This window comes from Streptomyces sp. NBC_01474 (assembly GCF_035918215.1).
GTDB lineage: Bacteria > Actinomycetota > Actinomycetes > Streptomycetales > Streptomycetaceae > Streptomyces > Streptomyces aureus.
The window spans coordinates 2,340,874-2,396,764 of record NZ_CP109449.1 but is presented as its reverse complement, the minus strand read 5'-3'; the positions used below and the strand labels follow the sequence as shown (position 1 = coordinate 2,396,764).

At 67.1% G+C, this 55,891-nt stretch carries 52 protein-coding genes and 8 pseudogenes (1 of these 60 cut by a window edge); 39 read left to right on the top strand and 21 right to left on the bottom strand.

Annotated elements, in window-relative coordinates:
• Nucleotides 1–721: 721 nt before the first annotated feature.
• From OG758_RS11365 to OG758_RS11355, 3 genes and pseudogenes are all read right to left on the bottom strand, one after another.
• On the bottom strand, nucleotides 722–964 hold the full coding sequence (locus OG758_RS11365; protein ID WP_326709876.1) for a hypothetical protein: 243 nt from the start codon (nucleotides 962–964) through the stop codon (nucleotides 722–724).
• Complete coding sequence (locus OG758_RS11360) at nucleotides 945–1,376, bottom strand: hypothetical protein (RefSeq protein WP_326716297.1); 432 nt, start codon at nucleotides 1,374–1,376, stop codon at nucleotides 945–947. The genes OG758_RS11365 and OG758_RS11360 overlap by 20 nt, the downstream gene beginning before the upstream one ends.
• Nucleotides 1,377–1,462: 86 nt before the next feature.
• Nucleotides 1,463–1,630: pseudogene (locus OG758_RS11355) on the bottom strand (IS630 family transposase); the annotation flags it as partial.
• A gap of 517 nt (nucleotides 1,631–2,147) precedes the next feature.
• Here OG758_RS11355 and OG758_RS11350 point away from each other — a divergent pair.
• From OG758_RS11350 to OG758_RS11300, 11 genes and pseudogenes are all read left to right on the top strand, one after another.
• Entirely contained in the window at nucleotides 2,148–2,468 is a 321-nt protein-coding gene (locus tag OG758_RS11350; RefSeq protein WP_326709875.1) for a gas vesicle protein GvpO, read from the top strand.
• A gap of 32 nt (nucleotides 2,469–2,500) precedes the next feature.
• Nucleotides 2,501–2,965: a gas vesicle protein GvpJ gene (gene gvpJ / locus OG758_RS11345; RefSeq protein WP_116501122.1), complete on the top strand. Its 465-nt coding sequence runs from the start codon at nucleotides 2,501–2,503 to the stop codon at nucleotides 2,963–2,965.
• Nucleotides 2,966–2,968: 3 nt separating this feature from the next.
• Nucleotides 2,969–3,718, top strand: coding sequence for a GvpL/GvpF family gas vesicle protein (locus OG758_RS11340; RefSeq protein WP_326709874.1), 750 nt, complete (start codon nucleotides 2,969–2,971; stop codon nucleotides 3,716–3,718).
• A 1-nt stretch (nucleotide 3,719) separates the two neighbouring features.
• Nucleotides 3,720–3,974, top strand: coding sequence for a gas vesicle protein GvpG (locus OG758_RS11335; protein ID WP_326709873.1), 255 nt, complete (start codon nucleotides 3,720–3,722; stop codon nucleotides 3,972–3,974).
• Nucleotides 3,975–3,981: 7 nt separating this feature from the next.
• The gene (locus OG758_RS11330) at nucleotides 3,982–4,728 is read left to right on the top strand and encodes a histone protein (RefSeq protein ID WP_326709872.1); all 747 of its coding nucleotides are present in this window, start codon (nucleotides 3,982–3,984) and stop codon (nucleotides 4,726–4,728) included.
• 6 nt (nucleotides 4,729–4,734) lie between these two features.
• Nucleotides 4,735–5,805: an SRPBCC family protein gene (locus OG758_RS11325; protein WP_326709871.1), complete on the top strand. Its 1,071-nt coding sequence runs from the start codon at nucleotides 4,735–4,737 to the stop codon at nucleotides 5,803–5,805.
• Complete coding sequence (locus OG758_RS11320) at nucleotides 5,798–6,142, top strand: gas vesicle protein (RefSeq protein WP_326709870.1); 345 nt, start codon at nucleotides 5,798–5,800, stop codon at nucleotides 6,140–6,142. Before OG758_RS11325 ends, OG758_RS11320 begins: the two co-directional genes overlap by 8 nt.
• Before the next feature lie 50 nt (nucleotides 6,143–6,192).
• Nucleotides 6,193–6,996, top strand: a complete 804-nt coding sequence (locus OG758_RS11315) for a GvpL/GvpF family gas vesicle protein (protein WP_326709869.1) — start codon at nucleotides 6,193–6,195, stop codon at nucleotides 6,994–6,996.
• A 3-nt stretch (nucleotides 6,997–6,999) separates the two neighbouring features.
• The gene (locus OG758_RS11310; protein ID WP_326709868.1) at nucleotides 7,000–7,230 is read left to right on the top strand and encodes a gas vesicle protein; all 231 of its coding nucleotides are present in this window, start codon (nucleotides 7,000–7,002) and stop codon (nucleotides 7,228–7,230) included.
• Entirely contained in the window at nucleotides 7,227–7,505 is a 279-nt protein-coding gene (locus tag OG758_RS11305) for a gas vesicle protein K (RefSeq protein ID WP_326709867.1), read from the top strand. The genes OG758_RS11310 and OG758_RS11305 overlap by 4 nt, the downstream gene beginning before the upstream one ends.
• 507 nt (nucleotides 7,506–8,012) lie before the next feature.
• Nucleotides 8,013–8,093, top strand: a pseudogene (locus OG758_RS11300) (hypothetical protein); the annotation flags it as partial.
• Between the two features lie 380 nt (nucleotides 8,094–8,473).
• On the opposite strand, the gene OG758_RS11295 reads toward OG758_RS11300, so the two are convergent.
• The 4 genes from OG758_RS11295 to OG758_RS11280 all read right to left on the bottom strand — a co-directional run bounded on the left by OG758_RS11295 (nucleotide 8,474) and on the right by OG758_RS11280 (nucleotide 13,721).
• Nucleotides 8,474–9,676 carry a glycoside hydrolase family 1 protein gene (locus OG758_RS11295; RefSeq protein ID WP_326709866.1) on the bottom strand — a complete coding sequence of 401 codons (1,203 nt, stop codon included), beginning with the start codon at nucleotides 9,674–9,676 and terminating at the stop codon, nucleotides 8,474–8,476.
• A 79-nt stretch (nucleotides 9,677–9,755) separates the two neighbouring features.
• Nucleotides 9,756–11,114: an MFS transporter gene (locus OG758_RS11290; protein WP_326709865.1), complete on the bottom strand. Its 1,359-nt coding sequence runs from the start codon at nucleotides 11,112–11,114 to the stop codon at nucleotides 9,756–9,758.
• Nucleotides 11,115–11,388: 274 nt separating this feature from the next.
• Nucleotides 11,389–13,155, bottom strand: coding sequence for a sulfatase (locus OG758_RS11285; protein WP_326709864.1), 1,767 nt, complete (start codon nucleotides 13,153–13,155; stop codon nucleotides 11,389–11,391).
• On the bottom strand, nucleotides 13,152–13,721 hold the full coding sequence (locus OG758_RS11280; protein ID WP_326709863.1) for a helix-turn-helix transcriptional regulator: 570 nt from the start codon (nucleotides 13,719–13,721) through the stop codon (nucleotides 13,152–13,154). The genes OG758_RS11285 and OG758_RS11280 overlap by 4 nt, the downstream gene beginning before the upstream one ends.
• 55 nt (nucleotides 13,722–13,776) lie before the next feature.
• On the opposite strand from OG758_RS11280, the gene OG758_RS11275 reads away from it, so the two are divergent.
• Nucleotides 13,777–14,706, top strand: a complete 930-nt coding sequence (locus OG758_RS11275) for a formylglycine-generating enzyme family protein (RefSeq protein ID WP_326709862.1) — start codon at nucleotides 13,777–13,779, stop codon at nucleotides 14,704–14,706.
• Nucleotides 14,707–14,715: 9 nt separating this feature from the next.
• On the opposite strand, the gene OG758_RS11270 is transcribed toward OG758_RS11275, so the two are convergent.
• A complete protein-coding gene (locus tag OG758_RS11270; protein ID WP_326709861.1) occupies nucleotides 14,716–15,294 on the bottom strand; it encodes a TetR/AcrR family transcriptional regulator in 579 nt (192 codons plus the stop codon).
• A 456-nt stretch (nucleotides 15,295–15,750) separates the two neighbouring features.
• Between OG758_RS11270 and OG758_RS11265 the strand changes: the two genes are divergently transcribed.
• Together OG758_RS11265 and OG758_RS11260 are read left to right on the top strand one after the other, a co-directional pair.
• Nucleotides 15,751–18,066, top strand: coding sequence for a glycoside hydrolase family 3 C-terminal domain-containing protein (locus tag OG758_RS11265; RefSeq protein WP_326709860.1), 2,316 nt, complete (start codon nucleotides 15,751–15,753; stop codon nucleotides 18,064–18,066).
• 839 nt (nucleotides 18,067–18,905) lie between these two features.
• Nucleotides 18,906–19,361, top strand: a pseudogene (locus tag OG758_RS11260) (RNA-guided endonuclease InsQ/TnpB family protein); the annotation flags it as partial.
• Between the two features lie 166 nt (nucleotides 19,362–19,527).
• Here OG758_RS11260 and OG758_RS11255 read toward each other — a convergent pair.
• The gene (locus OG758_RS11255) at nucleotides 19,528–19,932 is read right to left on the bottom strand and encodes a hypothetical protein (protein WP_326709859.1); all 405 of its coding nucleotides are present in this window, start codon (nucleotides 19,930–19,932) and stop codon (nucleotides 19,528–19,530) included.
• 906 nt (nucleotides 19,933–20,838) lie between these two features.
• Between OG758_RS11255 and OG758_RS11250 the strand changes: the two genes are divergently transcribed.
• Nucleotides 20,839–21,351, top strand: a complete 513-nt coding sequence (locus tag OG758_RS11250; protein ID WP_326709858.1) for a transglycosylase SLT domain-containing protein — start codon at nucleotides 20,839–20,841, stop codon at nucleotides 21,349–21,351.
• Between the two features lie 120 nt (nucleotides 21,352–21,471).
• Here the strand turns inward: OG758_RS11250 and OG758_RS11245 are convergent.
• Nucleotides 21,472–22,345 (bottom strand): IS5 family transposase gene (locus OG758_RS11245; protein WP_326709857.1). Its coding sequence is split into 2 segments (ribosomal slippage): nucleotides 21,472–21,958 and nucleotides 21,957–22,345, totalling 876 coding nucleotides; the frame shifts between segments, so codons are not numbered across the junction.
• Nucleotides 22,346–22,502: 157 nt separating this feature from the next.
• Here OG758_RS11245 and OG758_RS11240 point away from each other — a divergent pair.
• Nucleotides 22,503–22,919 (top strand): annotated as a pseudogene (locus OG758_RS11240) (hypothetical protein).
• Nucleotides 22,920–22,930: 11 nt separating this feature from the next.
• Here OG758_RS11240 and OG758_RS11235 read toward each other — a convergent pair.
• Both OG758_RS11235 and OG758_RS11230 read right to left on the bottom strand, forming a co-directional pair.
• On the bottom strand, nucleotides 22,931–23,479 hold the full coding sequence (locus tag OG758_RS11235; protein WP_326709856.1) for a hypothetical protein: 549 nt from the start codon (nucleotides 23,477–23,479) through the stop codon (nucleotides 22,931–22,933).
• A 460-nt stretch (nucleotides 23,480–23,939) separates the two neighbouring features.
• Nucleotides 23,940–24,473 (bottom strand): helix-turn-helix domain-containing protein, encoded by a 534-nt coding sequence (locus tag OG758_RS11230; protein WP_326709855.1) that lies wholly within the window; start codon nucleotides 24,471–24,473, stop codon nucleotides 23,940–23,942.
• A 188-nt stretch (nucleotides 24,474–24,661) separates the two neighbouring features.
• Here OG758_RS11230 and OG758_RS11225 point away from each other — a divergent pair, with 188 nt between their 5' ends.
• From OG758_RS11225 to OG758_RS11205, 5 genes are all read left to right on the top strand, one after another.
• Entirely contained in the window at nucleotides 24,662–26,131 is a 1,470-nt protein-coding gene (locus OG758_RS11225; protein ID WP_326709854.1) for a Na+/H+ antiporter NhaC family protein, read from the top strand.
• Between the two features lie 61 nt (nucleotides 26,132–26,192).
• Nucleotides 26,193–27,131: a dihydrodipicolinate synthase family protein gene (locus OG758_RS11220; protein WP_326709853.1), complete on the top strand. Its 939-nt coding sequence runs from the start codon at nucleotides 26,193–26,195 to the stop codon at nucleotides 27,129–27,131.
• Nucleotides 27,124–28,323, top strand: a complete 1,200-nt coding sequence (locus OG758_RS11215) for an NAD(P)/FAD-dependent oxidoreductase (protein ID WP_326709852.1) — start codon at nucleotides 27,124–27,126, stop codon at nucleotides 28,321–28,323. Before OG758_RS11220 ends, OG758_RS11215 begins: the two co-directional genes overlap by 8 nt.
• On the top strand, nucleotides 28,323–28,613 hold the full coding sequence (locus OG758_RS11210; protein WP_326709851.1) for a (2Fe-2S)-binding protein: 291 nt from the start codon (nucleotides 28,323–28,325) through the stop codon (nucleotides 28,611–28,613). Before OG758_RS11215 ends, OG758_RS11210 begins: the two co-directional genes overlap by 1 nt.
• Nucleotides 28,613–30,076 (top strand): NAD(P)/FAD-dependent oxidoreductase, encoded by a 1,464-nt coding sequence (locus OG758_RS11205; protein WP_326709850.1) that lies wholly within the window; start codon nucleotides 28,613–28,615, stop codon nucleotides 30,074–30,076. The genes OG758_RS11210 and OG758_RS11205 overlap by 1 nt, the downstream gene beginning before the upstream one ends.
• 187 nt (nucleotides 30,077–30,263) lie before the next feature.
• On the opposite strand, the gene OG758_RS11200 is transcribed toward OG758_RS11205, so the two are convergent.
• Nucleotides 30,264–31,436 (bottom strand): site-2 protease family protein, encoded by a 1,173-nt coding sequence (locus tag OG758_RS11200; protein WP_326709849.1) that lies wholly within the window; start codon nucleotides 31,434–31,436, stop codon nucleotides 30,264–30,266.
• 201 nt (nucleotides 31,437–31,637) lie between these two features.
• Here OG758_RS11200 and OG758_RS48975 point away from each other — a divergent pair.
• Nucleotides 31,638–32,653 (top strand): annotated as a pseudogene (locus tag OG758_RS48975) (zinc ribbon domain-containing protein).
• Nucleotides 32,654–32,884: 231 nt separating this feature from the next.
• Here OG758_RS48975 and OG758_RS11185 read toward each other — a convergent pair.
• Complete coding sequence (locus tag OG758_RS11185) at nucleotides 32,885–33,379, bottom strand: YfbM family protein (RefSeq protein WP_326709848.1); 495 nt, start codon at nucleotides 33,377–33,379, stop codon at nucleotides 32,885–32,887.
• 71 nt (nucleotides 33,380–33,450) lie between these two features.
• A pseudogene (locus OG758_RS11180) lies at nucleotides 33,451–33,759 on the bottom strand (integrase core domain-containing protein); the annotation flags it as partial.
• Nucleotides 33,760–34,086: 327 nt separating this feature from the next.
• Here OG758_RS11180 and OG758_RS11175 point away from each other — a divergent pair.
• Nucleotides 34,087–34,494, top strand: coding sequence for an STAS domain-containing protein (locus OG758_RS11175; protein ID WP_326709847.1), 408 nt, complete (start codon nucleotides 34,087–34,089; stop codon nucleotides 34,492–34,494).
• A gap of 24 nt (nucleotides 34,495–34,518) precedes the next feature.
• Nucleotides 34,519–34,788: pseudogene (locus tag OG758_RS11170) on the top strand (transposase); the annotation flags it as partial.
• Between the two features lie 94 nt (nucleotides 34,789–34,882).
• Here OG758_RS11170 and OG758_RS11165 read toward each other — a convergent pair.
• Nucleotides 34,883–36,063 (bottom strand): IS3 family transposase gene (locus tag OG758_RS11165; protein WP_326709846.1). Its coding sequence is split into 2 segments (ribosomal slippage): nucleotides 34,883–35,796 and nucleotides 35,796–36,063, totalling 1,182 coding nucleotides; the frame shifts between segments, so codons are not numbered across the junction.
• 945 nt (nucleotides 36,064–37,008) lie between these two features.
• Between OG758_RS11165 and OG758_RS11160 the strand changes: the two genes are divergently transcribed.
• From OG758_RS11160 to OG758_RS11140, 5 genes are all read left to right on the top strand, one after another.
• The gene (locus tag OG758_RS11160) at nucleotides 37,009–37,341 is read left to right on the top strand and encodes a hypothetical protein (protein WP_326709845.1); all 333 of its coding nucleotides are present in this window, start codon (nucleotides 37,009–37,011) and stop codon (nucleotides 37,339–37,341) included.
• Nucleotides 37,342–37,352: 11 nt separating this feature from the next.
• Nucleotides 37,353–37,856: a flavin reductase family protein gene (locus OG758_RS11155; RefSeq protein WP_326709844.1), complete on the top strand. Its 504-nt coding sequence runs from the start codon at nucleotides 37,353–37,355 to the stop codon at nucleotides 37,854–37,856.
• A 219-nt stretch (nucleotides 37,857–38,075) separates the two neighbouring features.
• Entirely contained in the window at nucleotides 38,076–38,285 is a 210-nt protein-coding gene (locus OG758_RS11150) for a hypothetical protein (RefSeq protein WP_326709843.1), read from the top strand.
• A gap of 53 nt (nucleotides 38,286–38,338) precedes the next feature.
• Nucleotides 38,339–38,776, top strand: a complete 438-nt coding sequence (locus OG758_RS11145) for a nuclear transport factor 2 family protein (protein ID WP_326709842.1) — start codon at nucleotides 38,339–38,341, stop codon at nucleotides 38,774–38,776.
• Nucleotides 38,777–38,840: 64 nt separating this feature from the next.
• Nucleotides 38,841–40,004 carry an LLM class flavin-dependent oxidoreductase gene (locus OG758_RS11140; protein ID WP_326709841.1) on the top strand — a complete coding sequence of 388 codons (1,164 nt, stop codon included), beginning with the start codon at nucleotides 38,841–38,843 and terminating at the stop codon, nucleotides 40,002–40,004.
• Nucleotides 40,005–40,449: 445 nt separating this feature from the next.
• On the opposite strand, the gene OG758_RS11135 is transcribed toward OG758_RS11140, so the two are convergent.
• Nucleotides 40,450–40,605, bottom strand: coding sequence for a hypothetical protein (locus OG758_RS11135; RefSeq protein ID WP_326709840.1), 156 nt, complete (start codon nucleotides 40,603–40,605; stop codon nucleotides 40,450–40,452).
• A 326-nt stretch (nucleotides 40,606–40,931) separates the two neighbouring features.
• Here OG758_RS11135 and OG758_RS48970 point away from each other — a divergent pair.
• Nucleotides 40,932–41,093: pseudogene (locus OG758_RS48970) on the top strand (rhamnose ABC transporter substrate-binding protein); the annotation flags it as partial.
• A 696-nt stretch (nucleotides 41,094–41,789) separates the two neighbouring features.
• On the opposite strand, the gene OG758_RS11125 reads toward OG758_RS48970, so the two are convergent.
• The gene (locus OG758_RS11125; RefSeq protein WP_326709839.1) at nucleotides 41,790–42,245 is read right to left on the bottom strand and encodes a MarR family winged helix-turn-helix transcriptional regulator; all 456 of its coding nucleotides are present in this window, start codon (nucleotides 42,243–42,245) and stop codon (nucleotides 41,790–41,792) included.
• Between the two features lie 141 nt (nucleotides 42,246–42,386).
• On the opposite strand from OG758_RS11125, the gene OG758_RS11120 reads away from it, so the two are divergent.
• The 4 genes from OG758_RS11120 (at nucleotide 42,387) to OG758_RS11105 (ending at nucleotide 46,500) form a co-directional block, all read left to right on the top strand.
• Nucleotides 42,387–43,301, top strand: coding sequence for an SDR family NAD(P)-dependent oxidoreductase (locus OG758_RS11120; protein ID WP_406428258.1), 915 nt, complete (start codon nucleotides 42,387–42,389; stop codon nucleotides 43,299–43,301).
• A 19-nt stretch (nucleotides 43,302–43,320) separates the two neighbouring features.
• Nucleotides 43,321–44,193, top strand: coding sequence for an amidohydrolase family protein (locus OG758_RS11115; protein ID WP_326715870.1), 873 nt, complete (start codon nucleotides 43,321–43,323; stop codon nucleotides 44,191–44,193).
• A gap of 343 nt (nucleotides 44,194–44,536) precedes the next feature.
• Entirely contained in the window at nucleotides 44,537–46,021 is a 1,485-nt protein-coding gene (locus OG758_RS11110; RefSeq protein WP_326709838.1) for an acyl-CoA synthetase, read from the top strand.
• Nucleotides 46,022–46,035: 14 nt separating this feature from the next.
• Nucleotides 46,036–46,500, top strand: coding sequence for a MaoC family dehydratase (locus tag OG758_RS11105; protein WP_326709837.1), 465 nt, complete (start codon nucleotides 46,036–46,038; stop codon nucleotides 46,498–46,500).
• Nucleotides 46,501–46,591: 91 nt separating this feature from the next.
• Here OG758_RS11105 and OG758_RS11100 read toward each other — a convergent pair whose 3' ends face one another.
• Nucleotides 46,592–46,951, bottom strand: coding sequence for a hypothetical protein (locus OG758_RS11100; RefSeq protein ID WP_326709836.1), 360 nt, complete (start codon nucleotides 46,949–46,951; stop codon nucleotides 46,592–46,594).
• A gap of 182 nt (nucleotides 46,952–47,133) precedes the next feature.
• Entirely contained in the window at nucleotides 47,134–47,577 is a 444-nt protein-coding gene (locus tag OG758_RS11095; protein WP_326709835.1) for an SsgA family sporulation/cell division regulator, read from the bottom strand.
• A 974-nt stretch (nucleotides 47,578–48,551) separates the two neighbouring features.
• On the opposite strand from OG758_RS11095, the gene OG758_RS11090 reads away from it, so the two are divergent.
• On the top strand, nucleotides 48,552–49,376 hold the full coding sequence (locus OG758_RS11090; protein ID WP_326709834.1) for a reverse transcriptase domain-containing protein: 825 nt from the start codon (nucleotides 48,552–48,554) through the stop codon (nucleotides 49,374–49,376).
• Here OG758_RS11090 and OG758_RS11085 read toward each other — a convergent pair.
• Nucleotides 49,327–50,589, bottom strand: a complete 1,263-nt coding sequence (locus OG758_RS11085; protein ID WP_326709833.1) for an IS4 family transposase — start codon at nucleotides 50,587–50,589, stop codon at nucleotides 49,327–49,329. The genes OG758_RS11090 and OG758_RS11085 overlap by 50 nt on opposite strands.
• Before the next feature lie 2 nt (nucleotides 50,590–50,591).
• On the opposite strand from OG758_RS11085, the gene OG758_RS11080 reads away from it, so the two are divergent.
• The 4 genes from OG758_RS11080 to OG758_RS11065 form a co-directional block, all read left to right on the top strand.
• Nucleotides 50,592–51,401, top strand: coding sequence for a reverse transcriptase domain-containing protein (locus OG758_RS11080; protein WP_326709832.1), 810 nt, complete (start codon nucleotides 50,592–50,594; stop codon nucleotides 51,399–51,401).
• Between the two features lie 184 nt (nucleotides 51,402–51,585).
• Nucleotides 51,586–52,083 carry a tyrosine-type recombinase/integrase gene (locus tag OG758_RS11075; RefSeq protein WP_326709831.1) on the top strand — a complete coding sequence of 166 codons (498 nt, stop codon included), beginning with the start codon at nucleotides 51,586–51,588 and terminating at the stop codon, nucleotides 52,081–52,083.
• A gap of 99 nt (nucleotides 52,084–52,182) precedes the next feature.
• On the top strand, nucleotides 52,183–52,425 hold the full coding sequence (locus OG758_RS11070) for a hypothetical protein (protein WP_326709830.1): 243 nt from the start codon (nucleotides 52,183–52,185) through the stop codon (nucleotides 52,423–52,425).
• A gap of 879 nt (nucleotides 52,426–53,304) precedes the next feature.
• Nucleotides 53,305–55,891: the 5' portion of a Kelch repeat-containing protein gene (locus tag OG758_RS11065; RefSeq protein ID WP_326709829.1), read on the top strand. The gene runs 1,403 nt beyond the window's last position; 2,587 of the gene's 3,990 nt are visible here — the first part of the coding sequence; the start codon lies at nucleotides 53,305–53,307; its stop codon lies off the right edge, out of view.

Genomic DNA, 55,891 nt, shown 5'->3' with positions numbered 1-55,891 from the left:
CCCTCGCCGCGGCCTCGGGCATACGCGGATGTGTCCTTGCGCTGGGCGTCGACGCCCGCGCTGGCCAGGCCCGCGACGACCGCGGCCTCCATGACCTCCGTCGACCGGTGTCGGCCTGTCTGGAGCGCCCCCTACGAGAGCGTGACTGCCACGAGTGGCGCGTAAGGGTGGCTGAGAACTCGCAGTCGACGTGAATGTGTGCCGGGGAGCTGGGTGGTGCTGGCGGCCATCGCATTGCCGGAGAGGTGGTTGAAGTCTTCGGTGTGCGCGTACGGTCGGGACCAGGCCGCCGTTGCGGTTCTTGGTCAGTTGGTACACCTGCTTGCCGTCCCGGTCAGCAGCTGTGGCAGGGCCTCGGGCTGGAACGCCGAGGCTTCGATAGGGGTTGTCTGTCACGGGGAGACCGATGCTGACCAGCAGGGTCAGGGTCTTCTGGTCCTCGGGGATCTGCCATCCCGCGACGGCTTCGGGGGCTACCCGCGTGACGTACTCGGGTCCCGCCCATTCTCTGTGGCAACTACGCGAGGACCGCATCCTCGACGAAACCCGCCTCTCGGCGGACTCTCTCCGCCTGATGCGGCAGTTCGGTATCAGTACCGGCGCCGCGATGCGCCTACATCGCTACCGCTCATCCAGAAGAGTGTGTCCGGCCACTTCGTCGAGCGCCCCTTTCGAGGGCTCGGCCCACACGCTGAGCCGCCGTACCGTCCGCCGTTGCGACTCAATCGCCGTTTCGGTTGATCTCGATCCGCCGAAGCGACGGCATCAGTAACGGCACCGGCATCGCCACCGCTGCCACCCCGCCGCCGGTGACGGCGACCGCGGCCGTCCCGAACACCGCGGCGAGGAAGGGCGTGGACAGTTGGCCAATGGGGATGGGCACGAAGGACCAGAACTCGTCGTGGGCGCCGACCCGGGAGAGCAGCCGCTCCGGGACGTGGGTGTTATTCGCGGTCTCCCACACGACGGTGAAGAACTCGGAGGGCACTCCCGCCGCGAATGCTGCGCCAGCCAACCAGAATGTGTCTCACGCCAGCGCCCAGCAGGATCAACGGAACGGCGCCCAGCGTCATCGAGGACAGCGCCGGCACCATCGGCCGCCGCACCGTCAGCTTCACCATCACCACACTGGCAAGCAAGGCCCCGACACCGCGGGCGCTCAGCACCAGGCCCCATCCCTCAGCGCCGATCGTGTCGTTCCCGATCACCGGACCCAGGATCTGCCAGACACCCATGTTGACGGCGTTGAAGACGGCGAAGGCCAACGTCACTGTCCAGATCCACGGCTGCAAGCTGAAGTAGCTCCAGCCCTCTCGCAGTTCGCCGAGCATCGTCGCGTTGCCCTCGGTGCGCGGTGGCAGGTCGGGCAGCGACATCCGGGCGAAGAATGCGGCCGCCAGGACCATTCGGACTGGACCGTCCGCCTGCGAACCAAGGTCACCCGGGGAGCCGGCAGGGTGGCCGCCGCCAGCCGCTCGGGGTGACCAGCAGGAGCCCAGCCGGCTCCGGCGGTAGGCCGGATCCCGAGCGGGCCGAACTCGTCGAACGCGAACACGCGGTCTGGGAAGCGGTCCAGGACGTGCTCGATGCGGTCCAGCTTGGCGTCGAGCTCGGGGTCCGGTGACTCCTCCCGCCCAGCCTCCGCCCCCCGGCCGCCTGCACGTGCAGTCTGACGGCTGGCCCGGTGACTCCGTCGAAGACCCGGCACTGGACACAGCGACGAAGACCCTGCGGGAACGGGAACCGCCCAGCACGCAGCGCCTCATCGCCCGCGTCATGACCAACATCGTCCGTGATCAGGTGTGGCCGGGATCGACACTGCCCTTGGGTGACCCCACGCGCGCCCTGTGGATAGCCGAGCGCGCCGCGTCCGCCGTGCTGCGGCGCGCAGCGGACCAGCCGCGTGAGCGTCCTGCAGTCTCAGGTGGGAACCACGACCGGATCCTCTGGAAGCATGAGAAGCCCAGCAGGTATTACGTCAACAGCCCCCGGGGACGCTGACGTCCAGGCCCGTCCCCTGCTGATCCAGGCATTTGGTGTGAGCTCGGCAAGCTATTGGCCGCAGGCGCGAGCAACGCGGTCCGACGCGTGCGCTCGTCTGCTCCGCTCGACGTGCGCTAAGCCCGATATTGGTCAGACTTCTATTCATGGCAGAAGAACGTCGGCCGCGCGCCGGGAAGTCCTCGACGACAGCCGCTCGCCGCTCACCGCCCATGCGGGGGGCAGGCCAAGCCGCGCGGGCTGCCTGCCGGAGCCTGGAAGGGCTGATCGGCCATCCCACGGAGGGAGTATCGGCCGTGAAGCGCGTCGCTGACGGTTGGTGTGTCGTCGTGGACGTCCTTGAGCTGCCCCGGATTCCGGATACGACGAGCCTTCTCGCCTCGTACGAGGTGCAGCTCGACCAGGACGGTGAACTCATGGAGTACTGCAGGGTCCGCCGCTATCGGCGCGGATCCGCCGATGAGTGACCCTGGTTTGTCGACAATCGGAAGGACGCCCCATGCCTGCGACCACCTACTCCGATGAGGTAGTGGCGTGCCCACCGCGCGCCGGCACGTTGTACGACGTGCTCGAACTCATCCTCGATCGGGGCATGGTGATCGACGTGTTCGTCCGGGTCTCCCTGGTCGGCATCGAGATCCTCAAGATTGACGCGCGCATCGTTGTCGCGAGTGTGGACACCTACCTGCGGTTCGCCGAGGCCTGCAACCGGCTGGACCTGGAACGGGACTCGGGCAGCACCACCGTCCCTGAGCTACTAAGCGGCAGTGCTGCCAAGTCCATCGGCAAACGGAAGGTCCGCAAGGCCGCGGAGACCGTGGGTGACACCGTGCGCAAGGCAGTCGGGGGCCGCGACGACGACTCCGACGAGCAGGACGACGACGAGGAAGAGCAGCAGGAACGGCCACGGAAGCGGCGTGCTCCTGCCCGTGGCAGTTCGCGTCGACGACCGGCGGAGGCCTGAGTCGTGACAACCCACGGGGTATACGTATACGCGATCATTCGGGCGGGAAAACCGCTGCCGACGGACTCAAGCGGTGTGGGCAGCCCTGCCGCCCGTCTGCGAGTGATCCGGCAGGGCCGGGTGGCCGCTGTCGTCAGCGAGGCGCCCGCGAACCTCCGCGCTAGACGACGCGACCTTTTGGCTCATCAGGAGCTTTTGCTGCGCCTTACGGGCCAAGGCCCCGTTCTTCCCATGCGATTTGGGATGGTGGCACCGGACGAGGAGACGGTACGCGCTCAGTTGGCAGCCTGCGAGGCGGACCACGTGGCTGTACTTGAGCATCTCGCGGACGGGGTCGAGGTCAACGTCAAGGCATTCCCGGCACAGAATGCGCTGAGAAGCCTCCTTGCGGAGGACAAGAACGTCCGCCGACTGCGAGATGAGGCGCGCCAGAGGCCCGGGTACGAAGCCAACGTCCGTTTGGGCGAAGCCGTCGCGAGTGCTCTGGAAAGCAGGGCCGCCGCAGCCGGTCGGCAAGTGCTGCGCGAGCTCACGTCCAAGGCGCGTGCCGTGGCCTCGGGACCGGAGGTCCACGGATGCGTGCTCAACGTGTCGTTCCTAGTGGACCGTGGCGACAGCGACGGCTTCCGAAACACAGCAGAGCAATTCGCCGAGGCGCACCGTGAACGCGTTGAGTTGCGTCTCGCCGGCCCGCTGCCCTGCTACAGCTTTGTCTCCGCTGAAGGCGCTTCTATCCGAACCGTCGGGGTCTGACATGGGTCTGATCACCGGAATTCTCACACTCCCCATTGCACCGGTCCGCGGCGTGATCTGGGTGGCAGAAAAACTCAACGACGCAGCTGAACGAGAGCTGCACGACCCGGGAGTGCTCCGCGCCCAGCTGGCTCTGCTGAACCGCGAACTTGAAGACGGGGACATCAGCCTTGCGGAGTTCGAACGAGAAGAGGAACGACTGCTCGATCGGCTGTATGCCACACGGGTTGGTCCCGCTCCGAACGATCGAAGGTGACAGGCTCATGAACGAAAAGGAAAAGGTGGCGCTTGCCGCTGCTGTAGTGGGCGGCTACGTGCTGGGTCGAACGAAGAAGGGCCGCCTGGCTCTGTCCATTGCGACCTATCTGGCAGGCCGGAGGTTCGGCCTTGAGCCTCGCCAGCTTGCAGCCGAGGGGATGCGCAGGCTGGGTGAGATTCCCCAGTTTGCTGATCTGCAGGAGCAGCTGCGAGGGGAAGTCCTCCAAGCGGGGCGTCAGGCAGTGGCTGCCGCTGCCGACCGCGGGATGAGCACGCTTGCCGGCGCCATCAGCGATCGCACGGCCCGGCTCGGCGAGATCGCGGACGAGGAGGACGAGGGGGAGTACGCGCCGGAAGAGGAAGACGCGGAGTACGAGGAAGAGGAAGAGCCGGAGGCCGAGTACGAAGAAGACCAGGCCGAGGAAGAAGAAGAGGAAGAAGAAGAGGAAGAGCCGGAGGCCGAGTACGAGGAAGAAGAGGAGGAGGAAGAGCCTGAAGAGGAGGCGCGGCCGCAGCGGCGCCGCAGCTCGCCGCGATCGGCACGGTCCCGGAGGGCATCCGCGCCAGCCACACCTAAGAAGGCCGCCCCCGCCCGCGCAATGAAGAGTCGGGCAGCCAAAGCCGCGCCGCAGAAGGCTTCGCCGTCCAAGAAGAAGGCGGCGAAGAAGTCCGCACCCGCCAAGAAGACCGCGGCGAGGAAAACGACGTCATCGAAGCGAGCAGCATCCAAGCGCGCCGATCGTCGGAGGTAGCCAGTCATGACCAAGACGGAGAAAGACCAAACCACTGAGGAAGCTTCGGGTATGGACCAGCTCCGCGAAGAGCTGTCCAAGTTCCTCTCCGCGCAAGTGGAAAATCTCGCCGAGAAGGCGGGAGAGAAACTGACCGACGTGACCGAGAAGCTCACCGACGCGTCCGAGTCTGGTTCGCTTCCGGCGATAGGATCCCGCATCCTGCAGGGCGACTCCCCGGTGAAGGCATTCGTCTCAGAAAAAGCAAAAGGCGTCAAGGACAACGTCGTGGGGAAGGTGAAGGACGCCTTTGGCGGGGGGAAGGGGAAACGCAAGTCCAGCGGCGGCAAGGTCATGAACATCATCGAGGTTCTCGATGTAGGGGTGCCCCTGCGCGACGCTTACGACTATTGGACGCAGTACGACCAATTCAGCAGCTTCGCGAAGGGCGTTCGCGACGTTTCAAAGAGTGACGAGGTCGAGAGCGACTGGAAGGTTAAAGTCGGTCCGTCCTCGCGTAGCTTCAAAGCGACTGTTCAGGAGCAGATTCCCGACGACCGTATTGTCTGGACCTCCGAAGGAGCCAAGGGCACCACTCGCGGCGCGGTCAGCTTCCATGAACTGGCACCCACCCTGACCCGAATCGTCCTCGTCGTGGAGTACTACCCATCAGGGTTTTTCGAGAAGACCGGCAACCTATGGCGGGCCCAAGGGCGCCGTATGCGACTGGACTTCAAGAACTTCCAGCGGTACGTCAGCCTCACCAATGAAGAACCCGAAGGCTGGCGCGGTGAAATCCGTGACGGTGAAGTCGTTGTGTCGCACGAGGACGCCATGGAGGAAGAGGACGCTGAGCAGGAGGAGCCGGAGGGTGAGGAGCCCGAGGGCGACGACGAAGACGATTCCGAGGAAGGCGCCGACGCCGCATACGAGGACGAAGCCGAAGGTGCCTACGAGGACGAGGACGAGGACGAGGAGGAGGACGAGGGAGCGGAGGACGAAGAAGCCGAATACGAGGACGAAGAAGGGATGGAGGACGAGGAGGAGGACGAGTCCGCTTCCAAGAGGCGACGAGGACAGAGGCGGCGTCGTGACTGACGTCGACTTGCGGCAGACGTCCTATCCCGCCTCCGGCCCACAGACCACCAATCTCGCCGACATCCTCGAACGTGTTCTCGACAAAGGGATCGTGATCGCCGGGGATATCAAGATCGAGCTCCTCGACATCGAGCTGCTCACCATCCGGATCCGCCTGTTCGTGGCCTCCGTAGATACCGCGAAGAAGGCCGGAATCGACTGGTGGGAAACCGATCCGGCACTCAGCTCGCGCGCTTCCCGTAGCGCCCTGCAGGACGAGAATCGCGCATTGCGAGAACGTCTGGAGGCGCTCGAATCCCAAACGAAGGACGAATCGCCCAAGCAGCGACCCAAGTGACCCCGCAGCGAAATTCCCCATCCAGCAAGGACCAAGGAGAACCGAGGCACATGACGGAGCGCGGCCCTGAGCATACGGACGCCCACGCCACCTACGTGTTCGCGGTCTGCCGGAACCCGGACCCGTCGGCCTTCGGGGGGCTGCCAGGTGTCGCCGACCAGGCGCCCGTGAGCATACTGCCGCTGGAGACACTGACTGCGATCGTCCAGAAGGTCCGAGCTCGCGACTTCACCGACGAGGCCTGGCAGGCACGCCTGTCCGACCAACGGGAGCTGGAACGTTACGCACGCGCCCACCATGACGTCGTTACTGCGGCTGCCGCCTGCTGCCCTACAGTGCCCCTGCCGCTGGCCACGCTGTACCACGATGAGCAGAGGGCGAGGGACGCCCTCATCAACGAGGCGGACCGCTTTCATGCAGCACTAAGGCGCATCGCGCACCATGCCGAATGGGGCGTAAAGGTGTACGCGCCACCCTGCCCACCGGACGATTCGAGCCGTAGCGCCGCGCCGGCCGACCGGTCCCGTCCGGCACCCGGAGCCGGCCTTGCTTACCTGGACCGCAAGCGAGGTGTGCAGGAGCGTCGCGACCAGAGCCAGGACGAGGCGCTGCAGGCTGCCGAAACAGTAGATTCCGAAGTCCGTCTCCTCGCCAAGGCATCCCGTAGGTTGCGACCGCATGCCCCCCAGCTCTCCGGGGAACGGCGAATCCAGGCCCTCAACGCAACATATCTGGTAGCCGAACATCGCGCCGACGAACTCGCCCTGCTGACACAGTCGCTGCGAGAACGGGCCGGGGTGGAGATCGAGCTGTCGGGGCCGTGGGTCCCCTACTCATTTATTGGTGAGGTGTAGACCGTGACCTACGACGACGTGGTGCCTTGGGACAGCCCCGGGCCACTAAACGGCCCCATCGGGGTGCCTCTTGTCGATCTGCTGGACCGACTCCTGGCCACCGGGGTGGTCATCAGCGGCGACCTGGTCATCGCCATCGCCGACGTTCCCCTGGTGCGCCTGTCGCTTCATGCTCTGCTGTCGTCCGTCAACGAACGCGTTCCGGCACCCTGGGCGGACGGCGGCCCGTTGTGACCGGATCTCGACTTGATCTTGACTCCGACAAGGTGGGACATGACCTCGTCGCCTTCGTGCTCACGGTGGTCGAACTCCTCCGGCAGTTGATGGAGCGGCAGGCAATTCGCCGTGTCGATCAAGGCGATCTCAGCGATGCGCAGGCTGACGAGATCGGAACCACTCTGATGCTGCTCGACCAGCGGATGGCAGAACTCTGCGAGCAGCACGGAGTCCGGCCGGAGGATCTCAACCTCGACCTCGGCCCACTCGGAACCCTCCTGCCGCGGAGCTGATGCTGCAGGCCTGCAGCCCATGCCACGAGCGACTCAAGTCCGGCCATCACGTGAACCTGCACCATCGATCCCGTGGCGTAGCCCTGTGGGGCTCGTAAAGTCATCGCCGCAGGTGAAGGCCGGTGTTCAGGGTCGTTGGCGGTGGCTGGAATGCTGCCGGGATGATCGTGTCGCTGCTCTACCCGGGCCACCCGCGCGCTACTGTCCCTGCCTGCGGTGCTGCTTCGCCGAGACACTGCCAAGGATGCCGAACTTCTGGTGCTCCGGCACGAGAACGCGGTGCTGCGGCGGCAGCTCAGGGGTCCGGTCCGCTACGAGCCGACCGACCGGTTCTGACTCGCCGCGCTCTCGTCACTAATACCGCGCCGACGCTGGGCCAGCGTCTTCCCGGTCACGCCGGGGACGCTGCTGGCCTGGCACCGACGGCTGATCGCGAGGAAGTGGGACTACTCCGCCCGCCGCGGCCGCACCGGACGCCCGCCGACCGCGGCCGCGCTCAAGAAGCTGGTGCTGCGCCTGGCCGGGGAGAACCCGCGCTGGGGCCATCGCAGGATCCAGGGCGAACTGGCTCGGTTGGGACACCCGATCGCCCACTCGACGGTTTGGCAGATCCTGCACGCGGCCGGCCTCGACCCGGCCCCGCGCCGCACCGGCCCGAGCTGGCGCGAATTCCTGACCGCGCAGGCCGAGGGGATCATCGCGGCGGACTTCTTCCACCTGGACACGGTGACCGGCAGGCGGCTGTACACGCTGGCGTTCCTCGAGCACGGCACCCGCAGGCTGCACATCACCTGCGTCACCACCCACCCGACCGCGCAGTGGGCCACCCAGCAGGCCCGCAACCTCACCGACCAGCTCGGCACCCGGGCGGGGTCCCTACGCTTCGTGCTCCGCGACAGCGACACCAAGTACACCGACCTGCCCCCGGACGGGCAGCTACATCGCCGCTGCAGCGGCTCGTGCCGGTGTCACTCTTCCCTCAAGGTCAGGATGCGACGGCGTCCCATGGCGCCCAGCCAGGCCGCCGAGGGCTTGGGTGTGCGGATGAAGGTTTCGCGGTCGACTGCGATCACCCCGAAAGTGGGTGCGTAGCGACCCCACTCGTAGTTGTCCAGGGCGCTCCAGTGGAAGTAGCCGCGGACATCGATGCCGTCGTCCATGGCGCTGATGAGGGATTCCAGAGCCTCTGAGGTGTACTGGACGCGGCGGGTGTCGTCGGCGGTGGCGATGCCATTCTCTGTGACGATCAGCGGGACGCCGGGGGCCAGCGCGGCACTGTCACGCACGGCTTGGCCCAGAGCCTGAGGGTAGAACTCCCAGCCTGAGAGAGTCCTTTCGGCATCCTCGGGGACGGGCAGGGCACCATCCGGGCCGATGCGGGTGCGGGTGTAGGCCTGCACGCCGAGCCAGTCGTCGCCGCGGGCCGCCTCCAGGAAGACGTCCTCCCACTGGCGCCGGACGGGCGCGGCGGCCTCCTCCGCCCCGGGGAGGGGCTGGTATGCCTGATTGGCCACAGACCATCCTGTACGCACGTGCGGGGCGCAGGACTTGACTGTTTCGACGGCGCGCGCGTGGGCCCGTATCAACGCCTCGGACGTGGCACCGTCCGGCAGGGGCATCCCGGTCGTGGGCAGTGGCTCGCCGGAGAGGTGGGCACGTTGGACGGCGGCCATCACAGCGACCATGTTCGGCTCATTGATGGTGCACGCGTGTTCCACGCCGGTGGCGTAGACGGGCGCTGCTGCCGTGAGATAGCGGGCGAAGAGGCCGTCCGAGCCGCCGGCTGCCCAGCCGCCGCGTTCCGTGAACCACCGAGGTGCGGTGAAGTGGTGCAGCGTCACCAGGGGCCGCAGTCCTCGTTCGTGCGCGCCTTCGACCATGCGACGGTAGTGGGCGATCGCGGCCTGGGAGAATTCCCCGGGCGCGGGTTCGATGCGCGCCCACTCGACGCTGAACCGGTAGTCGGTGAAGCCCAGTTCGGACAGCAGGTCCATGTCCTCGCGCCAGCGGTGGTAGCTGTCGCAGGCGTCGCCGCTGGGCTCCTTGATGAACGGCGTCTGCATGTGCTCGAACTGCCACCAGTCGCTGTTGGTGTTTCCGCCCTCGATCTGGTGCGCGGAGGTGGAGGCGCCCCAGAGGAAGCCGTCGGGCAGGTGGCGTGCGTGTGCCATGGGTCGATTCACATTTCGTCGAGAGAGCGGGAGGGGGAGGTGGCGCGAGTGCGGGCGTGGTGGGACCTCGGGGAGTGGGTCAGCGAGGGTCGGCGAGGACGTCCCTGCGACGGGTGTCCAGCTCCTCCTGGACGCGTGCCGTGTCCACCGCGTACGGCCGGTAGAGCAGCGTGAGGAACAGGCCGTTCACCAGCATCAGTACGACGAGGACCCACAGGAACACCACGCGCAGGCCGACCGTGTCGGCGAGGAAGCCCGCGCCGAGGCTGTAGCCGGCCCAGGCGATCGCCTCGGCGATGGAGGCGTACAACGCGAAGGCCGCGCCCCGGAGTTCGGGTGGCGTGATGGCCATGACCATCGGCCGGTTGATGCTGGGGTTCATCCCCTGCGCCGTGCCGATCAGGGCGAAGAGGGCGCCGAACACGAGGATGCTGTCGTATCGGAACTGAGTGCCGAAGTAGGCGAAGACGGCGAAGACGAACTGGGCTGCCTGGAGGACCGCGACCGGTCCGGAGCGAGGGTTGCGGCGGGACACCCGGTCGACGGCGAAGCCGCCCAGGAGAGTGCCGAGGAAGTAGCCGACGCCGAACGGAAGAATGACGAGCGAGGCCCGCTGTGTACTGAAGCCGTACACGTCCACCAGGAACACCACGCCGAACGTGCCCACCAGCAGGTGTCCGGAGAGCAGACGCGAGACGAGCAGGATGACCAGGCTGCGGATCTTGAGGAGTGAGAACACCTTGTCCCAGGAGAGCTTCGAGACGGCCTCCCTGGTCGTCCGGTCGAGGTCGGCAAGCTGCTGCTCGGAGGCGCCCCGGCCCGGGTCGCGGAACCAGATCAGCAGGGCGATCCCGAGCAGGATGTTGAAACCGCCGATGCCCCACAGCCCCCAGCGCCAGCCCTCGTCCACCCCGGCGAGCTGTCCCTTGAGCGGCCCGATCACCGCGCCGGCCAGGGAGATCGCCCCGTACACGAACCCGATCGCGCGGCCTCGGGACGAGCTGCCGAAGAGGTCGCCGATGAGCTCGGTGATGATCGGGTTCGCGGCGGCGTAGCCGGCCGCCAATACGGTGTAGAGGACCAGGAGTTGGGTGAAGTTCTGCGAGAAGCCGGCTGCCACGCCCCACAGGCCCCACAGCCCGGTGGCCACGACGAGCACGCTCTTGCGTGACCAGCGTTGGGCCGCCCACACCCAGAACGGGCCGGTGAACACCCCCACGATCTTGCTGGCCGCCGTGAGGGTGCCCAGGGCGCCGAGCGAGACGCCGAGGGACTGCCTTATGAGCGGGAACAGGCTGCTGACCAGGCTGGCCTCGGTGCTGTCGACCAGCATGGTGCCGCCGAGCAGGGAGAGCTGGCGCCAGCGTCCCTTGACCTGTACGGGTGTTCCTGGAGAGCCCACGACGGATTGCGCGGGGCCCCTGCTGAGCTCGGGCATCGTGCTTTCTCGATTCTCTGCGGTCAAGCAGCGAGCAGACGGAAGCAGCCCGCCGACCGAAGAGGTCCGCGACCTTGGCGGGCGGGTGGGGCAGCGATGGGCGACGACAGGCTGCGGACATCCGTGAGAGGAGTCGGGCGAGGGCGGGCCGGGGAATGGGGGCCGGGGCGGGAGGGCCGATGGGGCAGGTGTTCCGCCGGCGGCCTGGCGTGCCAGAGCCGCATGGTTGGTGCATCAGGTGGGTCCGCTCGCCGCGTCTGACCGCGACTCGCGGTCAGAGTTTCGCGAGTTCCTCGGCGACCCGGCGCAGTGCGTCGGTGGGGATCATCGCGCCTGCCATCGCGGCGAGATCGATCAGCGGGGTCGCTCCGACCGTCTGGAGCAGTTCGGAGTCGGCGACACCGGGCAGGTGGGTGCGCAGGATTTCGATGCCGAAGGGGTCGCAGACCAGGGCCTGGACCGGCGTGCGCAGTGAGAAGCGGCCCTGCGGGTAGTCCTCGGGACGTGGCAGCGGCTCAGCCGCCAGTGCCGCCTGGGCGCGCTGCGACCTGACCAGCAGGTGGTCGTCGGTCACCGGTCCCTCTGCGGGCAGCCCGAGGCGTTCGTACTGGCTGGGCGGTGCGTCGTTGGCTCGCATCAGGTCGACCATCAGGGAGGCCATGCGCAGTTCCGCGGCGTCGTCTACGAGTGGGGTGTGTTGCTCGGGGTCGTTCTCCAGGTCGAAGAGGAGCGTGCCGTGGTGGTACGGATTGAGGAGGGATCGGCCCGGTACGCGTACGGTGCGGACGTTCTTGGTGAAGGAGAACGGGTCGGCCAGTTCCAGGTCGGCGAGCTCGGCGGGGGAGAAGCGGCCGCGCATGCGCGTGGGCATCAAGGTGTGTTCGTACAGAGGAGAGTTGGAGGGTGCCGCGGGGGCGCGCATGTACACGTAGCGGCCGTCGGTGACGTTGACGTGCCCGCCGTGGATACCGAAGAGCCCGGCCTCCCGAGCGGGTATGTCCTCAGCCATGGGGAGGGGGGAGCCCTGCATGTCGTCGGGGCGGTCGACGCCGAAGAACTCCAGGAAGGTCGGCGCCAGGTCGACGGTCTGTACGAGTGCCTCGCGGCGCGCACCGGCGGCTGCCGTGCGCGGGTCCCAGGCGAAGAGCGGCAGGTGGACGAGTTCGTTGAACCAGGGCTGGACGCTCTTGCCCCACCAACCCTTCTCCCCGAGCAGCAGTCCGTGGTCCGTGTTGACGACGAGCAGGGTGTCCTCCCACAGACCCAGTTCGTCCATGGTGTCCAGGACGCGCCCCAGCGAGTGGTCGCACATGGACAGCAACGCCGCGTATTCCAGCCGTCCGTGGTCGATCTGTTCGTCCGTCTCCACGACGCGTTTGTAGTCGGGCCAGTCGAAGTGCGGGCCTTCGTAGTCGTGCGGGTAGAGATCCTTGTATCTCTGGGGGCTGAAGAAGGGCTCGTGCGGGTCGAAGGTCTCGATCTGGACGAACCACCGGTCGGCGTCCCGGTTGGTGCGGATGAACTCGAGGCCCGCGTCGAAGGTGAGGGTCTGGGAGTGCCGGTCCTCGGTGGCCATGTGCGGCCGGTTGACCCAGTACTGCCGGTAGCCCTCGCCGAACCGCACCTTCTTGAGGTCCTCGGGTATGGGTGGCTCGGCGACCTGCCCCTTCCAGGGGTCGCCCTCCTGGCCGCGGAAGAACTCCCAGGTGTGGTAGCGGCCGTGGTAGGTGGCGCCGCCGTCCTCCCAGTAGTGCGGGTGGTCGCTGACCAAGTGGGTGTAGACGCCGTTCTGCTTGAGCAGTTCGGGCATGGAGTCATCGAACGGCTCCAGTGGGCCCCAACTGCGGTGCAGGAAGTTGTGGCGCCCGGTGTGCAGTTCCCGGCGGGCGGGCATGCAGGGCATGGAGCCGGCGTACGCGTTGTCGAACGTCACGGCCCGTGCGGCGAGCCGGGCGAAGTTCGGGGCGTGCGTCCAGTCACCACCGTACGGCGGCAGCATGTGCCGGTTGAGGCTGTCGAACATCACCATGATGGCTTTCATCCGGTGGTCTTCCCTCCTGTGAGCCGGTGCAAAGACTTCTCCAGCCAGTCGACCCAGTAGTCCATCGCTCCCGCGCCCAGCCGGTGCAGGGACTCGTGGACCTCCCGGTCGACCTCCTGGTCCAGGCCGGGCGCCGGGTCCTCGTAGAGCAGGGTTCGGTCCCGGTTGCGGTTCTTGGCGATCTGGGCCCGGCGATAGGCGAGCTCGGTCCTGAGCAGTTCGACGGCGGCCTCCCGGTCGAGTGGTGCCGTCACGCTGAAGCGGGCGGTGAAGTCGATGTCCTGGAGTCGGGTCGAGGGCTCGTACGGTGAACGAATCCACTCCCGCAGGGCGTGGTGGCCGCGCTCCGTGAGCCGGTACACCTTGGCGTCCGGGCGGCCCTCGCGTACGTCTGTCTCGTGCCGGACCCACCCATGAGTCTCCAGCTGGGCGAGTTTTCGGTAGATCTGGCTGTGGTGTGCCTTGGCCCACAGAAACTGACCCTCCGTCTCCAGCCACTTGCGCAGCTCATAGCCGTCGTAGGGGCGGCGAGCCAGCAGACCCAGCAGCACGTACTCGAACTTCATGTGCCCGACTTCCTATGTGCGTTCTCACCTATGTGTAAATTCATATACTCAAGGGATGGAGACGTCAATGGATTGCTGCACATCGACATCCCGGCTCGCCCCTGCCGGCCCGCCACCCGAGCCGGCCGCACACCAACCTGCACACCCTGAGGTGCGGCTGTCCGGAGGCGCGTTCCGGATGGGGGACGCCTTCGGTGAGGGGTATCCGGCGGACGGGGAACGACCTGTCCACGCAGTACGTGTCGCCCCGTTCGCCATCGACGTCACCACGGTCACAGTGGCGATGTTCCGCGTCTTCGTGGAGGAGAGCGGGTATGTCACCGGGGCCGAACGGGAAGGGAGCTCGGCTGTCTTCCACCTGGCGGTGGCCGCGAGCCGGGGGGACGTCGCGGTGGCCGATCCTGCCGTCCCGTGGTGGCTCGACGTCCGGGGCGCCGACTGGCGGCATCCGCACGGCCCCCTGTCCGATGCGGAGGACGACCACCCCGTGGTGCACGTCACCTGGGACGACGCCGCGGCCTACTGCACGTGGGTGGGACGGCGCCTGCCGACGGAGGCCGAGTGGGAGTACGCGGCCCGCGGGGGCGTCGAAGGCAGGCGGTTCCCCTGGGGTGACGAACTGCTGCCGGACGGCGAGTGGCGTTGCAACATCTGGCAAGGCCGCTTCCCGTACGTGAACACCGGCGCCGACGGCTGGCTCGCCACCGCGCCCGTACGCACCTACCCGCCCAACGGATTCGGCCTGCACGAGGTCGCCGGGAACGTCTGGGAGTGGTGCGCCGACTGGTTCGACCCGCACTACTACGCGCAGGCACCCGAGGCCGACCCCCGCGGGCCGCGGAGCGGGAACCGCAGGGTGATGCGGGGCGGCTCCTACCTATGCCACCACTCCTACTGCCACCGCTATCGCGTGGCCGCCCGGTCGGCCAACACGCCGGCTTCCAGCAGCGGGAACTGTGGATTCAGAACGGCCTCGGCCAGATGAAGCGGACACTCAGCCGGTGAGCGTCCGCCAGATGCGGCGGACGTGGCCGGCCATGTCGACCGCAGGGTCGCTCAGCCACTGGAGCATGATGCCGTCGGACGAGGCGATGAGTGCGGAGGCGGTGAAGTCCGGATCGACAGCGGCGCCGACGCGGCCTTCGTCCGCCTCGGCGGCCAGGTGCTCGGCGATGGCCGTTCGCAGCAGGTGGAAGCGTTCCTCGAAGTAGGCGTGCGCCGGGTGAGCCGCGTCCGTGGCGGCGGCCGCCAGAGTGACGTACAGCCGGGCGCGGGCCGCGTTGGCCGCGGTCGCCGTCAGCGCCTGGGCCAGGAATTCGCCCGGGTTCTGAACGGTGTCAGGTGAGTAGAAGCGGATCTTCGCCGCTCGGTCGCTGGCGCGCAGGACCTCCGTGAGCAGGTGGTCCTTGGAGTCGAAGTAGTGCATCAGACCCGTGAGGCTGATGCCGCTCTCCGCGGCAACCGCCCGTAGTGTCGTGTTCCGCTCGCCCTCCCTACCGAAGATCTCCAGCGTGACCCGGAGGATCTCCTCGCGCTTGGCCGCGCCCTTGGCGTACGAGTTCTTCGCTGTCACCGGGCCAGCCTATGGGTCGTGCTTGATCGGAGAGGGCCGCCCCTTGCCAGCAAAAACAGTACGACGTACTGTTTCTCGGCATCGGACCACTCGCGGTCAACGGAACCCGAGTGGTCGGCCCCCGGAAGGCCACGTCCGGGCAAGACCCGTCGAGCGACCCGGCACCCTGCCGGGACGGTCCCCCAGCACTTGACCGCCGGTTCGGGCATCCGGGGGGAGAGAGAACTCCGTTGGTGAGCGTCGTGGGCGCCGCCTTCTCTTCCCCGTAGCCGCCTGCTCGGATGTCCCTCTTCCGCGACCAGAGCGCCATCAGCATCGCAACCGCCCTGCCGCAAGCACGTACACCGGCCCTCCCGGTGGCCGGGACGACGGACTGGGCGGCCACCGGGCACGCCTGCACATCACGTCCCCGGCTCTTCCAGCGGGGTCCCTCACCGCACCACCAAGGAGCTCAAAGTGACCGACGCGCCGAAGCCGATCTCCGCCACTCCTGGAGCCGCCCAGGAAGCGACGGCCCGGCTGACCCTTGACGAGAAGGCCGCCCTGACAACCGGCGCGAGCTGGTGGGCCACCGGAGCCTTCCCGCATGCCGGAATCCCGGAGATGCGCCTCTCGGACGGGCCGCACGGACTGCGCCTGCAGGATGACGAGCGGGCCGACCACCTCGGCATCAACGGCAGCGCCCCCGCAACCTGCTTCCCGCCCGCGGTCACGCTGGCGAGCAGCTGGGACGCCGACCTGGCCGAGCGCGTGGGTCGCGCACTCGGCCGCGAGTGCCTCGCACACGGCGTGCACGTCCTGCTCGGCCCGGGAATCAACATCAAGCGCAGCCCCCTGTGTGGCCGCAACTTCGAGTACTTCTCCGAAGACCCGTTCCTCAGCGGCGTACTGGGCACCGCCTGGGTCAAGGGCCTTCAGGCCCAAGGCGTCGGCGCCTCCCTCAAGCACTTCGCCGCCAACAACCAGGAGAACGGCCGCATGTCGGTCAGCTCCGACATCGACCCCCGCGCCCTGCGCGAGATCTACCTGCCCGCCTTCCACCGTGTGGTCACCGAGGCCCGACCCTGGACGGTGATGTGCGCCTACAACCGCCTCAACGGCGTCCACTCCTCGGAGAATCACTGGCTCCTCACCGACCTGCTGCGCGACGAATGGGGATACGAAGGCGTCGTCGTCTCGGACTGGGGCGCCGTCCTCGACCGGGCCCGCTCCCTCGCTGCCGGCCTCGACCTGGAAATGCCCTCCTCCTCCGGCCTGGGCCCCGCCCGGCTGGTCGATGCGGTCAACTCCGGTGAACTCGACGAGAAGACCCTGGACGTGAGCGCCGCCCGCGTCGCCGAACTGGCTCTGAAGACGATGGCCCACGCCGATCCCGATGCCGACTACGACCGGGACGCCCACCACGCCCTGGCCCGCGAGGCAGCCACCCGCGGAGCCGTACTGCTGAAGAACGACAACGAATTGCTGCCGCTGGACCCGAGGGCGGACACCCGTATCGCGGTGCTCGGTGAGTTCGCCCGCACACCCCGCTACCAGGGTGCGGGCAGCTCGAAGGTCACCCCCACCCAGCTGGATGACGCACTCACCGCGCTGGCCCTCGCCGCACCCTCCGCCCGAATCGACTTCGCTCCCGGGTTCCCCGTCGACGACCCGGAGGGCGACCTGGCAGCACTGCGGGAGGAAGCCGTGCGCACCGCGCGGGCAGCGGACGTGGTCCTCCTCTTCCTCGGACTCCCGCCGAGCTTCGAATCCGAGGGCTACGACCGTGATCACCTCGAACTCCCAGCTGAACAGACCGAGTTGCTGGCCGCGGTGACAGAGGCCAACCCGAACACGGTCGTGATCCTCGCCAACGGCGGTGTCGTCCGCCTCGCCGACTGGATCGACCGCGTGCCCGCCGTCCTGGAGGGCTGGCTCCTCGGCCAGGCCGGCGGCACCGCCACCGCCGACCTCCTCTTCGGAACGGCCAACCCATCAGGACGCCTGGCCGAAACCATCCCGCTGCGCCTCGCCGACACCCCCGCCTTCGCCGACTGGCCGGGAGAGAGGGGTCACGCGCGATATGGCGAGGGAATCTTCGTCGGATACCGCCACTACGACACACGCGACCTGGAGGTTTCCTACCCCTTCGGCCACGGGCTTTCGTACACCACCTTCGAGTACACCAACCTGCGAGTGACCCAAGGCGACGCCGGTCTCGACGTCACCGTGTCGATCACCAACACGGGCCCGCGCGCGGGACACGAGGTCGTGCAGGCCTACACCCGTGCTCCCGGCTCACAAATGCGTCGACCTGTAAGGGAGTTGCGGGCGTTCGCCGCCGTACCCCTCGCTCCGGCCGAGACCCGCGACGTCACCCTCCACATCGCCCGCGCGGACCTCGCCCACTTCGACATCGGCGCCGACGCCTGGCTCGTCGAAGGGCTCGACTACGGCATCGAAGTCGGCGCCTCCAGCCGGGACATCCGTGTCACCACGTCCGTCACGATCGATGGGGACAGGCCCGCCGACGCCCTGAGCGCCGACTCGACCATCGGCGAGTGGCGCGCGCACCCCGTCGGCGGGCCCGCCGTCGAGCGTCTTCTGGACCGCGTGCGGAAGGCCATGGGCGACGCGTACCCGCAGGAGGGCAGTCCCCGGTACCGGATGATCACCGGCATGAGGCTCAGCCAGCTCGCCAAACTGCCGATCGTGCCGTTGGGCTTTGACGACATCGAAGCTCTCCTCGCGGTCGTTCGGCACGAGCCCGTGAGGTCCTTGCGCGACGCCTGACGAGTACGGAGCGGGGGCCGCGAGCCGATCTCCCGCGGTAAGCAATCGCCGCGACAGCCGCGGTGCGAAGGGCGGTGCCGTCGGGGGACCACCCCACCGGTGCTCGTCGACGAGGGGGTCCCGGCCGGAGTCACGTGCGTTCCATCGTGTCCGAGGCCGGGGACCGCCGACAGAGAGGGGCCCGTGATCGACGCTCCGGCCGGTACCTCTCTGACCACGTGCCAGCGGTCACCGCGCCGCGCTTTCGTCAGCCCAGTCTCCTCCTCGAGCGGGGCCCTTGGCGTGCTCCGACGGGACCGGCACCGTCTCGACCGTGACGCTCATTTGACGCTCCGGGGCCCGAGATGGCGTCAAGTCGGCCGAGAACCGACCCTGACCTGCACCTTCTGCAGCACCGCTCCCTGCGACATCCTTTCGATGACGCAGCGCGTGGTCTCGCCCGGCAAGCCCTGCGACCTCCTCGGTGCGGACCCGCCGCCCGGTAGTGCCGGCCGCCGCGAGTGGGTCGCCCTCGGGCAGCAGTGTGGACAGGGATGCCGCGGGGCCGGGGAGCCTGACCCACTCGTCGCCGCGGGCATAGGCGGCAGCCTGCTCCAACTCCCGCAACGGCACGGAGAGAACCTGAGCAAGCCACGGAAGCCATACCTCGGGGACTCGGCTGCCGCGCTCCCACCGCGACACTTCATCGGGTTCCTCCGTGGATACCCCTGCCTTCAGGCAGGGGAGGAAACGGACTCCTGCGGAGCAGGGCAAGGTGCGGTCATTCGCCCCCCAGGGCGAAAGACCGTGCTCTGACCCGCAGGTTTGGACTTGTGCGGCGGTCACACTAGTTTGTGAGCGTGGCCACGACGTGTGTGAAGCGGGCGTTCAAGTACCGCTTCTATCCGACCGATGCGCAGGCGGCCGAGCTATCGCGCACGTTCGGGTGCGTGCGCAAGGTCTACAACCTTGCGCTTGCCGCCCGCACGGATGCGTGGGCGCGGCAGGAGCGGGTCAACTACAACGCCACCTCGGCCATGTTGACCGCATGGAAGAAGACCGCGGAACTGGCGTTCCTCAACGACGTGTCGTCGGTGCCGCTCCAGCAGTGTCTGCGGCACTTACAGACGGCGTTCAGTAACTTCTTCGCCAAGCGGGCCAAGTACCCGCGCTTCAAGTCGAAGAAGAAGTCCCGCAAGTCCGCCGAGTACACCAGCAGCGGTTTCCGCTTCCGTGACGGTGGCCTGACTCTGGCGAAGATGAACGAACCGCTGGACATGGCTTTGCCCGGCTCCTCGACGCCGGGACGAAGCCCCTTGCGTTCGTGCCGGGGATTGGCGATCTTCTCCCCGGTGGACAGGGTCAGCAGGTGATCCAGACCGACGTCGATTCCCCGACTATCCAGCCGTCCATGTCGGTTCCTTCGCGTGCTCTCCAGCGGCCTGGCTGATCGTCTCGGCGACCCCCGCGTATGGAGACGGCTCAGGTGCGGTTCAGAGCCATGAACACATACTCAAGCTGTCCGGGCGGGGCGGCAATGAGCACGTCACCCTCTGATGAGGTGCACTCAATGACCATGCACCGGACCGGGTAACTGACCTTCTGGCCATCCCCCGTGGACGATTCCCGCACCCCTGCCGCCTGCAGATCGGCAGCTAGCGCTCGCGTCTCTCCCCGTCCGGGCTCCCAGGCCCACGATCCCGAGTCGATCACGAAATGTCCGTTTGTCCATCGGGTCATCCGTGAACTCTTCACGTAGCACCCGATCTTGATCCGCCGCCCGTCGACGAGGCTCCTTGCGAGCCGTCGCTGGCCCCAGTGGAAGAGTCGAGCGGCCAGGATTACGCCAAGCGAAACCCCCGCTATGAGCAACTTCAGCGTATCCATGCGCGCATTCAAGCAGACAACCTTGGTTTTCAGGTCGTCCGCACAGCGATTACCGCAGCCGTGACCTGCAGATACAGACGTGATGATCTTGTGGCGGCTGGTGTGATCACGGCATCGGAGCCGCCTGGACGTCGCCGTTCATCGGCCTGACTCCACGCCGCCTCATGGGCCAGTTCCACGTGATCGCTCTGGATATACCTCCGGAGGTCGACCTCGCGAGGGTCCAACGGCTCCTGGAACATGGCGAGTCCAGGGGGTGGTGGGAGTTCGAGGGGGATGCGTATCCCGCGCGTGGAGGGCAACTCGGGAGTCGGACTGACATCCGCAGCTGACATCAACGACGGCGGACAGCGGTGGAAGCGGACGTACCGGGACCCAATCACCTGCCAGGCCCGAGGTCGCTCTCCGCAGGCCGAGATCACCCCCGCGATAGAACTCCTTAAAGCGGGTGTCGCAGGATCGAATCCTGCCGGGGCGCCAGGCCAAAGGCCCACCATCCATCGATTTCTTAAGAGCGTCGCCTTCCGGGGGCATCGTCCTGGCCTCCGAGTCGGGCTGAACGCGTGACGTGGGTAACGCGGAGGGGGGTCGGGCCTGTGAAGCACCCCATAGGAGCCAGATCACATACTAGCGGCGGTAGTAGCCGGTGGAGCCGCCCGGCGGTGCATAGAAGGCACCACATCAGGTCATTTCGGACATTTCTCCGTAGTGGGGTAGTACGTCACATCCTTGCGCCCCCTCTCGGCCATCGCTAACTATGGCTGTCGTCCCGGAGAGCGGGTCGGAGCACGAGCGAAGCGGCTCGCTCCGGACCCCGGGTCAGGACGCGGATCCCGACTCCGCTCCAGGCGCCACCACACCGGCCGGCGCCGCCCGATGTCCCCGAACATGAAGAGGTACTCCCGTATGACCTTCTCCGCCCCGATCGCCGCTGCCGCCCGCCCCACCACCCGCTTCAAGCGCGCCACCGTCACGGTCCTGGCCGCTGCCGGTCTCGCGGGCGCGGCGCTGACGTTCGCCCCGTCTCCCGCGCAGGCCGCCGAGCCCGCCGCGGCGCCGAAGGCCGCTTCCTCGGTGTCGGCCCAGAAGGGCACCGGCGGAGGCAATGTCGACGCGTGGATCAACGAGGCCCTGTCGATCATGAAGGCGAAGGGCATCCCCGGTTCCTATGAGGGTCTGCACCGCAACATCATGCGTGAGTCCTCCGGCAACCCGAACGCCGTGAACGGCTACGACGTGAACGCGGTCAAGGGCACCCCGTCCAAGGGCCTGCTGCAGGTCATCCAGCCGACCTTCGATGCCTACCACGTCGCCGGCACCTCCAAGAGCCTGACGGACCCGGTCGCCAACATCACCGCGGCCGCCAACTACGCCGCCGACCGCTACGGCTCCATCGACAACGTCAACTCCGCGTACTGAGCCGTCGCAACCGCACGCCGTAACTGACCCACGGCACATCTCCACCACGGCACATCTCCACCCTCGATATGGAGGGCAGGGGAAGATCGGGTCTCCTAGGGCGTGTTTCAGATGTGCTGGTCACAGCCACTCGTTGATGGCCGCGATGGTCAGGGTCGCTTCGTAGCGAACGGCGAGTTTGTCGTATCTCGTCGCGACCGCGCGGTGGCGTTTCAACCGACCGATCCCGCACTCGACCGCGTGCCGCTCGCGGTAGTCGGCCTTGTCAAACTTCGGCGGCCGACCGCCGTGGATCCCGCGTTTGAGGCGGTTGGCGATCTGGTCACGTTTCTCCGGGATCGTGCAGCCGATCCCGCGTCGTCGCAGGTAGGCCCGGTTCGCCCGCGAGCCATACGCCTTATCGGCGCGGACCTTGTCCGGGCGGTTACGAGGCCGCCCGGGCCCGAGCCGGGGGACCCGGATCTGCTTCAACACCGCCTGGAACTGCGGGGAATCGCCCCGCTGCCCGGCCGTGATGATCAGCGACAGAGGTTTCTGCCCCTGCTCGACTGCGAGGTGGACCTTGGTGGTCAGGCCGCCGCGCGACCGGCCGAGCCCGTGGTCTTCGGGCTCGATTCCGACGCCGCCCGGGGGCTCCTTTTGCAGACCCCTTTTTCCGCGCGCCCGCAGCGTGCTGGTGGGCACGGGCGATCGTGGAGTCGACCGACACATCCCAGGCGATCAGCCCGTCGGCGTCCGCCCGGGCCTGGAGCTGCTCCAGGATGTGCTTCCAGGTTCCGTCGCGCTGCCAGCGCCGGAACAGCCCGTATACGGTCTGCCAAGACCCGTACCGTTCCGGAACATCGCGCCACGGCGTACCGGCCCGGGTCCGCCACCGTATGCCGTCGATCAACTGCCGTTTGGGATGCACCGGCGGCCGCCCCGGCTTCACGCCCACCGGCAACAACGGCTCCAGCCGAGCCCACTGTGCATCCGTCATGTCTCCACGTGCCACAGAACAAGATCATCTCACCTCAAGATCCACATCTGAAACACGCCCTAGGCCGTCTCGTTTGGATCACCGAATCCTTGGTGTGTGCTCATGGGTTGGGCACCTTCGGCGGCTTCTGTAGCCTGGCGTGGATCGTGTGCCAGGGGGAGCTGAGCTGACCGTGGAAAACTTCCTGTCCGTTGCCATGGGTGCCGGGATCGGTCTTATAGGGGTGGTGTTCGGTTCTTGGTTCGCCGCGCGCGGACAGGACCGTATGTGACTTCGCGAGCAGAAACTCAAAGCTGGGGCCGGCTTCAACACTGCCGTGGTTCTGCTGATCGACTACCTCCGGGAAACACAGCTGAGTGACGACGGTGCTGGGGGCAACGAGCTGGCGGACCGGATGCAAGAAGCCCGGTCAGCCCTCTACCTGCTGTGCGCCGACGACACCGTCGAACTCGCCGACGCTCTTGCTCGTCGGGTCTGGAAGTCCCGGCCCAGCGAGGGCAGGGACGATCGCAGGGCCGAGCACCAGCAGACGTTGGACCTCCTTCACCGCTTCACGCATCAGCTCCGGCGAGAGATCGCCGCGACATAGTCTCAGTCGAATCAGCGGTCGTGTGGGTGCCGGAAGGTAGGGCCGTGCAAGTCATGCGGCGTGCCGGTACTTGTGGAGGACGCCGCCGAGGCGGTCGTGTCGGCGTATGCGGAGGCTGGCGATTCGCTCGGGTTCGAGCGGTTGGGGGAGGGGTTGGAGCGGAGTGGAGCTCGTAGGCGCGTAGGGCGTGGCGTAGGTGCTGCTCGTTCCAGGATGAGGGTGCGGTCGAGGAGTTCGCGGCGGAGGGTGCGCACCCAGCGTTCCGTGATCGAGTTCATGCGGGGCATGCGTACGCCGGGGAGGACGGTGCGGATGCCGGCGTCGGCGAGGATCTCGTCGATGAGGGTGGGGTACTTCGTATCGCGGTCGCGGATGAGGAACTTCCCGCGGATGCCTACGTCCTGGACATTCATCACGAGGTTCTTGATCGTCTGGGTGACCCAGTCGGCTGTGGGGTGCGCCGTGGTGCCGAGGATCTGGATCCGGCGTGTGGTGTGTTCGATGGCGGCGAGGATGTACTGCCGCTGGCCGGTCAGGGTGATGGTCTCGATGAAGTCCATGGCGAGGAGTGCGCCGGCCTGGGAGCGGAGGAAGGCGGATCAGGTGACGGTGGTCCGCTGCGGTCAGCACCGCACGGGGCAGCGGGGCCAGGAGCGTGGCGAGGACGACCCGGTCTGCGGGGCTGAACTTCACTTTCGACGAGCAGAGTTGGCGCTCGAGAACAGCGAGCTGGTGGCGTAGGGCGAGGATTTCGGCGACCTTGTCGTGGTCACTCGTGCGCAGCAGGCGCAGGGCGGCGAAGAGGTGAGCAGCGGTCAGGTGGGTGCGACGGAGCAGCACGAGTGACCATGCTGCCGCGCGGTGTGATCGACGCCATGGCTGCGGTGACCTGTGCGGACGTAATTGTCGGCACATACACCGTCCTCGGCGGACTCATCAACGAGTACGAAAGGGCAGCGTAGATCTGCAGGTCAGCGCGACGCCCCTGTTCTGGAACCCCACAGGTTCTGAATCGGTCAATTAGGGCGTGGGGGGCGTCACAGACGCCAGGTAGGTCGTGGGCTTGCTCGTATCGTTGGTGTAGCGGTGCGGCAGCGCGGCATCGAAGGTCAGGGCCTCCCCGGCGTGCACCTCGTGACGCTGGTCGGCGAGGTGGACGGTGAGCGTGCCGCTGATGACGTAGGCGCACTCGACCGCGGTGTGGCCCCATGGCTCGTCGCCGGAGGCCTGGCCCGGTTCGAGGGTGCCGAGGAGCACTTCGAGCTGGCCGTTGCTCGGAGTCAGGCGTTCGTACTGCACCAGGCCTTTGGGCATGAGCAGGCGGGATCGCTCGTGAGGGCGGCTGTGATGGGCCGTGAGCGGGACGTTCCCGTGGAAGAGCGAGGCGGTCGATGGGCCGAACACCGTGCTCAGGGCGCGGAGGGTTTTCAGGCTTGGTTCCCGGACTCCCCGCTCGACCTGGCTGAGCAGGGTCGCGGACAGGCCGGTCTGGGCCGCGAGGTCGCGCAGGCTGAGTCCTGCTTCCGTCCGCAGGGTGTGTAGCTGGTCTCCCATCACGGGGTTCAGCCTAGCCCAGGCTTGCGCACTCTTGTGTACGAGTGTCATGGCGCATATGTGATGCGTCCATGCGTTTTTGCTGGTGGCTCGACAGTTGACACGCGAGCCATCGTGCACTTTTGTGTATCAACGTAAATAAGTGCACGCCTGGGTCTCCCCAGCGTCGTGGAGAGAGGGCCCCTGTCATGACCACCGACAAGGATTTGCACTTCCGAGGAGGAAGGGCGCTGGCGTTCGTGCCAGTCGTCGTGTTCCTCGGGTTCTGCGTAGTCTTCTTCGTCGTCTTCAAGGCGTTCGACATGACGGCGCTCGCCACAGGCGGTGTCGTCGCCCTGCTCGTCGGCGCGCTGGTCGCCAAGTCGTACGGCTCCTACTGGTCCGCCGTGACACGAGGGATCGGGTCACCCACCGCGGTGACCATCGTGATGATCCTCTTCTGCGTGGGGATGATGTCCGCGCTGATCAAGGCGACCAACGTCTCGGGCGGCTTCGTGTGGCTCGCCGACCTCCTCGGCGTCCACGGGGGCACCTTCACCCTCTTCACGTTCGTCGCGGTGTGCATCATCTCGATGTCGACAGCCTCGTCCATCGGCACCATGTTCACGGCGTTCCCGATCTTCTACCCGGCCGGCGTGCTCCTCGGGGCCCAGCCCGCCCTCCTCGCCGCCGCGATCATCTCTGGTGCGATCTTCGGCGACAACGTGGCCCCGATCTCCGACACCACCGTCATCTCGTCGTCGACGCAGACGTTCCGCCGCAAGGCCGGCACCGCCGACATCGCAGGCGTCGTGCGCAACCGTGCCCGCTTCGCCTTCACCACGGCGGGCTTCGCAGCCATAGGGTTCTTCCTGCTCGGAGCCTCGGGCCACGCCACCAGCTCCGCACACTCCCAGCAGCTGCTGGAGCACGCCTCCAACCCTCGCGCCCTGGTGATGCTCATCCCCGTCGCGCTCATGCTCACCGTGGCGCTGCTCACCCGTGACATCTTCAAGGCGGTCACGGTCGGACTGGGCACGGGCATCATCACCGGCCTCGCCTCGGGCCTGCTCACTGTCTCCGGCATCATCGGCGTCACCGACGGAGCCCCCACCGGATTCCTCGTACAGGGCGTCTCCAACATGCTCAGCGTGATCGCCCTCGTGGTGGCCGTCTTCGGCATCATGGGCGTACTCACCGCCGCCGGCGTCCTCGACTGGCTGGTGAGCGCGCTGACCAACGGTCGCCTGTCCCGTACCCCCCGCGGCGCGGAGTTCGCGATCGGCATCGGGATCTCGGCCACCACCCTGCTGTTCGGCGGCGTGAACTCGGCCGCGATGCTCACCTTCGGCCCCGTCGCCGACGAGATCGGCGCCCGCGTCGACCTGCACCCCTACCGCAGGGCGGTCGTCATGGACTGCTTCGCGATGGGCATCGCCGCCATCGTCCCTGTCCTCAGCGCCTACCTGTTCATCGGCGCGCAACTCACGACCGGCATCAAGGGCGCCCCGGCCCTGACCACCACCGAGATCTTCGTCGCCATGCTCTACCCGCTCATCCTCACCGTCGTCATGGTCGTGGCAGCGGCGACCGGATGGGGTCGCCGCTTCGAGGGCGCGGACGGCGTCGAACTGAAGCAGCCCGAGCCCAGGACCGAGCCCGCACCGGCCCTGGTCTGAGCGGCACCCCCCAGCACACACCCTGCACAGGCAGCAGCAAGCAGTAGTCGGAGCAGCCCTCATGGATCGCAACACTGTCAACTGGCGTGGCTACATCCCCGCCATCACCACACCGTTCACCCGTGAGGGCGTGCTCGACACCGACGCGCTGCACGTACAGGTGGACTGGCTCGTCAAGGAAGGTATCCAGGGCGCGATCCTGGCCGGTACCAGCGGCGAGTGGTTCTCCATGTCGACAGCGGAGCGCGCACAGCTGTTCGCGGCAGGCGCCGAGCACCGTACCGACACCTTCCCGGTCATCGGCGCCTGCAACGCATTCACCCCGCACGAGGCGATCACCCACGCCCGCGCGGCCGAGGCAGCGGGCCTCGACGGCATTCTCCTCACCCCGCCGCCCTACATCGTGCCCAACCGCAAAGAGATCATCGCGTTCTACCGGGCGGTGAGCGATGCCACCGACATCCCGATGACCGTGTACAACTGGCCACGTGGCTGCGTCGTGGACATGGACGTGGACCTGCTGACCGAGCTCGCACAGATCGAGAACGTCGTCGCGATCAAGAACTCGACAGGAGACTTCGCGAGCTTCCTCGCCGGGATGTACGCGCTGGAAGGCCAGGTCCGCTACTTCGGCCTGCCCACCAACGCACTCGGCGCCGACCTCGCGATCCTCGGCCACGGCGACGGCCTGATGGGAACGGGCGGCATCCTCGGACGCGACCAGGCCGACTTCTGGAACGCCATCGACACCGGGGACCGTGAACGCGCCATTCGCCTGGGAGCGAAGGACCGCGTCTACATGAACGCCTGGTTCCGTCCCGACTACGGCGTGCAGTTCGGCAACCAGCAGGCGATCATCAAGACCGCGCTGCGGCTGCGCGGCGTCCCCGCGGGATTCGTACGGGCGCCGCTGCTCGAACTCACCCCCGAGGAGATTGCCCGGGTCGAGGCGACCCTGCACCAGCTCGGCATCGTGACGGTCCCCCTCGCCCATGTCTGACCACTACGACGTCGCTGTTGTCGGGGGCGGCCTGCTCGGCTGCCTCACGGCATGGATGGCCGCCCGCGACGGCGCGCGGGTGCTCCTGGTCGACAAGGACCAGGTGAACCAGCACGCCTCGGGCCAGAACGCCGGAAGTCTGCACTTCCAGCTCGAATACCGCATGGTCGAGTCAGGTGAGGAAGCCGCGCGCGTCGCGGCGGAAGCGATGCCGCTCCACCTCGACGCCGCCGCGATGTGGGCACGCATGGAGGACGAGATCGGCGAACCGTTCGGCGTGCGCCAGACCGGCGGGCTCATGGTCGCCGAGAACGCCGACCAGGTCGGGATGCTCGAGTTCAAGGCGGAGCTGGAACGCTCCTGGGGCCTCGACGTGCGCACACTCGACCGCTCCGAGCTCGATGTCGTCGCGCCCTACCTCTCACCGGCCATCGTCGCGGCCAACCTCAGCCCGCTGGAGGGCAAGGCCGACGCCCGCATCGCCGCTCCGGCCGTCGCCCGCGCGGCCGTCGCCGCCGGAGCCACCGTGCGCACACGCTCCCAACTGGCCGGCGCGCACCGCGTACCGGCCGGATGGGACCTTTCCCTCCGGGAGACGTCCGCTACGGGGGAGGAGGGGACCCACACCGTCCGGGCCGCCGCGGTCGTGCTCGCCGCCGGAGTGTGGACGACCGAACTCGGCCGGGTCTTCGACGCCGACCTGCCCACCGTCCCGCTGGCCCTCACCATGACGGTCACCTCGAAGGTGCCCCGGTTCATCCCTCATCTCGTCCAGCACGCCGGCGCGCGCCTGTCGCTCAAGCAGTCACTCGACAGCACGGTCCTCATCGGCGGCGGGTGGCCCGCGCGGCTGATGCGGGACGCGGACGGCTCCCCGGCGTTCGACCGCAAGCACCAGCTCATTCCGCAGTCGATCGCAGGCAACGCCCGCGCGGCCGTGAAGACCATCCCCGCGCTGGACCGGGTACCCGCCGTGCGCAGTTGGGTCGGCACCACCACGGTGGCCCCCGACCAGCTCCCGCTCGTCGGAGCGGTCAAGGGCGCCCCGGGAGTATTCGTTGCCACCGGCGGATCCGCGTTCACGCTCGGACCGAGCTTCGCACGAGTGCTGACCGCCCTCATTTCCGGGCACTCGTCTGATGTCGACCTCGCGCCGTACGACCCGGCCCGCTTCGCAGAAAGGAACGCCTGATGTCCCGGAGCGATGCCTGGCGCCGCACCGCGCAAGCACGCGGAGCTGCCGTGACCTTCACCGTGGACGGCGAGCCCGTTCACGCCTGCGCGGGCGAGACCGTGGCCACAGCCATGCTGGCCACAGGAACCACCTTCGAACGCGACCGCACCGGAGCTCCTCGAGCGCCACTGTGCAACATGGGAACGTGCTTCGAGTGCGTCGCCACGGTCGACGGCCGCCCTCTGACGCGCACCTGTCTCACCCCGGCCCGCGAAGGCCTGACCATCGAGACCGCCGGGAGGCTGTGATGTTCGATCTCGCGATCGTCGGCGCAGGCCCGGCGGGCATGTCCGCGGCACTCACTGCAGCCGATCACGGCCTGACCGTCGTCGTCGTCGACGAGCAGCAGCGAGCAGGCGGCCAGATTTTCCGCCAGCCACCCGAGGATTTCTCGGGAAGCGCCCTGCACCCCACCGCCGGCTACGGCTGGGCCACCGACCTCATCCGCCGCTTCGAGACGGACAGCCGGCTGACGACGGAGTTCGGCTGGTCGGCGATCGGCGTGCTGAGCGACGACACCGAGCCCGACTGCCTGCGCGTAGCGATCAACCACCCGGAGCACGGGACTCGCGTGCTGGGCACGCGACGGCTGCTGATCGCCACCGGCGCCTACGACCTTCCCGTGGCCTTCCCTGGCTGGACGCTGCCCGGCGTCATGACCGCCGGCGGAGTCCAGACCCTCGTGAAGGCACAGAAGATCGCACCCGTCGGCGACGTCGTACTGGCCGGGGCACACCCCCTGCTCCTGCTCGTGGCCGACCTCCTCGTCCGCGACGGCGTACCCGTACGCGAGGTCGCCTTCGCCCAGAGCATCCCGACACCAGCGGAGATGCTGCACGCTCTCGGAGCCGTACCCGGCCACCTGCGGATGCTCGCGGAAACAGGCGCGATCCTGGCTCGACTGACCCGCAAGGGCATCCGGGTCTCACCCCGGACCATCGTGACGGCCGCCCACGGCACCGATCGCGTCTCCCGAGTCGAGCTCGCCCGGGTGAACCGGCAATGGAAGGTCACCGGCACCCCCCGCCAGGTTCCCGCCTCCCACCTGGTTCTCGGGTACGGCTTCTCCGCATCGACGGAACTCGCCCGCCAGATCGGATGCGACCTCGTGTACGACTCGCCGCGAGGCGGCTGGGTGGTCGCACACGACGAACGGCTTCAGACATCCGTCCCCCACGTGTTCGTCGCCGGTGAGCCCACAGGCGTCGCCGGCGCCGACCAGTCCCGCGCCGAAGGCGCACTCGCGGCTCTCGGCGTTGCCGTCAGCCTCGGATGCGCCGTGCCCCGGGCGTCATTCACCGAAGCGGAACGGCACATCCGCAAGGCGACCCAGTTCTCCACCGTGGTGCAGCGAATGTTCGAGCCGGCCCGGGAAGCACTCGGCGACCTCGCCACACGGGAGACCACCATCTGCCGATGTGAACTGGTCACCCGCGACACCCTCGACGACTTCCTCGAATCGTCCCCGTTCGTCAGCAGCGTCAACGCGGTCAAGCTCTCCTGCCGTACCGGCATGGGCCCCTGCCAGGGGCGCTACTGCGAGAACAGCGTCGGCGCGATCCTCGCGACCGCACGCAAGCAACCGATCGGACTCGGCGGACGCTTCTCCGCTCACCTGCCGATCAAGCCCGTGCCAGTCGGGGACCTCCAAGCCCTCGACGCACCCCCCGAGCAGTCCAACCCGAACGATCCAGGCATTCCGCCCCACTGAGCCTCAGCGGGGCCACCGATCGGGTGACGGTGGCGGGGCAGGCACGGGCGCAGGGTGTGCGTGCGGCGCCATCGGGTCCCGTCGCGTGGACCCAGCAGATCACGCCGGTGGGCGCATCGGTCCACAACAGGTACGCGATGACACGACCGCATCGCGCCGCGACCTGCTTCTCCGGGGTGCGTGACGGCTACGGATCGATACGAGGGCGGTTGCCGCCACCGCCGCCGGGAGGTGCCGCTCCGCCCTGCCCCGCCGGATTCCGCTGGTAGAGGCGTTGAATGTCGTGCGCGGTGACGATACCGCCGAGGCTGCCGCCGTCCATGACCAGGATGGGCAGTCCGCCGCCGGAGCCGAGGCGCTCCAGGACGGCAGTCAGCAGCTCGTCCGGTGTGGCGAGCGTGCACTTGGACAGCGGGGTCGCCAGGTCCCGTACCCGCAGCGCCTGCTGCCGCCCTGACGGCACGGCAGTCAGCCTGCGCAACTGCACGACCCCGCTGGGGCGGCCCTCGAAGTCCACCAGCGCCAACACCGAATGTCGCGTCCGAGCGGCCACGTCGGCAAGGAAGCGGTCCACGGTCAGCCACTCGGGACCGGTGACCACCGGGCTGGTCATCGCCTGAGTCACCCGCAGGCCGCGCACGGCCATGGACAGCTGGGCCCACCGCCGTTCGGCCCCGGCGGTGACCGCCACGAACACGCCGATGACCATCAGCCACAGTCCACCCGACACCCCCCGCACGAACGTCAACCAGCCCAGCACGGCCAGCACCATGCCGATGACCTGTCCGCTGCGCCCGGCCGCCAGCTGGGCCCGCTCGCGGTCCCGCGTACGCCACCACAACACGGCCTGGAGCACCCGGCCCCCGTCCAGCGGCGTGGCCGGCAACAGGTTGAAGACGCCCAGCAGCACGTTCATGCCACCCAGCCAGCCCAGCATGGCAACCGGCATCCGCCAGCCCAGCGCCGCATGTACGCCCACCGCGCCTGCGATGGTGGCCCCGCCGAGCAGCAGGCTGGCCAGCGGACCGCTGACGGCGACCACGAACGCCGCCCGCGCCGTCGTCGGCCGGTCCATCCGGGTCATTCCACCGAGCGCCCACAGCGTCACGTCCCGCACCGGTATCCCGGCTCGGCGGGCCGTCAGCGCATGCGCCGCCTCATGCACGACCAGACTCGCCAGCAACAGCAGAGCACCGACCACTCCGGCGACCGCGTACACCACCGGCGCCCAGCCCGGCGCGTACGCAGGCAGGGTCCGGCCGGCCAGACCGTACGCCAAGAGCAGCATGATCAATGGCACGCTCCAGTGCGCCCGCACCGGCACTCCCCGCACACTCCCGATCCGGATCAAACCCTTCATCGCCCTCACCCGCGACAGGAGACAGGTAGCGCAGCCCCGACCACCGTCCGGGCTCCCTTCTATGGTCCGTCGGGCACCCCACAACCGGAAACCTGTGAGCGATCACGTCATTTCATGATCGCTCACAGAACTGACGACCCCAGGCCCGCGCGGACCAGGAACCGCGCCAGGGATCTTCCGCCTGCGCGCCGCGCCCGCGACCTGGTCGCGCGCCACCACGTGGCCCGTTCTCGGCCGGAGCGCTCGGGCTGTCCACGTACCGTGCACTCCATCCGGATCCTGGTTCTGCGCCTGGCGCGGGATCCCACGTGGGGCTGCAGGAGGGTGCACGGCGAACTGCTTGTGCTGGGGATCAAGGTGGCCGCTTCCACGGTGTGGGAGATCCTGCGGGATGCCGGGATCGACCCGGCGCCCGAACCGAGTTCCAGCACGTGGGCCGACTTCTTGTGTTCCCAGGCCGAGGCGTTGTTGGTGTGTGGTTTCTTCGAGACGGTCACCCTGACCGGAGCGCGGCTGTACGTGTTCGCAGTGATCGAGCATGCCAAGCGCCGGATTCGGGTCCTGGGCGCGACCGCGCGCCCCTGTCGGGAGCCTGGGTGGTGCAGGCAGCGAAGAATCTCGTCATGGATCTGGAGGGCGCGGGCTGCCGAGCGAGGTTCTTGATCCGGGACAGGGACGGCAAGTTCCCTGAGTTGTTCGACGCCATGTTGAAGGACGCGGGCATCGAGGTCGTGCTCAGCGGAGTTCAGATGCCGCGAATGAATTCGATTATGGAGTGGTGGGTGCAGACCACGGTCGTGGTGGAGCAGTTGCAGATCACGAACATGGTCAAGTCCGCCAAGGGAACCATCGAGAACCCGGGGAAGAACGTCGCGCAGAAGTCCGGCCTGAACCGTTCCATCAGCCAAGAGGCGTGGGGCCGCACCGTGACATTGCTGACGTACAAAACCGCCCGAAACGGCGGAACCCTGGTCAAGGTCCCCGCCCCGAACACCTCCCTGCGCTGCTCCGCGTGCGGATTCATCACGCCCGGCAGCCGCGAAGACCAGGCCACGTTCGTATGCAAGAACCCGGCCTGCGGATGGTCGGCGAATGCCGACTGGAACGCGGCCCGGAACGTCTTGCACCTGTACCGGATCGGCCTCGTGACGATCCCGGCTGCCGGGAGGGCAGTCGTCAGGCGCACCCGTGGCGTCAAGCCCGCTGCCGCAAGGTAAGCAGGAATCTCCTTCCTGAGCCTGCGAAGGGAGGAGAGCACTTCAAAACTCCCATAGGTCCCATCAGGGCATCGCGAACGCCCGACCGCTACACCTGTTGCCCCAGGTGATCGCCGATCCAGGGCAGACCACCCGCCTCGACATACGCAGGCGTGAACGCCTGGGTGGCATCCTCCACGCGTACGAACATGCCGCGTGATCTGGGCGGACGAGGTTCCGGCAAGGGCACCGTCAGTCCAGCCAGACGAGCATCGCGTCGTCCGCTCTGGCAGCAGCCTCGAAGAACTGTGTGAGGTCGTCGTACCAGGGACGCCCCCACTCCAGCGAGCCGGGCTCACCCCATCGGAGCGGGTACACCTCGGCGCTGGTCAGTTCAGCGGGGTCCACCCCACTGAACAGCTGGGCATAGGTGGTAGTCCGCAGGACTTCCGCCGCCAGCCGGACCCGTTCAGGCCGCAGGTACCTCGGAGGCCCGTACCCCCAGTCCTCATCCTCGGCGAACGGCTCCTCCCCGTGAATCACGTTCACCGGGAACTCGGCACGCGCCATCAGGAAGCGGAGCATGTCCCAGGCCTTGTACGTGCTGAAGTGGCGCGCTTCGGCCGGCGCAGGCTCCGACTCCTCCTTGGCATCCTGGACCTCTTCGACCAAGCCCAAAGCCCAGTCAGGATCTTGGATCACCCGATCAAGCTCAGCAGCCGTGACGCGCAGGTACTCACCGATCATGCTCAGGGCCGGAGACTAAGCGAGACCACTGACAACGGCCGTCGGACGGGCCCGTCTCGGTTCACGCGGAGGTGGGTGGTGACGCCGGCGAGGTGGACGCGGCGGGCGCCGTGTTCGATGAAGATCAGGGTGTACAGGCGCTTGAGCGCCACGGTGTCGAGGTGCAGGAAGTCGGCAGCAATAATGCCGTGGGCCTGGGCGGTCAGGAACTGTCGCCAGGTCGTGCCGGAGCGCTGCGGGGCGGGGTCGATTCCGGCTGCGTGGAGGATCTCCCAGACTGTGGACGGGGCGATCGGGTAGCCGAGGCGGGCGAGTTCGTCCTGTATCTGGAGGTGGCCCCAGTTGCTGTTCTCCCGGGCCAGGCGCAGGATGAGATGTTCGAGCGGCACAGGGTCGGGACCAACCGCTTCGCAGCGGGGGCGGAGCTGGTTACCCGCGAGGCCGGGGCGGCCGGCCGGTCTGGAAGGGCACCGTTATGGCCGAACAGATCGTCTTGGGCGCGGCTAAGGATGTGGACCACAGTCGGGAGCTGCTCTCGCCGAGTGGCTGACCAGGAGCTGGTGACCAGTGCGTGAGACGCCAGTGGTGGCGGTCACCGCCGTTCACGAACTGGCCCTTGCGCAGGCCTTGATCGGGCACGGGCCGGCCGTCTTCACCGCACGCTTCTGGGCATCCCACGCCGCCTGGAGACGTGAGGAGGGATGGCAATGCGAACGAACATCATCCGGCACGAGAACATGATGGTGAGCTACGACGTGGTCAACGGCTGGACCGTCATCGAGGTCGACGGTGAGGTCGACGCCCACACCGCCCCCGTGATCCGCGAAGGAGTGATCAAGCTCCTCAATGAGGGACACTGCCATTTCGTCCTGGACCTGGGCTTTGTCACCTTCATGGATTCGATGGGGCTGGGCATGATCGTGGCGATCACCAAACGCCTCCGTGAACACGAAGGGGCACTGCGTATCGCGTCCGCCTCCAGCCGGGTACTGAAGATCTTCGATGTGAGCGGCATGCGCGAGAGCTACGAAATCCTCCCCTCGACAGCGGAAGCGACGGCGTCTGCTCCCTTGCCTGGCAGCCTCGCGCACTGGCCGCATCCATCCTCCGGCTGAGGAGGGCGCCACTGTGTGTCGGGTGTGCGGCAACTTGGGGGTCTCGGCAGCCCACCGGACGGGCTGTGGGAGATCGCCAGGTCGTTGATTCCGGCGGATCGGGTGCGGCCGCACGGTGGCGGAAAGCAGAACACGCCTGATGAGAGGCTGTTCGCCGCGATCATCTATGTACTGGTCAGCGGTTGCGCCTGGCGGGCGTTGCCGCCCTGTTTCGGGGTGTCGAAGTCGACGGTGCACCGGCGGTTAATGATCTGGGCCAGAGCCGGTGTGCAGGGTCGGCTACACGAGGCGGTTAATGCATTCTCGTCGTTGACCACATCCTGCGACAGCTACCGCGCGCCGTCAGCACCGAGCACGGGGCCTTCCCCGTGATCGTGGACACCGGTTGTCATGCGGCGGTGGCCAGCGTAGTTGATCGCTGCTCGTAGGTGATCGGGCTGATCTGGCCGAGGCGGGAGTGCCGTCGGCGGGTGTTGTAGCGGGTCGCCCAGCGGAAGACCGCGAGGCGGGCCTCACGCGCCCCGTTCCACCGCTTCCGCCCCTGCAGCGTCTCGCGCTTCATGGTCGCGTTCAGACTCTCCGCGGCGGCGTTGTCCGCACTCGTGCCGACCGCGCCGCGCGATCTGGTCACGCCAAGCTCCGAGCAGACCTGGGCGAACTCCTTCGACACATATTGCGCCCCGTTGTCGCTGTGAAATATCGCCCCGCGCAGACCGTCCCCGCCGCGGGCCCTCGCTGCGGCCCTGAGCGCGTCGGTGACCAGCGAGGTCCGCATGTGGTCGGCGATCGACCAGCCCGCCAGGCGTTTCGAGCACAGGTCCAACACCGTTGCCAGATAAAGAAATTGGCCGTTGCCGATCGGGAGATAGGTTATGTCGCCCACGTACTTGGTGTTCGGCACCTGGGCAGCAAAGTCCCGCTGGAGCAGGTCCGGCACCGGTGTCGCCGACGGCTCGGGAATGGTGGTGCGGACCTTCTTGCGCAGGTGCAGCCCGACGATGTGGAACTTGCGCATGACGCGCTCGACCCGCTTGTGATTGACCGGCCTCCCGGCATCCTTCAGCTCGGCGGTGACGCGCGGAACCCCATAGGTGCCGTCCGATTCCTGATGGATCCGGTTGATGTGCTCGGCGAGCTCGGCATCCGCCCTCGCCCGGCCGGCCCGCGCCGATGCGCCAGCCAGCCACCGGTAGAAGCCGGACCGCGAGACCGCGAGTATCCGGCACAGCCGCTTGACGCCGAAGGCGCCACGGTGATCCTCGACGAACTGGAAGCGGCTGCTCACCAACTGGTCTCCGCCGCAAAATACTTCGCGGCCCTCCGCAGGATCTCCCGCTCGAGCTCGAGTTCCTTCACCCGCGCCCGCAGCTGCCGGTTCTCCTTCTCCATCAAGGTGGCCTCCACGGCCCCGGGCCGGGCGGCCTGCCCGGCATCCCGCACCCACGTGCGCAGCGTCTCGTGGTTAACGCCCAGATCCTTGGCCACCGACGCGTACGTCCCACCCGGGCTCGAGTGGTACAGCGCGACGGCATCGGCCCGGAACTCAGGCGAGTACTTCGACGTCCCCAACGGGAACTCCTGTCCTATGGATCATCACGATCCAATGATCAGGGTGTCCACGCTCAAGGGGAAACGCCCCACCTCGCAGTGGTGCTCGGCCTTGCCTGCATCCATACCAGCCCACAGTTGGGGCACGGCCGCCTCCTAAGTCGTTCCGCTATCTGTCGCAGCAGACGACCTCGCCAGCGTGTCCTTGCCAAGCGACCTTTGCCGCGCATCCCAATGAGTGGTCGAGAAGTCCGAAGGCAGTGGCTGGTGCATCAGCCACAGGTCGAGCTGCTCGACCCCCAGCTTGGTCGTGACGAAGAGGTCGGAGCGGTCGACGCCGGAGCGGGAGATCGCCTCGCCGACTAGGTGCGTATGGACCTCTCGGCGTGGGCGTTCACGTCCCAGCACTGCCCGGTACGGGCTGAGTGCAGGGACCGGATGCTGATTTGCAACGAGCAGCGCGGTCCGAGCCCCTCCGTCGACCCCGCCCTCATACCGTTCCACGCCCAGCACACTCAACGCCGCGACGCCCCGGCGGACTCATCCACGAGTACTGCGAAGGCGCCTGACGAAGATCCCATATGGGTGACGAAATGCCAGCTCAGGGCGCCTGCATGACAATTGGCGCCCTGCAGTGGAGTGGAACGGAGCGGGGAGACGCCGAAGCACTTCCAGTCGGCCACTCTCACTCACTCTCGTCGTTGAGGCCTGACGCCTCAAGATCGGACCGGAAGTGAAGCGAACTAACTTCATTTTCTGGAAGCTAGCCCGACGTAGGCCCGTAGTCAACGTATCTGCCCAGGTTCGGCACGCCTATTGACTGGATCGCGGAGCACGCACTTCAATCAACCCGACTTCGATTCAGTTTCCCACGAACGAACCGCGAGCCCTGTCGGCGCTCGTGGAAAACCGCGCCTGCCGATCTCAGACCGCGGGGCGATCCTCGATCAGGGAGAACGTCACATCATGTACGTCCAGGTTGATCTCCGGTCACCAGCCGCATCCACTGTGCTGCTGGAAGCAGACGACTTCCGGTCCCTCAAAGTCGTTGTCCTGAGCGATGACGGCAACACGGAACGCTTGGCACAGGCACTTGCAGGTGTGGGGACGGTAGACGTTGACGGGCATGCCTGCCTGCTGGTTGAAGCCCTGCGGCGGCTCAGCGGCGAACGCGCCGCCGAGCTCGAGTGGCTAGCTGACTTCGATGCAATGATCGACGACGCCCGGGCCAGAGGATGGCTCATGGCCGGCACGTCGGTCCGCGCACACGTCGAGTCGCAGCAGGGCGGGCCACGATGACGCCGTCGTCCGTGGGGACCCGGGACACGCTGTCTCCCGATGATTTCCGGTACGTCATTGGGCACTTCGCCAGCGGCCTCACAGTCGTCTCCGCGCGTCATGACGGCAGGCCGTGTGGCACGACCGTCAGCGCAGTCAGTTCACTGTCGCTCGAACCCCCGATGCTTCTGGTCTGTATGAATCGGCAGTCCGTGACTGCGCAGGCGATCGCCGGCTCCCGCACCTTCGCCGTGAACATCCTCAGCGAGGACCAGGTCGGCACAGCTGAGCGATTCGCGCGCAAGGGCGGCGACAAGTTCGCCGACGTGCCCTTCTCAGGGGCTCCTGACGGGCCGCCGCTGTTGGATGGGTCCCTCGCGATCCTCGAATGCCGGGTTGCGCAGGAAGTGAGCGGCGGCACTCATTCTGTCTTCCTCGCAGAGGTCGACCGGGCTCGTGCGCGCGATGGATCCCCACTCGCTTACTTTCGTGGCCGGATGGGACGACTGGATGACGAACTCCGGGGCCGGATGTAGGGGCAGGAGGCATCTTCCCGTCGGCTTCTGGATGGGGTGACGCAGGACGCACGAACATCGATGGCGCAACGGCTCCCCACTCTGCCGGAGCCGACCTGCTGTGCCGCTTCACGAATGCCATCAATCGCTTGAACTTCGACGCGAGGCGGGACGGTGCTCATCACCGGCCCTACGAGCCGTTGCCATCCGGCTCCAACCTTCTCACCGCAAGGAATCTCCGTGATCGACCTTCACGGCGAAGTCGCCATTCTCGCCGGCGCCGCCTCTTACCACGACGACGACCCGTACCAGGTCGGGCAAGGAGCAGCCACCGCGCGCACGCTCGCGCGGCTCGGCGCCGCCTTCGTGCTGGCGGACATCAATAGTGCCGTCGCCGCGAAGTGCGTCCAACTGCGCGGGAGCGACGTCGGACCCGAGCGCTCCCCATGAAAAGCCGCCCAGATTCCCTGTGCGGATCGAACCAGACTCAGTGAGGACGTCTTATGGAACAAGACGCACTGCGGCAGACGAACACCACCGTCGCCGAACGGTATCTCCAGGCGATCAACGACTGGGACTTCGACGTCAAACGTGAACTGCTCGCGCCCGACGTGGTCTTCGAGATGCGGTGGGCGCCGGAGGGGTTCCCGCGCCGCATCGACGGGGTGGAGGCCGTCATGGAGTTCCTCGCTCCGCTGCCTGAGTCCATCGTCACCGAGGGTCTGTACGACATCCGCGTCGAGACCCTGCACTCCGACCCCGGCCAGGTTGTTGCCTTCTACAAGAGCGACATGAAGATGGTGCGGCCGGTCGAGTACAAGAACGAGTACGTCACCTGCTTCACCATCCGGAACGGCAAGATCGCCCACTTTCGGGAGTACTACGACCCGATTCCGCTGGTCGTCGCCTTCGGCGGCAGTGTGACACCGCCATTGCTCTGAGGTGCGCTCACTCTGCCCCATCCCCTCCGCCCGGGACCGCTTGCCAACGAGAGGCTCATTCACCATGTCCGCATCGCCTTACCCCACCAACTTCGGCGTCTTCATGGCTCCCTTTCATAAGATCGGCGTCAGTCCGACCGTTCTCTTCGAGAGGGACCTCGCCATCGTCGAGATGGCCGACCGGCTCGGCTTCCAGGAGGCCTGGCTAGGTGAGCACCACTCCGGAGGCCACGAGCCGATCGGATCCCCGGAGCTGATGCTCGCCGCGGTCTCACGGAGCACGCGCAACATCAAGCTCGGCACAGCGGTGAACTCGCTGCCCTACCACAACCCCTTCCTGCTCGCGGAACGGTTGGTGACACTCGACCATCTCACCCACGGACGCGCGATCATGGGCTTCGGCCCGGGGCAACTGCTCTCGGACGCCTACATGCTCGGCATCGACCCGGCCACCCAGCGCGACCGGATGCTCGAGGCGGCTGACGTCATCATGCGGCTCCTGCGTGGCGAGACCGTCACAGAGAAGACCGACTGGTACGACCTGCACGAGGCAAAGCTGCAACTGCGCCCCTACACCGTCCCTGAGCTGGACGTGGTCGTCGCTGCAGTCACCTCGCCATCGGGTCCGGTGACCGCAGGCAGGCTCGGCATTGGCATGATCAACCTCTCCGCGAGTTCGGCGGCGGCCTTCGAGGCGCTCCGGACGCACTGGAGTATCGCGGAAAAAGAGGCCGCGGCCCACGGCAGGACCATCGACCGCAAGAACTGGCGCCTCTCCGCGATCACCCACATCGCCGAGACCGAGGATCAGGCGCGCAAGGACTGTACGTACGGGTTTGAGGAGATCTGGAACTACCTCGCCCACATCTCGCCAATGCCCGCTTCGGAGAAGCCGGACATCGAGGGAATGATCGAAGAAGCAATCGAGTCCGGGGCGGTCCTGATCGGAACGCCGGACACGGCCATCGAGCTCATCCGAAAACTGGCGGACCAGACCGGCGGCTTCGGCAGTTTCGTGATGACACTGACCGACTTCACCACCTTCGACAAGCAAAAGCGCGCGCTTGAACTCTGGGCCGAGTACGTCATCCCGGAGTTCCGGGGCCAGCTGCAACCCATCCGAGAGCACAACGCATGGGTCCGCGACAACGAGTGGAAGACCAAGACGATGGCGGCGATCAGTGCCGCTTCCGAGAAGTACGCCCAGGAGGCGACCACCGCCCGTTGACCTGCATCGATGGCGGCCATCGTTGCCGAACGCAAAGGTCATCGCCCCTTGGGCGCGCACGACAAGGCGGGTGGGCGTGGGTCGTGCAGCTGTCGCGAACAGCGCGCTACGAGGCGTTGTGCAGCCGAACGGCCGCGAACGGTCGGCAACAATTCGTCAACTGGGGGTCAAGGGGTCGCAGGTTCAAATCCTGTCGTCCCGACCAGCGTTTACGCAGGTCGCAGGCCGTCTCCGCAGAATTGCGGAGGCGGCCTTTCTGGTGCTCGGGCCGGGTGTTGTCGCACGGTTGTCGCGCCCTGGCGCCCCTGATGGCCGTCGATGGTGTTCTGGCCGCCGTGCGGAGGGATCGCGAGCTGCGCGGCCGACTCGGTCGTGTTCGCCGCGGCGGGCAGCTCGCCCGGTAGCGGCGATCGAGCTCGGCGGCGATTCGCTCGCCCTCGACCGACTACGCGTACCGGATCGCCCACCCGAGCACCTCGTCGCCGAACGGCGAGAGATACGAGGTGAGTTGACCGGGCGGGAACAGCTCGGCGAGCGACTGCCGACGGTCGGCGTCGGCTGCCAGGGGCGGCGCGCTCGGAGGCGTCGGTGAGGCGGGCACGCGGGGCGAGCTACTCGTCGGACAGACCCACCAGATCCGAGCGCACCTCGGGCAGGCGGGCGGCTACATCACGCCAGCCAACTCAGAGTCCACGCACAGCACTTGAGCGTTGTCGAGGTGCGGGAGTATGCGGGCCAGCTCAGCGTCGGCAAACGGCGTCTGAACCGCTGCGAACAGCGTGCATCGACTGGGGGTCCAGGGGGCGCAGGTTCAAATCCTGTCGTCCCGAGTTGTGTTGTCGAAGGTCGGAGGCCGTTCTCTCGTGATCGAGAGGGCGGCCTTTCGTGTTTCCGGGGCGTGGTGGTGCCTGCTGCTCGGTGTCGTCTGTGGCCTCATCACCCGTCGACGCGTTCGAGCTGTGGGACCCGGCCAAGCTGGGCGCCCTGGCCGCGCGCACTGCCGTCGCCCTCGAGTCCGGCCAGATCAGCGGCAAGGAGGGGCATCGCCGCGGAGCTGCTGCTGGAGGAGACAGGAGCGGCGGCGACGGATCGCCGGCACCAATACGTGGTGCTGCAACCGGAGTTGGTGGTGCGCAGGTCGAGCATGGGCGGGCACGACGGCTGAAGCGTGTTGCAGAAGGCTGCGTTCGGTCAGGTCAGCGCGTCGGCGTAGCCATCCCGCCAGAACTTCCTGCCTTCCGTGGTTGGGCGCTGATCCTGTTTGTGGCGGTCGGTGGTGATCTAGCTGGAGCGTCCCGGCTTCGCCGCCGAAACCCCCCAGGTTGCAGCGCTTGTCGGTCAGGGCGAGGAACGGCGGTGGTGCTTGCCCGGGTAGTTCGGCTGGCTTTCGTTCCCGATGTCTCTGCGGGTGCGCACGAGGGTGCCGTCGAGCAGCATGACGGCGCCACCCTTCCCGGCGATCTCCTTCAGGGCGCGGTCCAGGTGCGGAGAGCGGGCCGACAGCAGCTCGATGACTTCCAGCAGCCACCCAGGCAGGTCGCGTCATCGACACGCAGGGAATGGTCAGCCTCGAGGTCGTTTGACTGTGGCCGAAGGCTTTGCCGTCAGGGGTGAACGGCTCGGCAGGAAAGCGAAGAAGCGCTGTTCGCGCCGACCTTGCTCCGCTCCATCGCCCGGTGCGGGCCGCGTGGAGAACGGGTGAGGCAGTGGCCGTTCTCTGCGAAGGTGCCTGCGGCTTCGATGTCCTGCGGTGCTGCTGGACCCCGCACACGTGCAGGAGCGAGGTCAGGACAGTTGACGCCAGGCGTGGGTGAGCGCGTTGCGTAGTTGGGCGGTTTCCGTCGGGGCGAGGCCGTCCGTCATTCGCCGCTCCAGTTCGCGTACAGGTTCTTCGTGGTCCGCAAGGAGCTGGCGGCCGAGCTCCGTCAAGCCGATGAGGAGTTCCCGCCGGTTGGTGGGATTGGCGCGGCGGACGACGTACCCGCAGGCTTCGAGGGTGCGGACCATGTCCGCCATGGACTGGGCGGTGACGAATGAGCTGCGCGCGAGCTGGGCGGCCGTCAGTCCGTCGTGCCGATGGAGCACGGTCAGCGCCGTGTACTGCAGCGCGGTCACGCCCGAGGGCTTGAGCGCTTCGTCCAGCCGGGCCCGGACGACAAGTTCGGTGCGTTTGACCAGGTAGAGGAGAGAAGGAAGGTCCTTCTCCCCTTGGCGGGCCGTCGGTGTGACTGCTTTCGGCACGGCGTCCTCCCGGTGTTGCTGCTTTGAGGGATGCGCGTGGCATGCCCCGTGTAGAAGAGTCACCCTAGCCCATTGACAGGATTCCTGTTGATCGAAAAACTGGCGCTTGCCAGGAATCCTGTCAATGAAGGGTTGGTAGTCATGGACTTGATCGGGAAGGTCGCCGTCGTCACCGGCAGCGGACGCGGGCTGGGTCTCGCATATGCCCGGGCGCTCGCCGCGTCAGGAGCCTCCGTTGTCGTCAACGACGTAGAAGAGGAGGCGGTCGAGGCTGCGGTCAAGGCCGTAGAAGCGGCCGGCGGCAAGGCTGTCGGTGTGACGGCTGCCGTCGGTGACACCGCCGCGGCCGAACAGCTGGTCTCCACGGCAGTGGAGCACTTCGGGCGGCTGGACGTCCTCGTCACCAATGCCGGCATCTTGCGCGACCGGGTGTTGTGGAAGATGACCGACGACGACTTCGACGACGTCGTGCGTGTTCATATGCGCGGCACCTTCACCTGTGCCCGAGCAGCAGCTGTGCGGATGCGTGAGCAGGGTGAGGGCGGACGCATCATTCTGATCGGCTCGCCTGCGGGGCAGCGCGGGAACTTTGGACAGACCAACTATGCGGCGGCCAAGGCGGGCATCGTGGCCATGGCGCGCACGTGGGCCATGGAACTGGCCCGGGCCCAGATCACCGTAAACGCCGTCGTCCCGGTCGCCGCCACCGAGATGACCAAGACCATTCCGGTCTTCGCGCCCGCCATCGAAGAGGCTGAACGTACCGGTGCGCCCCTGCCGGACTGGATGCGCAAGGACGAAGGACTCGGCACGGTCGACGACGTCACCGGGCTCGTCACCTTCCTCGCCTCCGACGCCTCCAGCGGTGTGACCGGCCAGGCCATCGGCGTCGGCGGAGACCGCCTCGCACTGTGGTCTCATCCCAACGAGAAGGCGGTGATGCTGCGTGACGGCGGCTGGTCCGCCGAGGAGATCGCCCATGACTGGGCCGGCGGCATCGGGGCGGAACCGGAGAGCTGCGGCATCCCCGCCCCCCAGCCGCCGACGGGAGCCTGACATGCCTTCGTCCACCGCAATCGACCCGGAGCAGCTCACCGCGATCGACGTGCACACACATGCGGAGGTGTCGCGGACGGGGCATCCCTCGCTCAGTCCTGAACTCATGGCCGCCTCCGAGAAGTACTTCGCGGCACACGGACACCGCCAGCCCACCATCGACGAGATGGCGGAGTACTACCGGCAGCGCCGGATGGCTGCCGTCGTCTTCACGGTCGACGCCGAGCACGCGCTGGGGCACCCGCCGATCCCGAACGAAGAAGTCGCCGAGAGCTGCGCCGACCATGCGGACGTTCTCATCCCCTTCGCCTCGATCGACCCGTGGCGGGGCAGTGCGGGGGTGCGCCAGGCCCGGCGTCTCGTTCACGAGCACGGCGTACGGGGGTTCAAGTTCCACCCGAGTCTGCAGGGTTTCTCGCCGGACGACCGGCTGGCCTACCCCCTGTACGAGGCCATCGAGGCACTGGGCGTGCCCGCCCTCTTCCATACCGGTCAGACCGGAATCGGTGCCGGTGTGCCGGGAGGCGGCGGTATCCGCCTGAAGTACTCCAATCCCATGCTCATCGACGACGTGGCGGCCGACTTCCCGGGGCTGCGTATCATCCTGGCCCATCCGTCCTTTCCGTGGCAGGACGAGGCCCTGGCCGTGGCGACGCACAAACCGAACGTCTTCATCGACTTGTCCGGCTGGTCCCCGAAGTACTTCCCGCCGCAGCTCGTCCGGTACGCCAACACCCTGCTGAAGGACAAGGTGCTCTTCGGGTCGGACTTCCCGGTGATCACTCCGGACCGGTGGTTGAGCGACTTCGACAAGCTCGATATCAAGCCTGAGGTACGGCCGCGCATCCTCAAGGACAATGCGGCGCGACTGCTCGGTCTGGTTCAGGACTGACCGCCGTCTCAGGCCGGTTCGTGTTGTCTCCGGCACCGTGCCGGAACCCTGTCGCGGTACGGGCCGCTGTCCGGCCAGGTCTCGCCGGCAGGGCGTGGCTCCGTGGGTGTCGCCGCACGTGTTGAGGCGACGGCAGACACTCGTCGGCAGCATCGGGTCGTGCCGTGGCCGGCCGTGCCCTGCACGGCATAGCAGGCGACGGGCTGCCCCGTGAAGCCCCGCCGGGAACCGCGGCACCACCGGCCGAGCCAAAGGTTCATCCGACACCTCCCCGAGCCGTCCGTCTTCACCACTCCTTTCCCGACCGGCTCGTCCGACCACATCCGAAAGGCACGGCACCCGCATGCGCAACCACGGCATCGGATCCTGGACCGCGCGACGCGCCCGTAAGTCCCCGGACCGCCTGGCTCTCGTCCACGGCGCCACCCAGCGCACCTATGCGCAACTCCACGACCGCACCACGCGCTTGGCCCACTACCTGCGCAGTCTTGGTGTGCGCCCCGGCGATCGCGTCGCGTTTCTGGGACCCAACCACCCCACCTTCCTCGAAACGCTCTTCGCCAGCGGCCAACTCGGTGCCGTCTTCCTGCCCCTCAACACCCGGCTGGCGCAGCCGGAGTTGCGGCACTGTCTGGCAGACTCCGGGGCGAGTGTCCTGGTGCACTCGCCTTCCTACGAGGCGTTCGCGGCTTCCAGCGGTGTCCGGCAGACCGTCAGCGTGGACGAAGACCTGGAGGAGGCCCTCGCCCGCTCCTCGGACGCGCCGCTCGATGTCGTGGTCGGCCTTGAGGACAACGCGATGATCCTCTACACATCGGGCACCACCGGCCGCGCCAAGGGAGCCGTGCTGACCCACGGCAACCTCACCTGGAACAGCTTCAACACCTTGGTCGACGGCGACTTCGCCACCGGGGACGTGACCCTGCTGTCCGCTCCGCTGTTCCACACAGCGGCACTGAACATGACCAGTCTGCCCACCGTCCTGAAGGGCGGCACCCTGGTCATCGAGGAACAATTCTCAGCGAGCCGCACCCTCGACCTCGTCGAAAGGCACCGCGTCTCCGTGTTGTTCGGGGTGCCTGCCATGTTCCAGCAGATCGCGGCGGAGCCCCGGTTCGCCGAGGCCGACCTGTCGTCGTTGCGCATGCTGCTGTGTGGCGGCGCGCCGGTTCCCGAAGGCCTGGTCCGCCTCTACCAGCAACGCGGTCTCGGTTTCATCCAGGGCTACGGCATGACTGAGTCCTCGCCAGGCGTCTGCTTGCTCGACGCCGAGCACGCTCTGAACAAGACCGGCACGGCAGGTCTGCCGCACTTCTTCAGCGACATCCGTGTCGTCGACGCCGACGGCAACGATGCCGCACGCGGCGAACTGCTGGTCGAGGGACCCAACGTGATGAGCGGGTACTGGAACCTGCCCGACGAGACCGCTGCTGCCTTCCACAACGGCTGGTTCCGCTCCGGTGACGTCGTCTGCACCGACGAGGACGGGTACGTCACCATCGTCGACCGCGTGAAGGATTTGATCATTTCAGGTGGGGAGAACATCTATCCCGCTGAGGTCGAAAAGGTTCTCTACGACCACCCGGCCGTCGTTGACTGCGCCGTCATCGGTGTCCCGGACAAGACGTGGGGCGAAGTGCCCCGCGTGGTCGTCGTCCTTGACCCGGCCTCCGAGGCGACGGCCGACGACATCATCGCCTCTCTCGACGGGCGCTTGGCCCGCTACAAGATCCCCAAGTCCGTCGTCTTCGCCGATGCACTGCCCCGCAGCGGCGCCGGAAAACTGCTCAAGCGCCGTATCCGCGAACAATTCGGCACATCCAACTGAAGGAGCTCCCTGTCATGACTGCCCTGCGCACCGCCACCGGACTCGACGAGATCAAGGCCCTGGCGGGCAGCGACCTCGGCCGTACCGAGTGGCTTGAGATCACCCAGGAAAGGGTGAACACCTTCGCCGACGCCACCGGTGACCACCAGTGGATCCACACCGATCCCGTTCGTGCCGCCGACGGCCCCTTCGGCGGCACCATCGCCCACGGCTACCTGACCCTGTCCCTGATCATTCCCCTTTTCAACCAGCTGCTGACCATCCAGGGCACCTCGATGAGCATCAACTACGGCCTCGACAAGGTGCGTTTTCCGCACCCCGTGAAGGTGGGCGCCAAGGTGTGTCTGCACGGCGTGGTCGACTCGGTCGAGGACGTCAAGGGCAACGGCGTGGAAATGCGCCTGGCCTTCACCATCGAGATCGACGGTGCAGACAAGCCGGCCTGCGTCGCGCAGGCCATCTTCCGTCACTACGCGTAGCACCCTGCCGGTGGGAGGAGCGTGCCCCGGGGCCGCGGGCGGGAGACGACGACCAGCCCGGGGCTCCTCCCGCCGGTCTGCCGGCCCGCCATCAGCCCTGTCTCGACCGTCGCCAGGCCGCGAGGGGCGGGGTACTAAGCTGGAGCGATGCCGGAGAAGAACCCGTCGATCGAGGCGCTTGTGCTGCGCCGCGCACAGGAGGGGTCCGTCCTCCCACGCCAGCAGACCGGGGCGTCTCCGCAACGGCTGCTGACCACGTTGCTGGGCGAGCACTGGCTGGACGCCCCGGCGGCTCTCCCGCGGCCCGGAAGATCGGCTCGAGAGCCGCAGGATCGGCGTGCGCCGAAACCCACAGCCCGTCGAACAGCGGCGCGAACCCGAGCCACCTCAGATAGCTGCGTACCCGGTGGCGGACGTGGCGCTGCTGTTCCGGAATGCTGAAGGCAGCCACCACCTGGATGGATGAGGTATTCGGCAAGGGCAGCGTCGAGATGGACGATGCGGCCTACGACATCGACGGCGTGCCCTCAGACGAGTAGAGCCGCTACTTCTGGACAGGTAACGCCAAGAACGCTGCCGAGGCCAAGGCCGATCTCGGTGACGACGAGGGGGACCGCAGATGGATGCAGTCGGTCATTCGTCGTCTTCGAGGAGATGTTTGATCTCCTCGTCCAGCGGGCGGTCGTCCATCTCCGATCCGAACGGCCGCATGGCGTGGGTGTACTCCAGATACGTGAGCAGTGCCTGATGGTCGATCCGGATCTCGACTTCGCCCCGTTGGCCGGGCACGCGGATGACGATGCGCATTGGCTGGCCCGGCTCGGCCTCGGGTCTCACGGTCACGTCGCCGATGCCGGCCGTGCCGCTCAACCCGGCGGACAGAAGGTCGCGGGAGAGGATCCATAATCCGCTGTAGGTGCTGGGCCCGGATACGGCCACCGCTACGGCAAGCGGGTCGCGTGCCCGGTACCGCAACTGGATGTCGCACAAGCGACGTTGACCGTCTTGCAGTGTGAGGAAGCCCTTGGTCATGGCTTCGAGTTGCCGTTGTATGCCGTCGTTGTCGTCGGGACTCACCCTGACCACCCCTTTTCCCGTCGTGTGGCGGGATGGGCTGCTGTGGCACTGCTGAGCGCGCGGGGCTCGGCCGCAGCGAGGCGCTGAGCCGTGCCGTCCCCCCGCTGGAACGCGTCTTCACGCGGCCGTCGTTGTGCCGCATGTGGTTCCGAACGCTAAGTCTTCGCGATGCCTGATGTCTTGCATATGCCAGGATCAGATTCAATCACGAGCGAACCTTCACAGCGCGTTCGATCTGTCGCACGGACTCTGGCATTCCGGCAAACGGGCATTGTGAGATCACGGGCAGAATCGGGCTCCGGGGAGGGGGCCACTACGCTTCGGTGAATGATGCGGCTCGTCGCCAGCCACGAAAAAAATAGTGTGCCAAGCAACTCATTTTCCCTGGTCTTGTGTCCTGAACATGAAAGGGAGTTGGTTGTAGGGCAACTTCTGGACGTGGTGCTGTGCGGAAGATGAAGGTTTTGGCCCTTCGGAGCCGCCCTGCGGGGGGAGGCTTCAAACCGCCTCATGCTGCGTTGGCTGAAGACCGTCGTGGTGAGCGATGAGGAAAAGGCGTCGTAAGAGGCGTCAGGTGGGGACCGGGAAGACGAACGCAAGTGAATCGCTGCTGACGTGTCGCAAGGAAAACAGACGACATCGAAACCGGGGTGTGACCAGAACTTCGGGATGAGCCTGGCGGGTGCCCGCTTATTGGCCAGGTGGTGTCCGGCATGTAGGCGACGTGAGTCCGGTCTGCGGCTTCCGCATGGAACAGGAGAAGGCAGGACCCGATACCGCCCGCCGCGTAGCGGCGGGCGAGAGGGAGTGCCCCAAGCAGCAGACACTGCAAGGGGTCGAGTACCGACGCGGGTCCTGCTGGCGGACCGGCTCGTAGTAGTGATGAAGCCCCTGTAACAGGCGTGGAGCGAAGGAGCCGGGCCGTTCGTGACTGAGTTGATCGCATCAACCGGACAATGTCCGGGAGGAGTCCGATGGGCCAGTTGAAGTCATCGACCAAGCCGTTTGAGATTTCGAAGTGGGAAGTCAAGGAGGCATGGGAGGAAGTCAGGGGTAACAAGGGTGCACCCGGTGTGGACGGACAGAGTATCGCCGACTTCGAGAAAGACCTGAGGAACAATCTTTACAAGGTCTGGAACCGGATGTCGTCGGGCTCGTACTTTCCGCCTCCGGTGCGCGCGGTGGCGATTCCCAAGCCACATGGCGGGGGTGAGAGAATGCTCGGCATTCCCGCTGTCGCTGACCGTGTGGCTCAGACCGTGGTGGCCCGGCATCTGATGCGAAGGGTGGAGCCTGTTTTCCATCCGGACAGTTTTGGATACCGGCCTGGGCGGTCCGCTTTGGACGCGGTAGGAAAATGCCGGGAGCGTTGTTGGAAGCGGGACTGGGTGGTGGAGTTCGACATCGCCAAGTTCTTCGACAGCGTGCCCTGGGACCTGCTGGTCAACGCGGTGGAGGCGCACACCGACGCCGTCTGGGTGAAGTTGTACGTGCGGCGGTGGCTTGCCGCCCCGCTCGTCATGCCCGACGGCTCCCTGCTGGAACGGGAACGCGGGACCCCGCAAGGCAATGCCGCTTATTTAAGAAACGGCAAGGATTTTGATGTGGGGTGGGTCCGGGTGACGGGTCGTGGTTTCGGTGCGGAGTTTCTTCCTGTAGGCATGGACGTGGATACGCTTGACGGCTCGTGGACTACTGCGGTTCCGTCGGCAAGGGTTGAGTCTTTCGATTATTTCTGCATATGCCTTGTCAAGGGCGTTCGTGAGGCGGCAGGGGGGAAAATCCCGCCTGGTCGGTGACCTGACGGCGGATGACGCGCAGTGAGCGCATGAAGGACAGTCGGTCCGGGTCGATGTCGGCGTGGTCGGCTGCCTCGCACATCAGGTGCCTGACCGCGTAGTGAGTGAGAAGCAGTGCCCAGATCTCCTGCTCGACCATGTCCGGTGATTTCGAGCGCAGTACGCCGCCGCGGCCTCGTTGATGCGTCTTGATCTCGTCCAGGCTGGATTCGAACTCCCAGCGTTCGGCGTAGGCGGCGGCAAGTTCGGCGGAGCTGGCCTCATCCGGGTCCATGATGGTGGTGATCAGGCAGAAGATCTCGCCTTTGCCTCCACGGTTCGTGACTTCGTACTCGACGACTCTGACCGGGATCCCGGACGGCTTCTCGATGGCGGCCGATCCACGGTGGCGCTGATTCGCACGCCGGTTGCGGACCTTGGGGTCGAGGAGAAAAGACTCGTACGATCCGTCCTCCAGCGGCCGGACGACCGGCAGATGAGGACCGTCGGGCATGCGCCACAAGAGGTCCGCACCGGTAGCGGCAGCGGCTTCCCACAGACGGTACGCGTAGAATCCCCGGTCGGCGGTGACCAGCATGCCCGGTTCGAATTCGGAGACAAGCTGTCCAGCGAGAACTCCCTCATCCACTCGCCAGGGACCCAGCCGCGCAGCCACCACTGCATGGGTCCCGCATTCACCCAGCCCCACGATCTTCACCTGGGGGAAAGGCGCCGGATTCGCCTTTCCCCCGGACCGGCCGAACTCCGCATCGTTCGCCGGGGTATCAGGAATGTCCAGCACGAACCCGTCGATGGCCATCAGCCGCCACCGCCCCAGCCACGCCCCCTGTGTCCCCCGCTGAGCACAAGGCACTGCCACCCGCTCGAACAGCACTCGCAACGGCTCCGGCCCCAGACGCCGGCGCGCCTGCGAAATGGCACCCGTGGTAGGAACCGTCCAGTCTTTCCGCCAGGTCCCCAGAAAACGAAGACCGTTGACGAGAAGACGCATGACTTCCTCGTACGACTCCCCGAAGAAGAGGCACAGGGCCAACACGTAATAGACAACAACACGCGCCGGAAGCAGACGGGACCTCTTCTCCGTCCGCCTCGTCTCCGCGAGAACCTCATCGACCAGATCACGATCGACCAGACGCGTCAGAACCCCGACACCCACCCGATCGGTCAACCGGACACCCGAAACCGCCGCCGAACCATCCCGCACCCCACCCATAGGTGAGGAAGATAACCGGTCCACCGGGAACAACGAAGCGCCGGTATCGCATAGTTGACTATCCACAGGCAGCCCGGGCGTGCCTCTGTGCATATGTGGACGGCGGAACGCTAACCACTTATCTAAGTGGCATTGCCCCGCAAGGGGCCCCGGTGTCTCCCGTCCTGGCGAACCTGTTCCTGCATTACGCGTTCGACGTCTGGATGTCACGGGAGTTCCCGTCGATCTGGTTCGAACGCTATGCGGACGATGCGGTGCTGCACTGCGTCACCGAGCGCCAGGCCCGCCAGGTCCTGGCCGCGCTCACGGACAGGATGGTTGAAGTCGGGTTGCAGCTACACCCGGACAAGACCCGGATCGTCTACTGCAAGGACGGCAGCCGCCGCGGCTCCTACGAGCACACGGCGTTCACCTTCCTCGGGTACACGTTCCGCGCCAGGAAGAACCGGGCTCGACACGGGAACCTGTTCCTGTCCTTCGAGCCGGCGATCAGCAGGGACGCTCTGACGAAGATGGGGCGGGAGCTGCGGTCCTGGCACCTGCACACCCGCTCGGAACTCTCCTTCCATGAGCTCGCCCGCAGGATCAACCCTGTGGTGGCGGGCTGGCTCAACTACTACAGCCGCTTCAGGCCGTGGGAGCTGATCCCCTTCGTGATGCGCATCAACGCCTACCTGGTGCGCTGGATCCGCCAGAAGTACAAACGGCTCGCGGCCAAGCGGAAGGCCCTCGCGAAGATGCAGGAGATCGCCCGGCGATACCCCCGCATGTTCGCGCACTGGCGCCTGACCACGGGTGCCGTATCGGCTTGATGATCAGAACGGCAAGAGCCGTGTAACGGGCGACTGTTACGCACGGTTCTGTGAGAGCCGAGGGGCGAGATCCCCCTCGGCTACTCGGCAGGAGGGGTCCGTGATGGGTCCGGGAAGGTCCACTCCCGGCGCTCGGTTCGATGGGGAGCCGGTTCGAGCTGGCTTCTGGGAGCAGGCGGAGCGGGTGTGGCAGGCGTTGTGGGTGCAGGCGGTGGCCGAGGATGCCCCGGATGATGTCGTTCGGTTGGCGTTGATGGTCGGGGTTGTGCGGGCGACGGGTGCGCGGCGGGCTGAGCTGACGCGGATGTCGGTCGGTGATGTGAGGCCTCATAAGCGGGAGTTGACTGTGCGTCGGACGAAGTTCCGTCAGCTTGTGACGGTGCCGATCGATGACGACCTGAAGAGGGTTGTGGACGAGTGGGCGAAGCGTCGGCGGAGGCTGGTCAAGGAGTTGGCTGGTGGGGAGCATGACGCTTTGTTTGTGACGTGTCATCACACGATGTGGCGTGGGGTTGCGGGCATGGTCACGAAGCAGGTGGGGTTGCCGTTGTCGGCGCAGGGCGTGCTGTTGGCGTGGCGTCGATGGGCGCAGCGGATGAATATCGAGAACGCGGGCCGGCCGGGGTGGGGGCCCTTGCCGCACCGGTTCGAGCAGATCCGGGGGGCGTGGCTGCGGCCTTGAGTAATTGCTCGAACAGGGATGTGTGGCCGGACGGCTTTGCGCCATGGCCGAACGCCGCCACCGGGGCCATTCCCCAAGCCTCAGGGGGAGACGTGCCACATGCCCCAGGCGACAGGCCTCGACAGCATCCAGGAGCGTCTCTACCGGCCCCTGTTCACCCGTGGCGCGGGCAACGTCAAGGCCTTCAGCCAGCTCTCACCGGCCGAGCGGACCGTGGCACGCTCCCTGCACCGGCCCGAACAACTCTCCCTGATCAAGGAGTCGGGCATCGGGGGCGCGCTACGTGGGTACCGCCCGCCATCACCGCCCCGTCGCGGCCCGAACTCCATCACCGCCAAGTAGCTGTTGTCGTAATAGCGCTTCGTTCCCGGGTAACCCTTAGCTCCGAACGAGGCGAGGGGGCCTGAGCGCGATGAGACGAAGGGCACTGGGATGATCGGCCGGCGTCGTTGAACTGCCAGAGGATGGCGCCGTCGTTGAAGCCATTGCGGGCACTTCGCGTAGTCCTTCTTCAGCGCCTCCGGGTCGAGTTTGAGCCGCTGCCGCAGGTCCTGCCAGATCGCGCATTCGCCTTCGACCACGGCAAGTCGGCCCAGAGCGACGAGGTAGTTCCGTTCGATCCGGTTGAAGTCGTCCTCTGCCTGCGTACATCATCCCGAACACCGCTTCGGCATCGGTCTCGTTCACGATGTGCGGGATATCCGAGTTGTCCCGCGTGATCGTCACCCGGCGGCGGGCCCGCCCCCGCGGGCCTCGTCGGACAGCGTCTGCGCCGGAGGGGTGAAGCAGCATCTCTCAGTAGGCGCTCAGTTCGTCATCGGTCGATCCCAGCACGCCGAGAATCATGGCGGACCCACGCCATGCCGCGCGCAGCGGGGCCTGGCGACTTTACGGCACGTCGTAAAAACGCCAGCTACTCGGCATTGCCGGTGGCGTAAGCGTCCTGTCAACGTCGACGAGCCTCATCAGGCACACCCCCGTTGACTCCCAAGGACTCCCATGGACACCCCTCATCCGGTAGGCCGGTGGCTGAGCAGAGCCGTACAGGCCTGTCTGGCGGCAGCCGTACTGACGGTCGGCGGCATATCCGGAGCCCCGGCAGCCGTCGCGCTGCCAGGGCAGGATGCCCCGACCGGCGCCCCCGCCGACTCCACAGTCGGCTCATCGCCCGCGAGCAGGGCGTTGTGTGACGCGCCGACATCCCCCGAGACCATGCGGTGCATGGCGCTGAAGCGTACCGACTTGAAGCCGATGTCCAAGTCGGCCGCAGCGGCGGCGGCACCGGCCGGCTACGGGCCGGCCGACATCCAGTCCGCGTACCGGTTCCCGGCCGACGGCGGCGTCGGCCAGACCGTGGCGATCGTCGACGCCTTCGACAACCCCAACGTCGAGGCGGACCTCGCCGCCTACCGCACCCAGTACGGGCTGCCGGCCTGCACCAGCGGGAACGGCTGCTTCCGCAAGGTGGACCAGCGCGGCGGGACCGACTACCCGATCGCGAACGCCAGTTGGGCCGGCGAGATCGCGCTCGACGTCGACATGGTCTCCGCGGCCTGCCCCAACTGCCGCATCCTGCTGGTCGAGGCCGACACCGCCTCGTACGACGACCTGGGCGCGGCGGTGGACACCGCGGTGGCTCAGGGCGCCGAGTACGTGTCCAACTCCTACGGCGCGCCGGACACCAACGGCGAGACCGACTACGACAAGTACTACGACCACCCCGGGGTGGCCATCACCGCGAGCACCGGCGACGACGGCTACGGGGTGTCCTACCCGGCAAGTTCCCCGCACGTGACCGCGGTGGGCGGCACCGCCCTCAGGCGGGACAGCAGCACCCGCGGCTGGACCGAGAGCGCCTGGTCCCGTGCGGGCAGCGGATGCTCGGGCTTCGAGGCCAAGCCGGCCTTCCAGCACGACACCGGCTGCGACAAGCGCACCACCGGCGACGTGTCGGCGGTGGCCGACCCGGCCACCGGTGTCGCGGTGTACAACACCTTCGGCGGCGACGGCGGATGGACCGTCTTCGGCGGGACCAGCGCGTCGGCGCCGATCATCGCGGCCGGCTACGCCCAGGCCGGCCCCGCGACCCCCGGCGAGTACCCGAACACCTTCCCGTACCTCAACCTGGACAACGACGCCCTCAACGACGTCACCTCTGGGGCCAACGGCAGCTGCACCCCGGCCTACCTGTGCACCGCGGTCGCCGGGTACGACGGGCCCACCGGGCTCGGCACGCCGAACGGCGTCAGCGCGCTGCGGCAGCCGGGCGCGCACGGCACCATCGCCGGTACCGTCACCGACGCCTCGACCCACAAGCCGATCGAGGGCGCCGCGGTGAAGGTCGGCGGCCACACCACGAAGACCGACGCCACCGGGGCGTACACCTTCCCGCTGAACGTCGGAACCTACGACCTGACCGTCGACGCCTACGGCTACGGCATCGAGAAGGTCACCGGTGTCACCGTCACCGACGGCGGTACCGTCACCCGCGACGTGGCAGTGACCCCGGTCCCGATGGCCAAGGTCAGCGGTCGCGTCACCGACGGCTCCGGGCACGGCTGGCCGCTGTACGCCAAGTTGACCGTCGACGGAGTGCCGACCGGTCCGTGGTACACCGACCCGGTCACCGGGCGGTACTCGCTGCCCCTGCCCAGTGGGCATGACTACACCGTGCACGCCACCGGTGTCTCCGACGGCTACCGCAAGCTGGACCGCACGGTCTCGGTGTCGGACAAGGGCGCCACGGCGGACCTGAAGGTCCCCGCGGACAGCACGCGCTGCGTGGCCCCCGGCTACCACGTGAACGGCCTCTATGAGGAGTTCGGCTCCGAGAAGAAGCCGGCCGGCTGGACGGTCGTCAACCACACCGACGACGGCGGCTGGGAGTTCGACGACCCGGGGACGAAGGGCAACCGGATGAAGACCGCCGGTGCTTCTGGCGGGTTCGCCTCCGTGAACAGCGAGTTCGCCGGGGTCCACAAGCGTCTGGACACCGAGCTCGTCACTCCGGCCGTGGACTTGTCCACGGTGGACAAGCCGGTGATCAACCTGGCGACCGAGTACTTCTCGCCCTCCGAATTCTCGGACTCGACCGCGAGTATCGACCTGTCGCTGGACGGAGGAAGCACCTGGAACTCGGTCTGGAGCCACACCAACCCGACCGTCGGCCCGGCGCCGCTGTCGATCGACATCCCGCAGGCCGCGCACCAGGCCGATGTGAAGGTCCGCTTCCACTACTGGACCGCCGGTAACCGTGACATGTGGTGGCAACTCGACAATATGCTGATCGGTGCGGCGGGCAGCTGCGACCCGGTGCCGGGCGGGCTGGTCGTCGGCCAGACGCTGGACGCCAACACCCAGCAGCCGATCGCCGGCAGCACCGTCGTCTCGCCGGACGCGCCCGACGCGCCCGCGCGTTCGAAGGTGACCGACGACCCGGCCGTGGGCGACGGGTTCTTCACCCTGTTCGTGCCCAAGGACGGCAGTAGCGACCTCACCGCGAGCCACACCGGCGGGTACTCCGCCGACACCGAGCACGTGCAGGTCCGCAAAGACGCGGTCGCCGAGACCACGTTCCGGCTGGCGGCCGGCCGGCTGAACCTGCACACCTCCGGGGTCTCCGCCACCGGCTCGATGATCGGCAAGGCGGTCGGCCGGACGGTCGAGGTCCGCAACACCGGTACCGCTCCGCTGTCCCTGCGGCTGAGCGAGCGCAGCAACGGGGCGACCCTGGCCGACGCGCCGGCCGCCACTGCGGCGCCGAAGCAGGCCCGATCTGCGACCAAGGTCGCCGCCGGCCCCTTGACCG

Excerpts from the sequence above, each read along its gene's own strand:
- OG758_RS11360 (WP_326716297.1), bottom strand. The coding sequence starts at position 1,376 with ATGTCGCTGCCCGACCTGCCACCGCGCACCGAGGGCAACGCGACGATG.
- OG758_RS11350 (WP_326709875.1), top strand. The coding sequence starts at position 2,148 with ATGGCAGAAGAACGTCGGCCGCGCGCCGGGAAGTCCTCGACGACAGCC.
- gvpJ (WP_116501122.1), top strand. The coding sequence starts at position 2,501 with ATGCCTGCGACCACCTACTCCGATGAGGTAGTGGCGTGCCCACCGCGC.
- OG758_RS11335 (WP_326709873.1), top strand. The coding sequence starts at position 3,720 with ATGGGTCTGATCACCGGAATTCTCACACTCCCCATTGCACCGGTCCGC.
- OG758_RS11330 (WP_326709872.1), top strand. The coding sequence starts at position 3,982 with ATGAACGAAAAGGAAAAGGTGGCGCTTGCCGCTGCTGTAGTGGGCGGC.
- OG758_RS11325 (WP_326709871.1), top strand. The coding sequence starts at position 4,735 with ATGACCAAGACGGAGAAAGACCAAACCACTGAGGAAGCTTCGGGTATG.
- OG758_RS11315 (WP_326709869.1), top strand. The coding sequence starts at position 6,193 with ATGACGGAGCGCGGCCCTGAGCATACGGACGCCCACGCCACCTACGTG.
- OG758_RS11295 (WP_326709866.1), bottom strand. The coding sequence starts at position 9,676 with ATGGCACACGCACGCCACCTGCCCGACGGCTTCCTCTGGGGCGCCTCC.
- OG758_RS11290 (WP_326709865.1), bottom strand. The coding sequence starts at position 11,114 with ATGCCCGAGCTCAGCAGGGGCCCCGCGCAATCCGTCGTGGGCTCTCCA.
- OG758_RS11285 (WP_326709864.1), bottom strand. The coding sequence starts at position 13,155 with ATGAAAGCCATCATGGTGATGTTCGACAGCCTCAACCGGCACATGCTG.
- OG758_RS11280 (WP_326709863.1), bottom strand. The coding sequence starts at position 13,721 with ATGAAGTTCGAGTACGTGCTGCTGGGTCTGCTGGCTCGCCGCCCCTAC.
- OG758_RS11275 (WP_326709862.1), top strand. The coding sequence starts at position 13,777 with ATGGAGACGTCAATGGATTGCTGCACATCGACATCCCGGCTCGCCCCT.
- OG758_RS11255 (WP_326709859.1), bottom strand. The coding sequence starts at position 19,932 with ATGGATACGCTGAAGTTGCTCATAGCGGGGGTTTCGCTTGGCGTAATC.
- OG758_RS11250 (WP_326709858.1), top strand. The coding sequence starts at position 20,839 with ATGACCTTCTCCGCCCCGATCGCCGCTGCCGCCCGCCCCACCACCCGC.
- OG758_RS11235 (WP_326709856.1), bottom strand. The coding sequence starts at position 23,479 with ATGGACTTCATCGAGACCATCACCCTGACCGGCCAGCGGCAGTACATC.
- OG758_RS11230 (WP_326709855.1), bottom strand. The coding sequence starts at position 24,473 with ATGGGAGACCAGCTACACACCCTGCGGACGGAAGCAGGACTCAGCCTG.
- OG758_RS11225 (WP_326709854.1), top strand. The coding sequence starts at position 24,662 with ATGACCACCGACAAGGATTTGCACTTCCGAGGAGGAAGGGCGCTGGCG.
- OG758_RS11220 (WP_326709853.1), top strand. The coding sequence starts at position 26,193 with ATGGATCGCAACACTGTCAACTGGCGTGGCTACATCCCCGCCATCACC.
- OG758_RS11215 (WP_326709852.1), top strand. The coding sequence starts at position 27,124 with ATGTCTGACCACTACGACGTCGCTGTTGTCGGGGGCGGCCTGCTCGGC.
- OG758_RS11210 (WP_326709851.1), top strand. The coding sequence starts at position 28,323 with ATGTCCCGGAGCGATGCCTGGCGCCGCACCGCGCAAGCACGCGGAGCT.
- OG758_RS11205 (WP_326709850.1), top strand. The coding sequence starts at position 28,613 with ATGTTCGATCTCGCGATCGTCGGCGCAGGCCCGGCGGGCATGTCCGCG.
- OG758_RS11200 (WP_326709849.1), bottom strand. The coding sequence starts at position 31,436 with ATGAAGGGTTTGATCCGGATCGGGAGTGTGCGGGGAGTGCCGGTGCGG.
- OG758_RS11185 (WP_326709848.1), bottom strand. The coding sequence starts at position 33,379 with ATGATCGGTGAGTACCTGCGCGTCACGGCTGCTGAGCTTGATCGGGTG.
- OG758_RS11175 (WP_326709847.1), top strand. The coding sequence starts at position 34,087 with ATGCGAACGAACATCATCCGGCACGAGAACATGATGGTGAGCTACGAC.
- OG758_RS11160 (WP_326709845.1), top strand. The coding sequence starts at position 37,009 with ATGTACGTCCAGGTTGATCTCCGGTCACCAGCCGCATCCACTGTGCTG.
- OG758_RS11145 (WP_326709842.1), top strand. The coding sequence starts at position 38,339 with ATGGAACAAGACGCACTGCGGCAGACGAACACCACCGTCGCCGAACGG.
- OG758_RS11140 (WP_326709841.1), top strand. The coding sequence starts at position 38,841 with ATGTCCGCATCGCCTTACCCCACCAACTTCGGCGTCTTCATGGCTCCC.
- OG758_RS11120 (WP_406428258.1), top strand. The coding sequence starts at position 42,387 with ATGGACTTGATCGGGAAGGTCGCCGTCGTCACCGGCAGCGGACGCGGG.
- OG758_RS11110 (WP_326709838.1), top strand. The coding sequence starts at position 44,537 with ATGCGCAACCACGGCATCGGATCCTGGACCGCGCGACGCGCCCGTAAG.
- OG758_RS11105 (WP_326709837.1), top strand. The coding sequence starts at position 46,036 with ATGACTGCCCTGCGCACCGCCACCGGACTCGACGAGATCAAGGCCCTG.
- OG758_RS11090 (WP_326709834.1), top strand. The coding sequence starts at position 48,552 with ATGGGCCAGTTGAAGTCATCGACCAAGCCGTTTGAGATTTCGAAGTGG.
- OG758_RS11085 (WP_326709833.1), bottom strand. The coding sequence starts at position 50,589 with ATGGGTGGGGTGCGGGATGGTTCGGCGGCGGTTTCGGGTGTCCGGTTG.
- OG758_RS11070 (WP_326709830.1), top strand. The coding sequence starts at position 52,183 with ATGCCCCAGGCGACAGGCCTCGACAGCATCCAGGAGCGTCTCTACCGG.